The 57671-nt window shown below is 39.7% G+C and carries 56 protein-coding genes (1 of these 56 running past the window's edge); 37 read left to right on the plus strand and 19 right to left on the minus strand.

What is annotated here, in order from left to right:
* The first annotated feature begins 103 nt into the window (after nt 1–103).
* Nucleotides 104–1039 (plus strand): AraC family transcriptional regulator, encoded by a 936-nt coding sequence (locus MKL51_RS00450; RefSeq protein ID WP_002123001.1) that lies wholly within the window; start codon nt 104–106, stop codon nt 1037–1039.
* 2 nt (nt 1040–1041) lie between these two features.
* On the plus strand, nt 1042–1782 hold the full coding sequence (locus tag MKL51_RS00455; RefSeq protein ID WP_005403709.1) for a hypothetical protein: 741 nt from the start codon (nt 1042–1044) through the stop codon (nt 1780–1782).
* A gap of 802 nt (nt 1783–2584) precedes the next feature.
* Here MKL51_RS00455 and MKL51_RS00460 read toward each other — a convergent pair.
* The 3 genes from MKL51_RS00460 to MKL51_RS00470 all read right to left on the minus strand — a co-directional run bounded on the left by MKL51_RS00460 (nt 2585) and on the right by MKL51_RS00470 (nt 5196).
* A complete protein-coding gene (locus MKL51_RS00460; RefSeq protein WP_017482399.1) occupies nt 2585–3775 on the minus strand; it encodes an MFS transporter in 1191 nt (396 codons plus the stop codon).
* A gap of 15 nt (nt 3776–3790) precedes the next feature.
* A complete protein-coding gene (locus MKL51_RS00465; protein WP_017482398.1) occupies nt 3791–4201 on the minus strand; it encodes a RidA family protein in 411 nt (136 codons plus the stop codon).
* Nucleotides 4202–4269: 68 nt separating this feature from the next.
* The gene (locus tag MKL51_RS00470) at nt 4270–5196 is read right to left on the minus strand and encodes a DMT family transporter (RefSeq protein ID WP_017482397.1); all 927 of its coding nucleotides are present in this window, start codon (nt 5194–5196) and stop codon (nt 4270–4272) included.
* Between the two features lie 238 nt (nt 5197–5434).
* Here MKL51_RS00470 and MKL51_RS00475 point away from each other — a divergent pair, with 238 nt between their 5' ends.
* The 3 genes from MKL51_RS00475 to MKL51_RS00485 are packed head-to-tail and all read left to right on the plus strand — an operon-like array spanning nt 5435 to nt 8355.
* Nucleotides 5435–6562 (plus strand): Re/Si-specific NAD(P)(+) transhydrogenase subunit alpha, encoded by a 1128-nt coding sequence (locus MKL51_RS00475; protein WP_002117245.1) that lies wholly within the window; start codon nt 5435–5437, stop codon nt 6560–6562.
* Nucleotides 6563–6573: 11 nt separating this feature from the next.
* Nucleotides 6574–6888, plus strand: coding sequence for a proton-translocating transhydrogenase family protein (locus MKL51_RS00480; RefSeq protein WP_000230434.1), 315 nt, complete (start codon nt 6574–6576; stop codon nt 6886–6888).
* A 12-nt stretch (nt 6889–6900) separates the two neighbouring features.
* Nucleotides 6901–8355, plus strand: a complete 1455-nt coding sequence (locus tag MKL51_RS00485) for an NAD(P)(+) transhydrogenase (Re/Si-specific) subunit beta (protein WP_017387605.1) — start codon at nt 6901–6903, stop codon at nt 8353–8355.
* 55 nt (nt 8356–8410) lie between these two features.
* Here the strand turns inward: MKL51_RS00485 and MKL51_RS00490 are convergent, their stop codons facing one another.
* The 6 genes from MKL51_RS00490 to MKL51_RS00515 form a co-directional block, all read right to left on the minus strand.
* Nucleotides 8411–9232, minus strand: coding sequence for an SDR family NAD(P)-dependent oxidoreductase (locus MKL51_RS00490; RefSeq protein WP_017482396.1), 822 nt, complete (start codon nt 9230–9232; stop codon nt 8411–8413).
* Between the two features lie 205 nt (nt 9233–9437).
* The gene (gene rsfS / locus MKL51_RS00495) at nt 9438–9839 is read right to left on the minus strand and encodes a ribosome silencing factor (protein ID WP_001047580.1); all 402 of its coding nucleotides are present in this window, start codon (nt 9837–9839) and stop codon (nt 9438–9440) included.
* 81 nt (nt 9840–9920) lie between these two features.
* Nucleotides 9921–10715, minus strand: coding sequence for a hydroxypyruvate isomerase family protein (locus tag MKL51_RS00500; RefSeq protein ID WP_017387608.1), 795 nt, complete (start codon nt 10713–10715; stop codon nt 9921–9923).
* A gap of 13 nt (nt 10716–10728) precedes the next feature.
* Entirely contained in the window at nt 10729–11598 is an 870-nt protein-coding gene (locus tag MKL51_RS00505; protein ID WP_017482395.1) for an NAD(P)-dependent oxidoreductase, read from the minus strand.
* A 12-nt stretch (nt 11599–11610) separates the two neighbouring features.
* A complete protein-coding gene (locus MKL51_RS00510; RefSeq protein ID WP_017482394.1) occupies nt 11611–12399 on the minus strand; it encodes a crotonase/enoyl-CoA hydratase family protein in 789 nt (262 codons plus the stop codon).
* A 94-nt stretch (nt 12400–12493) separates the two neighbouring features.
* Complete coding sequence (locus tag MKL51_RS00515) at nt 12494–15301, minus strand: GacS-like sensor histidine kinase (protein WP_017482393.1); 2808 nt, start codon at nt 15299–15301, stop codon at nt 12494–12496.
* A gap of 172 nt (nt 15302–15473) precedes the next feature.
* Here MKL51_RS00515 and cysM point away from each other — a divergent pair, with 172 nt between their 5' ends.
* The 4 genes from cysM to MKL51_RS00535 are packed head-to-tail and all read left to right on the plus strand — an operon-like array spanning nt 15474 to nt 20975.
* Entirely contained in the window at nt 15474–16406 is a 933-nt protein-coding gene (cysM, locus tag MKL51_RS00520) for a cysteine synthase CysM (protein ID WP_017482392.1), read from the plus strand.
* A gap of 12 nt (nt 16407–16418) precedes the next feature.
* Nucleotides 16419–17237 carry a 3'-5' exonuclease gene (locus MKL51_RS00525; protein WP_017482391.1) on the plus strand — a complete coding sequence of 273 codons (819 nt, stop codon included), beginning with the start codon at nt 16419–16421 and terminating at the stop codon, nt 17235–17237.
* A gap of 9 nt (nt 17238–17246) precedes the next feature.
* Nucleotides 17247–18638, plus strand: coding sequence for a 23S rRNA (uracil(1939)-C(5))-methyltransferase RlmD (gene rlmD / locus MKL51_RS00530; protein ID WP_017482390.1), 1392 nt, complete (start codon nt 17247–17249; stop codon nt 18636–18638).
* Nucleotides 18639–18668: 30 nt separating this feature from the next.
* Complete coding sequence (locus tag MKL51_RS00535; RefSeq protein ID WP_017482389.1) at nt 18669–20975, plus strand: RelA/SpoT family protein; 2307 nt, start codon at nt 18669–18671, stop codon at nt 20973–20975.
* 46 nt (nt 20976–21021) lie between these two features.
* On the opposite strand, the gene MKL51_RS00540 is transcribed toward MKL51_RS00535, so the two are convergent.
* Nucleotides 21022–21795 carry an SDR family oxidoreductase gene (locus tag MKL51_RS00540; RefSeq protein WP_017482388.1) on the minus strand — a complete coding sequence of 258 codons (774 nt, stop codon included), beginning with the start codon at nt 21793–21795 and terminating at the stop codon, nt 21022–21024.
* 112 nt (nt 21796–21907) lie between these two features.
* On the opposite strand from MKL51_RS00540, the gene mazG reads away from it, so the two are divergent.
* The 9 genes from mazG (at nt 21908) to yjgA (ending at nt 28542) form a co-directional block, all read left to right on the plus strand.
* Complete coding sequence (gene mazG / locus MKL51_RS00545) at nt 21908–22714, plus strand: nucleoside triphosphate pyrophosphohydrolase (protein WP_017482387.1); 807 nt, start codon at nt 21908–21910, stop codon at nt 22712–22714.
* Nucleotides 22683–23087 (plus strand): ComEA family DNA-binding protein, encoded by a 405-nt coding sequence (locus MKL51_RS00550; RefSeq protein ID WP_017482386.1) that lies wholly within the window; start codon nt 22683–22685, stop codon nt 23085–23087. The genes mazG and MKL51_RS00550 overlap by 32 nt, the downstream gene beginning before the upstream one ends.
* Before the next feature lie 125 nt (nt 23088–23212).
* Complete coding sequence (pcnB, locus tag MKL51_RS00555; RefSeq protein WP_017482385.1) at nt 23213–24676, plus strand: polynucleotide adenylyltransferase PcnB; 1464 nt, start codon at nt 23213–23215, stop codon at nt 24674–24676.
* Nucleotides 24673–25155, plus strand: coding sequence for a 2-amino-4-hydroxy-6-hydroxymethyldihydropteridine diphosphokinase (gene folK / locus MKL51_RS00560; protein ID WP_017482384.1), 483 nt, complete (start codon nt 24673–24675; stop codon nt 25153–25155). Before pcnB ends, folK begins: the two co-directional genes overlap by 4 nt.
* Before the next feature lie 45 nt (nt 25156–25200).
* Nucleotides 25201–26010 carry a 3-methyl-2-oxobutanoate hydroxymethyltransferase gene (gene panB, locus MKL51_RS00565; RefSeq protein WP_002117298.1) on the plus strand — a complete coding sequence of 270 codons (810 nt, stop codon included), beginning with the start codon at nt 25201–25203 and terminating at the stop codon, nt 26008–26010.
* Nucleotides 26011–26013: 3 nt separating this feature from the next.
* A complete protein-coding gene (panC, locus tag MKL51_RS00570) occupies nt 26014–26862 on the plus strand; it encodes a pantoate--beta-alanine ligase (RefSeq protein WP_017482383.1) in 849 nt (282 codons plus the stop codon).
* A gap of 23 nt (nt 26863–26885) precedes the next feature.
* Nucleotides 26886–27737 (plus strand): RNase adapter RapZ, encoded by an 852-nt coding sequence (gene rapZ / locus MKL51_RS00575; RefSeq protein ID WP_005066272.1) that lies wholly within the window; start codon nt 26886–26888, stop codon nt 27735–27737.
* Nucleotides 27734–28003 carry an HPr family phosphocarrier protein gene (locus MKL51_RS00580; protein WP_000567533.1) on the plus strand — a complete coding sequence of 90 codons (270 nt, stop codon included), beginning with the start codon at nt 27734–27736 and terminating at the stop codon, nt 28001–28003. Before rapZ ends, MKL51_RS00580 begins: the two co-directional genes overlap by 4 nt.
* Before the next feature lie 2 nt (nt 28004–28005).
* A complete protein-coding gene (yjgA, locus tag MKL51_RS00585; protein WP_014208401.1) occupies nt 28006–28542 on the plus strand; it encodes a ribosome biogenesis factor YjgA in 537 nt (178 codons plus the stop codon).
* A gap of 47 nt (nt 28543–28589) precedes the next feature.
* Here yjgA and MKL51_RS00590 read toward each other — a convergent pair whose 3' ends face one another.
* A complete protein-coding gene (locus MKL51_RS00590; RefSeq protein ID WP_017482382.1) occupies nt 28590–30227 on the minus strand; it encodes an acyl-CoA synthetase in 1638 nt (545 codons plus the stop codon).
* A gap of 393 nt (nt 30228–30620) precedes the next feature.
* Here MKL51_RS00590 and thrS point away from each other — a divergent pair, with 393 nt between their 5' ends.
* The 4 genes from thrS (at nt 30621) to MKL51_RS00610 (ending at nt 34432) form a co-directional block, all read left to right on the plus strand.
* The gene (gene thrS, locus MKL51_RS00595; protein WP_270904159.1) at nt 30621–32543 is read left to right on the plus strand and encodes a threonine--tRNA ligase; all 1923 of its coding nucleotides are present in this window, start codon (nt 30621–30623) and stop codon (nt 32541–32543) included.
* A gap of 5 nt (nt 32544–32548) precedes the next feature.
* The gene (gene infC / locus MKL51_RS00600) at nt 32549–33100 is read left to right on the plus strand and encodes a translation initiation factor IF-3 (RefSeq protein ID WP_075383312.1); all 552 of its coding nucleotides are present in this window, start codon (nt 32549–32551) and stop codon (nt 33098–33100) included.
* A gap of 229 nt (nt 33101–33329) precedes the next feature.
* Nucleotides 33330–33950 carry a glutathione S-transferase N-terminal domain-containing protein gene (locus MKL51_RS00605; protein WP_002117212.1) on the plus strand — a complete coding sequence of 207 codons (621 nt, stop codon included), beginning with the start codon at nt 33330–33332 and terminating at the stop codon, nt 33948–33950.
* A gap of 53 nt (nt 33951–34003) precedes the next feature.
* Entirely contained in the window at nt 34004–34432 is a 429-nt protein-coding gene (locus MKL51_RS00610) for a YqaA family protein (RefSeq protein WP_017482381.1), read from the plus strand.
* Nucleotides 34433–34472: 40 nt separating this feature from the next.
* Here the strand turns inward: MKL51_RS00610 and nreB are convergent, their stop codons facing one another.
* Complete coding sequence (gene nreB, locus MKL51_RS00615; RefSeq protein ID WP_002117292.1) at nt 34473–35723, minus strand: nickel resistance MFS transporter NreB; 1251 nt, start codon at nt 35721–35723, stop codon at nt 34473–34475.
* A 38-nt stretch (nt 35724–35761) separates the two neighbouring features.
* Between nreB and MKL51_RS00620 the strand changes: the two genes are divergently transcribed.
* From MKL51_RS00620 to MKL51_RS00640, 5 genes are all read left to right on the plus strand, one after another.
* Nucleotides 35762–35950: a hypothetical protein gene (locus MKL51_RS00620; protein ID WP_017482380.1), complete on the plus strand. Its 189-nt coding sequence runs from the start codon at nt 35762–35764 to the stop codon at nt 35948–35950.
* An 11-nt stretch (nt 35951–35961) separates the two neighbouring features.
* On the plus strand, nt 35962–36156 hold the full coding sequence (gene rpmI, locus MKL51_RS00625) for a 50S ribosomal protein L35 (RefSeq protein ID WP_002054552.1): 195 nt from the start codon (nt 35962–35964) through the stop codon (nt 36154–36156).
* 11 nt (nt 36157–36167) lie between these two features.
* Nucleotides 36168–36527, plus strand: a complete 360-nt coding sequence (gene rplT, locus MKL51_RS00630; protein WP_000124858.1) for a 50S ribosomal protein L20 — start codon at nt 36168–36170, stop codon at nt 36525–36527.
* A gap of 91 nt (nt 36528–36618) precedes the next feature.
* The gene (locus MKL51_RS00635; protein ID WP_017482379.1) at nt 36619–37176 is read left to right on the plus strand and encodes an NADAR family protein; all 558 of its coding nucleotides are present in this window, start codon (nt 36619–36621) and stop codon (nt 37174–37176) included.
* Between the two features lie 57 nt (nt 37177–37233).
* Complete coding sequence (locus MKL51_RS00640) at nt 37234–37737, plus strand: GNAT family N-acetyltransferase (protein ID WP_025468544.1); 504 nt, start codon at nt 37234–37236, stop codon at nt 37735–37737.
* A 3-nt stretch (nt 37738–37740) separates the two neighbouring features.
* Here MKL51_RS00640 and MKL51_RS00645 read toward each other — a convergent pair whose 3' ends face one another.
* Nucleotides 37741–38733, minus strand: a complete 993-nt coding sequence (locus tag MKL51_RS00645; RefSeq protein WP_017482377.1) for a hypothetical protein — start codon at nt 38731–38733, stop codon at nt 37741–37743.
* Between the two features lie 158 nt (nt 38734–38891).
* On the opposite strand from MKL51_RS00645, the gene pheS reads away from it, so the two are divergent.
* The 3 genes from pheS to MKL51_RS00660 are packed head-to-tail and all read left to right on the plus strand — an operon-like array spanning nt 38892 to nt 42579.
* Entirely contained in the window at nt 38892–39872 is a 981-nt protein-coding gene (gene pheS, locus MKL51_RS00650) for a phenylalanine--tRNA ligase subunit alpha (protein ID WP_002117277.1), read from the plus strand.
* Between the two features lie 32 nt (nt 39873–39904).
* Nucleotides 39905–42286 (plus strand): phenylalanine--tRNA ligase subunit beta, encoded by a 2382-nt coding sequence (gene pheT, locus MKL51_RS00655; protein WP_017482376.1) that lies wholly within the window; start codon nt 39905–39907, stop codon nt 42284–42286.
* On the plus strand, nt 42283–42579 hold the full coding sequence (locus MKL51_RS00660) for an integration host factor subunit alpha (protein ID WP_000126166.1): 297 nt from the start codon (nt 42283–42285) through the stop codon (nt 42577–42579). Before pheT ends, MKL51_RS00660 begins: the two co-directional genes overlap by 4 nt.
* A 139-nt stretch (nt 42580–42718) precedes the next feature.
* On the opposite strand, the gene MKL51_RS00665 is transcribed toward MKL51_RS00660, so the two are convergent.
* Nucleotides 42719–42961: a hypothetical protein gene (locus tag MKL51_RS00665; protein WP_002117215.1), complete on the minus strand. Its 243-nt coding sequence runs from the start codon at nt 42959–42961 to the stop codon at nt 42719–42721.
* A 94-nt stretch (nt 42962–43055) separates the two neighbouring features.
* Here MKL51_RS00665 and MKL51_RS00670 point away from each other — a divergent pair, with 94 nt between their 5' ends.
* A complete protein-coding gene (locus MKL51_RS00670) occupies nt 43056–43181 on the plus strand; it encodes a hypothetical protein (protein WP_002117184.1) in 126 nt (41 codons plus the stop codon).
* 191 nt (nt 43182–43372) lie between these two features.
* Here the strand turns inward: MKL51_RS00670 and rho are convergent, their stop codons facing one another.
* A complete protein-coding gene (gene rho / locus MKL51_RS00675; RefSeq protein WP_002117304.1) occupies nt 43373–44641 on the minus strand; it encodes a transcription termination factor Rho in 1269 nt (422 codons plus the stop codon).
* 322 nt (nt 44642–44963) lie between these two features.
* Nucleotides 44964–45290 (minus strand): thioredoxin, encoded by a 327-nt coding sequence (gene trxA / locus MKL51_RS00680; protein ID WP_002054512.1) that lies wholly within the window; start codon nt 45288–45290, stop codon nt 44964–44966.
* Nucleotides 45291–45565: 275 nt separating this feature from the next.
* Between trxA and ppx the strand changes: the two genes are divergently transcribed.
* The 5 genes from ppx to MKL51_RS00705 are packed head-to-tail and all read left to right on the plus strand — an operon-like array spanning nt 45566 to nt 50665.
* Entirely contained in the window at nt 45566–47086 is a 1521-nt protein-coding gene (ppx, locus tag MKL51_RS00685; RefSeq protein ID WP_014208409.1) for an exopolyphosphatase, read from the plus strand.
* A gap of 18 nt (nt 47087–47104) precedes the next feature.
* The gene (locus tag MKL51_RS00690; RefSeq protein ID WP_005066304.1) at nt 47105–47926 is read left to right on the plus strand and encodes an acetyl-CoA carboxylase carboxyltransferase subunit alpha; all 822 of its coding nucleotides are present in this window, start codon (nt 47105–47107) and stop codon (nt 47924–47926) included.
* Nucleotides 47927–47982: 56 nt separating this feature from the next.
* Entirely contained in the window at nt 47983–49263 is a 1281-nt protein-coding gene (tilS, locus tag MKL51_RS00695) for a tRNA lysidine(34) synthetase TilS (RefSeq protein WP_017482375.1), read from the plus strand.
* Complete coding sequence (gene proC, locus MKL51_RS00700; protein ID WP_005804294.1) at nt 49238–50074, plus strand: pyrroline-5-carboxylate reductase; 837 nt, start codon at nt 49238–49240, stop codon at nt 50072–50074. Before tilS ends, proC begins: the two co-directional genes overlap by 26 nt.
* 21 nt (nt 50075–50095) lie before the next feature.
* Nucleotides 50096–50665 (plus strand): YggT family protein, encoded by a 570-nt coding sequence (locus MKL51_RS00705; protein ID WP_000501183.1) that lies wholly within the window; start codon nt 50096–50098, stop codon nt 50663–50665.
* Between the two features lie 54 nt (nt 50666–50719).
* Here MKL51_RS00705 and polA read toward each other — a convergent pair whose 3' ends face one another.
* The gene (polA, locus tag MKL51_RS00710; RefSeq protein ID WP_017482374.1) at nt 50720–53491 is read right to left on the minus strand and encodes a DNA polymerase I; all 2772 of its coding nucleotides are present in this window, start codon (nt 53489–53491) and stop codon (nt 50720–50722) included.
* Between the two features lie 154 nt (nt 53492–53645).
* Here polA and MKL51_RS00715 point away from each other — a divergent pair, with 154 nt between their 5' ends.
* Nucleotides 53646–56450, plus strand: coding sequence for a DUF2339 domain-containing protein (locus MKL51_RS00715; protein WP_057062612.1), 2805 nt, complete (start codon nt 53646–53648; stop codon nt 56448–56450).
* Here the strand turns inward: MKL51_RS00715 and MKL51_RS00720 are convergent.
* On the minus strand, nt 56440–57357 hold the full coding sequence (locus MKL51_RS00720) for a mechanosensitive ion channel family protein (protein WP_005066312.1): 918 nt from the start codon (nt 57355–57357) through the stop codon (nt 56440–56442). The two genes, MKL51_RS00715 and MKL51_RS00720, sit on opposite strands and share 11 nt — an antisense overlap.
* 9 nt (nt 57358–57366) lie before the next feature.
* Nucleotides 57367–57671: the 3' end of a hypothetical protein gene (locus MKL51_RS00725; RefSeq protein ID WP_002117309.1), read on the minus strand. Its footprint extends 517 nt past the window's final position; 305 of the gene's 822 nt are visible here — the last part of the coding sequence; its start codon lies beyond the right edge, outside the window; the stop codon is at nt 57367–57369.

Consider the following 57671-nt stretch of genomic DNA (forward strand, 5'->3'; position numbering starts at 1 on the left):
TCTATTTACTAATGGAACTGAATTTACAGCATGTAAAATAGATATAACATGCTCAATAGTTCGTATAATGTGACTTATTAGACAGTTTACGTAGGAGCTATATATGGATGTTCTCAGTGAAATTTTAGATAAGGTAGAGCTTACTAGCAGCTACTGGTATAGAACCTCATTTGCGGGAGACTGGGGCATCAGCCTCCCGCAGGAAGAGAATCTAGCGAGATTTCACATCGTGACTCATGGCGAGTTTTGGTATGAGGTGCCAAAACTTAAACTTAAAGCATTGGCGGAGCAGGGCGATATTTTGATCTTTTTCAAAGGGATGGAGCACACCATGGCCAGTGCACCAAAAATCAAGGCCGAGCCTGCGGTCGAATTTAGAGCTAAAGCCAACCTCACCGAAGCTCAAGTTTTGGAATACGGTGATCAGAGCAAGCTCAAAGCCAACGTCGTTTGCGGACATTTTTGTTTTAATGGCGGACCCGATCATCCATTCTTAAATTCGCTGCCAAATGTCGTGCATATCAAGAGTGCTGATAACTCCCACTCGCCTTGGCTTGCCATGCTTTTAAGTATTATAGAGCAGGAAGCAAAATCAGGGCTTCCTGGAAGCAACACGTTAGTCAGAAAGCTGACCGAAATTATCTTCGTGCAAGCGTTAAGAATCCACATGTACAAATCCAATAAAAATGCTGGATTCTTCAAACTGATCGAAAATCCGCAACTCAGCAAAACCTTGGAAGCTATTCATCATAGTCTCGATAAAAAATGGGGTCTTGACGATCTCGCCGGGATTGCGGGGATGTCGCGTACGAACTACAGCGTCAAATTTAAGGAGCTGTCAGGCATGACACCTCTTGATTATTTAACCTATTGTCGGCTTGAAAAAGCAAAGCAGCTGCTTAAAGAATCCGGTAAGTCTGTTCCCGAAGTGAGTGAAGCCATTGGGTATCCGGCACATGAACACTTTCAAAAGTTGTTTAAGAAAAAAATTGGCAAAACTCCTAGCGCGTACAGAAAAGAAAATTCTGAAAAGGTGTAAAAATGAATATCTATAACTCTCCTGTTACCAAAATAGCTTTCTGGGTCATAGTCATTGGTGGTGCGGCTTGCCTGCTTATCCCTTTGTTTGCACCTCTTCTTCCGCTGCAATATTTGAAAGGTTATGGCGAAATAGGAGATGTTCTTGGAGGTATTTCAAGCCCATTTCTACAAATTCTGGGTTCAGTGCTTCTCTTTCTGGTGTTAAAAGCTCAGATTGACGCTAATGGCATCCTCCATCAGCAAATCGAAAAGGAATATACGAAGGAGCAACTGAGGCACGAGTTGAATCAGCTTCACGAACTTTATATGTTCGTCGAAAGAAACATTAAAAATTTTAGCTACGATCAGGAAAAGATGATTGATGGCAAGTCGCAAATGATCCTTTTGCATTCCCGGCGAGCGATTAAATGTTTCATTGAGGATCTAGAGAGCTTAGATGTTGATATTCACAAAGATGACGACATTTTAAGGTTCGACGGGGTTAAAGAAATTATGAGCATTTTGAACAGCGTTGACCTATATTTCGACAAAATCAAAGACAGCGAGATTGCACCTTATCATAAGAGTTTTTATAAAACGCTTATGCAGCACGAACTTCTCTTCAGCGTTTTTCCTTATCAAGATCTCGACAATCAAGCGTACCTAAAACAAGAGCATTGCCCAGAGTGTGGTGAATATCATGCAAATTATCCGCCACTGATTTATGACCGGTTACAGAAAATTAAAAAAAGTTTCTCCTGATGTATTATGGATATTTATTCGGTATCGGTCCTACCAAAAAGCTATTTGTAGTATCTCGAGTACGTGCTGTGGTGTAGTAATTCCAATCTTAGAAAACTCAAAGCTTATTCTGAAACTATCGGAATTGTCGGTTGGGTGAGACTTAGTCGCCCCGTAAAGCCTTATCGGGGCGGCAAAGATAACTTTTTATATCACTGCTATTGATGACGTCCTTTGTTTACTAAAGTTGTAAGCCCTTATTCTTTGTTTTAGACCTTCAACCACTCCGGGCTTGTCACTAGGAGAGTCCCCTTGGCTAACCTTAGCCGTCAGATCGTATTCAGCGATTTCTAGCCGGTCCCCCTGAATCATTTTACGCCAACCGTTCCACAACTTAGGGTCAAGCTCTTCGGTACGCCAACCATCGGTCGGTTCGCTCCGACTCGCTAAAGCCAGATCCCTGATTTGGTTCTGGAGCGTTAGATCGTCAATCATTGTTTGGGAGTGAGAATGTTGAGGGATTAAGTTTTGATACAAAAGATTAAACTTACACCAATTTTACGCCATGGAATTTTAATATTTTTATAAATTATTGATATTTAATATATATTTTAAATTTATTGTCCAATCCATCATAGGTGCGACAGAAATACGAGGTTGTAACGATTGAAGTGATTGCATAGCCAATAGACCCAAAAGTCGCTAAATGAATGAAAGGGCAGCATTATACGGGGTTTAGCCCTGAATCGACAGTGGCATTTAACCGAGTAATTTATAACCACCCTTATGTTGAATATAGAAAGATGATTTATAACAATTTACTTTATGAGTGAGTGAGCTGCTTTTTTTGTAAGAAAGCATCAAGGACACTAAATAAAATACAAAGCAGAACAAGAGCCACACCTGCAACACATGTCATAGTCCACCCGCCATGATTCCAAGCAAAAATCCCTAAGGCAGAGCCACCAGCTCCTCCAATAAAATAAGTGGTCATATAGATGGCATTAATACGAGATTTAGCATCCGGACGTAAACGGAAAATAATGCTCTGGTTGCTCGTATGAACGAGCGCGAGTGCTAATTGAATTAAAGCAAAGCCAATAACATAACTAGAAAGGAGGGTTTGTCCGAAATAGAAACAAAGCCAGCTTACCAAAAACAGTCCACAACCCATCCACGTAAGTAACCTTGTGTAGCCTTGGTCGGCATATTTACCAATATAGCGTGTTGATAATGCCCCAAAGATACCAACTAGTGGGACTAGTCCGATAAATAGATCGGGCAAATGGTGTGCCGAAGTTAAAAGTAAGGCGATGGTGGAATACAGAATACTTACTGCGGCAAAGGCGAAAGCACCTGTAAGCGCTCTTAATAATAGTCGCTTTTCCTCTTTTAAGAGTTGAGCCATGGAAACAAATATTTGTCCATAGTTCATTTTCATGCGTAAGACATAAGGCAGACGGCTTTTTAAGGTAAATGCCAACAGAAGCATTAATACGCCGCTGACGACATAGACTATTTTCCAGTGGAAAAGGTTGGAAAATAAGCCAGCTAAACTGGTAGAGAGTAAAATTCCGACCAATAAGCCACTCATTAAAAAACCAATGATCTCGCCAGTTTTTTCGGGCTTTACGGTCATTGTGGCAAGTGGGATCAGGACTTGCGCAGCAACAGAAAACAATCCCGCTAAGATTGTACCAATCCACAACATGGGTAAGTTCACAGCAAAAGCAGATGTAAATAGACCAACTGCGCAAAGTACCATCAAAAACGGAATAGCTTTGGCTTTATTGACAATATCACCCAACGGGACAATAAAGAGTAAACCGAGGGCATAAGACACCTGAGCAAATGTCACTGTTAAAGCGGCTTGTGCTTGAGTTACAGCAAACTCTTGCTGAATAGAGTGAATTAGAGGCTGACAATAATAATTCACACCTGCACATAAACCGCATGCTGCTGCCATCAACCAAAGCAAAGGTTTATTTTGACTGATATCTTCAGGGGTAGACATGACGTTCTCTCAGTTTTATTGGGTGTATGCCGTTGCTTCAACTTCAATAAGCATGTGTTCTAGTGCAAGGCGCGGCACAGGAATAAGTGTACAGGCAGGAAAAGGATGATTTTTCCATAAATTTTGCATAATTTTAATCAGAATTTGATGTTTTTCGACCGAGTGGTCAACAACTAAAACTCTCAATACAGCAATATTGCTAAGCTCTGCATTGGCCGCTTTTAAAGCATGTTGAATATTATCAAAAACTTGATTCGCTTGTTCTTCAAAACTTGGGCTTAATTCACCTTGGGAATTTTCGCCTCCTTGACCTGCTACATGAATAATATTCTTAAAGCTTTCCACTACAGCAACATGACTATAAGCGTTTGGCGTTGGGTCATATAAAGTTGATGGATTTATGATTTTAAAAATTTCTTGACTCATTGGAACTCAACCGTTTATTAAAATTTAGATGAGTATCCAACCTCAACTTAAGTTGAGGTCAAGAGAATTTAATGTTTTAGTCTTTTCTTTCTAAGTGTAATCATCATGACGCCGACAATATTAAGAAGGCAGCCGACCCATTGCCACATATTGAGATGTTCATTTAAAAAAGCAACGGCAAGCAAAATCGTTAAAACTGGTCCAATTGAAGCAATCATTGCAGATTGAGAGGCACCTAATCGTTCAATACTTTGCATGAGCATAACGGTAGGTAAGACGGTAACTAAAAAGCCTAAGCCAATGCCATACCAAATTACACTAGAAGGGAGTTGTAATAGGAGTTGAATTGGATGAGGTGTGCTTAATGCGTAATGAGTTAATGTGCCGATACAGGCCACGGTTAAGGCTAACCCTGTGAAATTCCAAGAGCCAAATTTCTTAATGAGAGGTGGCGTCAGCAACAAATAGCCAGCGAAAGCCACGGCACTTGCAAATACGAAACTTGTCCCTAACCAGAAGTTGCCCTGAATTGGTGCGTTGTTGTGCTCCTGAAGCATAACCAGCACGGTTCCACCATAACTAAGAAAAATGGCAAAGAAACTTTTTACATCTAATTTTTGTTTGTAGAGTAAGCTTGATACGATGACTGTAAGCGTGGGATATAAAAATAGAATAATTCGTTCTAAAGAGGCACTAATAAACATAAGGCCCATGAAATCGAGCCAACTTGCAAAGTAGTAGCCTAATAGACCGGCAAAAATTAAAATTAGCCAATCCTTCTTTTTTATGCCCTGATTATGATGCCTGTTAAACCAGCAAATTAATAGAAAGAACGGTAAAGCGCTTAACATGCGTAAAGTCATCAGGACCGTACCGTCTACTAATGGAGAAAGGGCATAAGTCTGTTTAATAAAGATTGCTTTTGTACTGAATAGAAACGCAGAGCAAAGAGCAAAAAAAGACCCGATTTGAAACGAAGATAAAGAAATTTTCATATACAGGACTGTATAAGAGAGACTATTGTCTGCAAAAAAAGAAAAATCTTCCTATGTTACACCTCTAAACTAATATCGTGAATCATCAGTTCAAAATATGGGTATTTATTAAATAAATAGTGGGTGGTATTTTAAAAAAGTTCAATTAGAATCCAAATTATGTACAAAGAATACACATGGGGGAAACATTGCAGCTTGCAATGTTTTTGACAATGAGAAATTAGCTTGAGGAACGCTCATGCAGATCGGAATCCCAACCGAAACTGTCGTCGGTGAAAATCGTGTAGCTGCTACGCCAGAGACAGTAAAGAAGTTGATTAGCGCTGGTCATAGCGTTGTGATTGAACGTGGTGCTGGTGTAAAGGCTGCGTACATTGACAGTGCTTATGAACAGGTCGGTGCAACCATTACGGATGATGCCTATACGGGTAGTCAAATTATTTTGAAAGTTCGCGCACCACAGGGCGGGGAAATTCAGAAACTTGCAGCAAATACTGCTGTTGTAGCAATGTTTGATCCTTATCGTAATACCGAGCTAGATCAGTTTGCGAATCAACAAGTGTCTGCTTTTGCTTTAGAACTGCTTCCTCGTACGCTTTCTCGTGCACAAAACATGGATGTGTTGTCTTCTCAAGCAAACTTAGCTGGTTATAAGTCAGTTTTACTTGCTGCTGCTGAATATCAACGCATGTTCCCAATGCTTATGACTGCTGCGGGTACTGTAAAGCCTGCGCGTGTTGTGATCATGGGGGTTGGGGTTGCTGGTCTACAGGCGATTGCAACTGCAAAACGTTTAGGTGCAATTGTTGAAGCGACAGACTTACGTCCTACAGCTAAAGATCAAGTTGAGTCTTTAGGTGGTAAGTGGTTAGACGTCCCAATGTCTGAAGAAGAGCAACAACGTGCAGCAGATGCCGCTAAAAATGGTTATGGATGGATGCCGGGTGAGCAATACATCAAAGACCAAGCTGCGATTGTAGATAAAGCTGTTTCTAATGCTGACATCGTGATTACTACTGCATTGTTACCAGGTCGTGATGCACCACGTTTAATTAAAGCTGAAACTGTTGCCAAGATGAAACCGGGCTCTGTCATTTTAGATATGGCTGTTGAAACTGGTGGTAACGTTGAAGGCTCTAAAGTTGGTGAGACTGTGTTTACAGAAAATGGCGTGAAAATTTTGGGTGTTCCAAATATTCCGGCAACTGTAGCAACAGAAGCTTCTGCATTGTATGCGCGTAACGTTTTTAATTTCGTAGAGACCTTATTCGACAAAGAGAAAAACTTTGCGATTAATCAGGAAGACGAAATCCAAAAAGCCCTATTGGTCACTCATGGCGGTCAAGTACTGCTTAAGCGTGGTTAAGGAGATTTCTCATGGTTGAAACTATTACAATTTTCGTCCTTGCCATCTTCGTAGGTTATTACGTGGTTTGGGGAGTTACGCCAGCTTTGCATACACCACTTATGGCGGTAACCAATGCGTTGTCATCTATTATTGTGGTAGGTGCGATGTTGCAAACTGTAGGACTGCCAGTTTTAGGTGTAGATGCTAACGTTGCATTTCAAAGTGTGAATGTGGTGAGCGTACTCGGTGCGATTGCAGTATTTTTGGCAAGCATTAATATTTTCGGTGGCTTTGCAGTAACTGCACGCATGCTGGAAATGTTCAAGCCTAAGCAAAAGAAATAAGAGGGCTTTGACATGGAATTTATTCAAGCAAATGCAAACTGGTTGTACCTTGTTGGCGCAATCCTCTTTATCTTGACGCTTCGTGGCTTATCTGGCCCTAAAACAGCAATTCAAGGTAACCGTTACGGTATGATCGCGATGGCGATTGCAGTTGTAACCACCTTCTTTGTTGCGAATAACCCAGTTATTTGGATGATCGTTGGGGCAATGGTGTTAGGTGCAATCGTGGGTATCGCACGTGCACGTACAGTGCCAATGACTCAAATGCCGGAAACTGTTGCGCTTATGCACTCATTAGTGGGTTTGGCTGCGGTATTAATTGCGATTGCTGCAATTTTACATAATAACCAACTTACTGAACTATTCGCTCAAAATGAGGCGGCTTTAACAGCAGCTGGCGTGCAGCATGCACACATGAGTAAGGTTCACTTATTTGAATTGTTTGTTGGTTGTTTCGTTGGTGCGATTACCTTTACTGCATCTGTGTTTGCGTATGGTAAATTGGCTGCGAAAAAATGGGCTAAAACAATTTCTGGTGCATGGGTTAAACCTGTTCAAGCACTTATCTTTGTTGCGATGTTGGCTTGTGGTTTCTACTTCTTTACAACTGGCAATATGACTGCTTTCTGGGCAATGACAGCACTTGCACTTGCATTTGGTTGGGTTTGGATTGCACCGGTTGGTGGTGGTGATATGCCTGTAGTGGTATCGCTTCTTAACTCATTCTCTGGTTGGGCAGCGGCAGGTATTGGTTTTACTCTTGAAAACAACATGTTGATCGTTGCAGGTTCGCTTGTAGGCTCATCTGGTGCGATTCTGTCGTACATCATGTGTAAAGCAATGAACCGTTCTATCATCAATGTATTGTTTGGTGGAGCAATGGGCGGTGCAGCAGTTGCATCTGCAGATAAAGGTGAACAAGTTCAACGTAACTACCGTTCAGGTTCTGCTGATGATGCTGGCTTCTTAATGTCAAATGCGGACAGCGTTGTGATTGTACCTGGTTATGGTATGGCGCAAGGTCGTGCACAAAATGCTGTAAAAGAGTTGTGTGAACTTTTGAAAGAGCAGGGTGTTCGCGTTCGCTTTGCAATCCATCCGGTTGCAGGCCGTATGCCTGGTCATATGAACGTACTACTTGCTGAAGCAGACGTAGCATATGAAGACATTTTGGAAATGGATGAGATCAACTCAGACTTCCCAGCAACAGACGTAGTACTTGTAATTGGTGCAAACGACGTTGTAAACCCAGCTGCAAAAGATGACCCAAGCTCACCAATTTATGGTATGCCGATTCTTGAAGCTCATAAAGCGCGTACAATCATGGTGATCAAGCGTTCTATGGCAACTGGTTATGCTGGTCTAGACAACGACTTGTTCTATAATGAAAAAACAATGATGATCTTTGGTGATGCTAAGAAAGTTGTTGAAGATATGACAAAAGCAATTAACGGTACAGGCCACTAATTTGCTTTGAAATAAAAAACCACCTTCGGGTGGTTTTTTTATTTGGGCTGATTTTTTAAAGAAATTTTTCTACAAGATCCATAGATTGTTGATATAAGTCACGTGCCAGTTGCTGATTTTTAGCATGTGATGATTTCCAGTCTGGCATATGTGCACTGACATATTCGCCATTACGGTGTTGCCATGCTTCAGAAGTTGCCATTTCTGTAATGAGGTTTGCTGGAACTGAAGTTGGTACTAGTCCTAATTTCATCGCTGCATAGACAGGTTTTGGTAAGTCTCGATAAATATCAGAAGCAACACCACCCGGGTGTAATGCATTATTGGTAATTGAACTTCCAGCTAACTGTTCTGCTAATGCATTGCTGAATAGTAAATTCGCAAGCTTTGATTGACCGTAATAGAACAGGGGATTGTAAAAACCTTCTGCACGAAATTTATTGGGTTTAATTGAGCCAACCCAATGAGCAATAGACGCAAGATGAATAATGCGCGCTTTAGGAGATTGTTGTAAAACTGGGAGTAGTTTTTGAGTTAATAAAAAATGGCCTAAATAATTAACCCCAAATTGTTGCTCAAAGCCTTCACTGGTCAACTGTTTGGTTTTGGCAAATAAACCTGCATTATTAATAAGTACATCAAGGTTGCCATAGCGATCAGCAATTTCATCGGCGGCTTTTCTAGTTAATTCAAGACTATTTAAGTCGAGAGAAACGACATCGACTTGTCCTTGGTTAAGTGAGCTTAGTTTGTTTTGTGCCTCTTGCGCTTTCTGAGGATTTCGACATGCCAAAATCACATGTTGCCCTTGTTTAACGAGTTGTTCTGCTGTGGCGAAACCTATGCCCGTATTAGCACCTGTAATTAATATCTTCACTTTCTGTACTCTGGTTATGCTATTTATTGGTGGGGACTTCAAGAATTTGTATAGTGCTGTAAATTTGACAATTTGTCATGTCAAATTTAGATATATGTGATGATTGGTGTTTTGGGATAGGGTATGGTATTTGAAAGTGCTTAAAATAGATGTGGATAAATAAAAAAAGCAGCTCAAAAGAGCCGCTTTTTTTAAAAGCAAAATTTTAAGCAACCGACTCTGGAGCCGTACGCCATAAGCTTTCTAAATCATAGAATTTACGAGCTGTTGGTAGCATTACGTGTACTACAACAAAGCCGAGATCAATTAAGATCCATTCTGCATCTCGTTCACCTTCAACGCCAATCGGGCGGAAACCGGCTTTTCGAGCTTCTTCTGCAACATTGTCAGCAAGTGCTTTGACATGGCGAGTAGAAGTACCACTTGCAATTACAATAGCATCAGCGACATTGCTAATTGAGCTAACATCTAACTGGAGAATATCTTTTGCTTTTACATCAACTAAAGCATCGTGGACGACTTTGAGACAAGCTTGTACGTCTTTATTTGAGGTGTTCATTGCGAAATCGTGAGAATTAGACACGCTGGGCGATGGTTCTAAATTCATATAGGGTATATTTTCCTGACAATTACTCACTATCTAATATAGTGGTTTTCGCACTAAATTTCAAACAGAAGTCGTAACAGTTTATATATTTACATCATCAGAAAAGTATTTTTTCTTCCATGTAAACGACTGATTTGAACCATTTTCAGGTTTATATTCCGCTGCAATATAGTTCTGATATGAACTTTGCTTTAACCAAGAAAAAATTTGTTCATAAGGAATTTGAGCTGTATCAGGCTCATGGCGGCCCGGACAGTCTGCAAATTGAATATGTCCAATTAAGTTAATATTCTCTTGCAAACCCTCAAGTACATCTTCCCCCATCATGGCCATGTGATAGCAGTCATATTGCATTTTGAGGGCAGGATGATTGACTGCTTCTAGCATTTCTTGGCCCTGCGCAATGTTCTGCACCAAAAAGCGAGGCATATCCGTGCCATTAATCATTTCAAAAACGGGTTCTATATCATGTTCACTGAGTAAGTTGCAGGCAAGTTTTAAATTGGCTGCTAGTGTTTTTAAACAAGGAAGTAAGTCAGCATCTAGTGGTTGCTTACCCGCCAAAATATTAACACGAGGAACGTTTAAAGCCGTGGCATAGCTAATAGCCAATTCTAATGCCTCATGGAATGCTGTTTCTTGGCCGGGAATGCCTGCTAAACCGTTTCCGCCTTGCATAAGATCACCTGCAGGCACATTAATTAAACAAAGGCTGAGGTTATAGCGTTCGAGTTGAGTTTGAATATCTGCAATAGACAATTCATAAGGGAATTGAATTTCGACATATTCAAAGCCCTGAGCATGGGCCAGAGCAAAGCGTTCAATTAAAGGAACTTCGGTAAAAATCATGGATAAATTGATTGCAAGACGACCCATACTCAAACTCCGTTTATTTTTGCTCTATTAATTGAATCATAGTAGCTAAATCTTTCTCGGCAAAGCCATTTTTTTGGTGAGTTTGTAGCTGTAATAGAGCTTTTTGTGCAACTGGGATATCTAAATTAACATTGTTAGCCAATGTTACTGCGTTGTTAAGATCCTTTGATAATGTTTGAACTTTCCATTGAACAGGTTCAAAGGTATGAGTTGCCATACGTGGGGTGAGAATTTGAAAAGGTTTTGAATCTGCAAATCCACCTGCTAAGGCTGGAGCGAGCAAAGTCGTATCTACACCAGCTCGGTCTGCAAGAGCAACAGCTTCTGCAATAAGAGCACTGTTGGCTGCAACAATGAGTTGATTGCAGATTTTGGTGGCTTGGCCAGTTCCTGTGTCTCCCATTCGTGTTACACGTTGAGATAAGACATTATAAACAGGCGTTAATTCTGTAATGGTTTGAGCATCACCACCTGCAAAAATAACAAGTGTGCCTTGTTCGGCACCAGCTGTTCCACCTGATACGGGTGAATCAATCCATGTAACGTCATGCGCGGAAGCTGCTTGAGCAAGTGTTTTTGTTGCAGCAACAGATAAGCTTGAGAAATCCACAATAACTTGTTTAGCTTTTAAGTTGGGCTGAATTTTTTCAAATACTGCCTCTACGGCTTTGTCGTCTGCTAGACAGATTAAAATAACAGGATATTCGCCAATATTTATAAGATCTAGAGGCTGTGCGCCGATATCAATCAGTTCTTCACATGCAGAAGGGGTTCGATTCCAAACCGCAACTTGAAAGCCAGCTTGAATAAGGCGGGTTGCCATGCGGCTCCCCATAAGCCCTATACCTAAAAAAGCAATAGGGGTGTTGCGATCAAAATTCATAATCTAAGCTCTTTATTTATATTGGCGTGGTAAAAAATTAACTTCCGGATGTTTGTCTTTTTTACGAGCAAGTTTGCTATTTTTACCAAGTAATAATTTAAGTTGCCAGATTTTTTCTAGACGTAATGATTTTTCTGGTTGGTGTTCCATTGCATCAAGTACACGTTTTGCAGCAGTGAGAGCATCGGGTGAGCGTTGTAACATTTCAGTGGCAATTTCATTTGCTTTTTCTAGCGGAGAGTCACTTAAATGAGTTACAAGACCAATTTCTTTTGCATAATTTCCATTGAAAACACGAGCGGTTAAGGTGAGTTCTTTTGCAAGATCAACGCCAATTAGTCCCTTCAATGAACGAGTAAGTCCCATGTCTGGCACTAAGCCCCAACGGCTTTCCATAATCGACATTTTAGTGTCTGGATGAGAAATGCGAATATCAGCTGCTAAGGCAAGTTGCATTCCGGCACCAAAACAATATCCTTCAAGAGCTGCAATCACAGGTACAGGTAAATTTTGCCAAATCAGGAATGCTTTCTGGAATAGGCTTTGTCCGGGTTTCACAAGCTCCCAAATGGCAAAGGCAGAATTTTTCGGATTATTCAGATCAGATAAATCAATTCCAGCACTAAAAACTTGTGCTTCACCTGTCAAAATCACACAGCGGATCTCTCTATCTTTTTTAATGGCTTTTGCTGTTGAAACGAGTTCTTTGAGAAGGGCAAAACTCATGGCGTTACGTTTATCAGGACGGTTTAGATAAACTGTTGCAATGCCATTATTCTTTTCAATACGTAAAAGTGCCATGAAATTCCCGCTTATTTTTTTATCGATAAGCGGAGCATAACATGGCTGTAATTTGGAAACATGACAGCTCAGTCATGCCTATTTAGTCGGTCTGTTAGTCAGGGATTACTAAGATTTGATGAGCAGCACTTTCTACTTCTTTGACAACAAGTCCTAACTCATCAAAGCGTCTCATAACTTCTTCAATAAAGCTTTCATCGGCTATACGGCGTTCTTTGCGTAGTGTTGAAACAAATTGCTCAAAGTCACCGGTCACTTGTTGTAGTTTTGGAGTCCCTACATAGCGTGTAGCGCCATAAAGACGATGTAAAACATGCTCAAGTTGAGGGAAGTCTTCAAGCTCAATAAGCTGCTGCATTTCGTCTAGCTCAGTTGGGAAACTATCAACTAACATTTTAAGTAAATCTTGAGCAAGATCTTCTTTGTTTGCTGCAAGCTGCAAGCTTTGTTGCCAGTTTAGAATTTCTGGGTCTAATGCTTCTGCAACGACATGATGGTCTTTATCTGGAGCTTTTGCTGTAAAGTTGTTTTTAGTCCATTGCGTTAGAATCTGGATAATTTGTTCCATTTGAATTGGCTTGGTGACATAGTCATTCATGCCGACTTTGAGAAGTTTTTGTTTTTCATCGGCAAGGGCATGGGCTGTTAATGCAATAATTGGAAGTTGCATTTCACCATCTAAAGTCGACTCTAATGAACGAATAGCGCGAGTTGTATCAATACCTGACATAACAGGCATTTGAATATCCATAAACACTAAATCAAATGGTTTGAGTTTCTGATCGATTCGCTCTTGAATCAGATTAAGCGCTTCTTGACCACTGATTGCTTTAGTTGTTCTAACGTTAAGTTCACCCAGTAGGGCTTCTAAAACAATTAAGTTAGGTAAATGGTCATCCACTGCCAGAATGTGTAAACCCTGACCATTAAAGTCTTGTTGTTCCTCTTCAAAAATAGGCTGATCATTTAATAATTGAATGAGTCCGCTTCGGCTGAGTGGTTGATAGAGAGGACGAGCACGATATTCAGTGAGCATGTTTGGCTCAAGCGTCATTTGATAGCCATAAACTGCCAAATTACCTTGATAACGACTACGAATTTCTTTTAATAACGCTTCAGTATCACCACTATGGTCAACAATGAGCCATGTATTATCTTTCTGATCAAGATGCTTTAAGCGGCTAAACAAGTCCAGAATCGATTGCGTCTCGATGTGAGGAACATGATAGTTCTCAAGGTAATAACGTAAAACACTTGCTGTAGCGGGGTGGGCAAGATAAGACACCACTTGTAAATGTTCAAAGTGCGGGTGTTCAATCTCGTAATCTTCATCTACTACAAATTGTGCGGTAAACCAGAAGGTTGAACCTTTTTCTGTTGGAGCACGTTCCTGATTGTCCTCAAAGCCAATTTGGCCATGCATGAGATGAACGAGCTGTTTAGAGATCGCAAGACCTAAACCTGTACCGCCAAATTGACGTGTAACGGATGCATCACCTTGCGAGAATGATTCAAATAATTTATTACGATCTGTACCGCTTAAACCAATACCACTGTCTTGAACACTAAAATGAAGTAGGCATTGTCCGATATCATCATGTTCCATACGAACACGAACAATAATTTCGCCATCTGGAGTGAATTTAATCGCATTCGAAATCAAGTTAGTCAGAATTTGTTTGAAGCGTAAAGCATCACCAATCACTTGTTGTGGAATATTGTCGGCATAGTAAAAAGCCATAGCGATATGCTTTTGGGCAGCCAGTGGAGACAGCATATCCATGACGTCAAAGACGGCTTCTTCTAAATCAAACGGCGCTGTTTCGAGCTCTAATTTACCAGCATCAATTTTTGAGAAATCTAATACATCATTAATTAATGCCAATAAATGGGCTGATGACTTGCGAATAGTTTGCAGGTAAAGATTTTGTTCGTTATTTAGGTTTTGTTGACGAAGTAATAAATGAATAAAGCCATCAATACTGTTTAAAGGCGTTCGAAGCTCATGACTAATATTGGCAAGAAAAACCGATTTGGCTTGGTTTGAAGAAATCGCTTGGTCACGTGCTTGACGATAGGTAATGTTTTGAACTTCTAAGGTATCTAGCGTTCTGCGTAAGTCTTCTTCGGTTTGTTCGGTGTGTTCTTTTAACTCTAAAAAGCTAAAGTGCAATCGTTTAACAACGTTTGCAATATCACGCTGTAATAAGCGCAATTCACCCGTACTGTTAATGACCATATGCTGGTCCAACGTGTCTGCATTTAAACGTTGCAACTGCATGCGAATTTCGTACATCGGTGCAATCCACCGACGCGAATAAAAATTCAAGCAAAGTAAAAGTAACAGTAAGGTCATTAAGCCAGTAATGACGAGGGCAATCAAAATACGGTAACGTGCCAATTCTAGTGGCTGATTATCCATTTCAATCACAAGCCAGACAGGTGCTTTTCCGGGTGTGTCGCTAATCCGCTGTCCATAAATATTGTTGTGGTTATAAGAGATTGGACCAAAAAAATTATTTTTTTCAGTAAAGTTTGGCCAATAACGATTGTCTCGATAACCGATACTTAAATAAGTCTGACCATTGCTATCAATTAACGCAGCACGTTTTAGATTTTTTTCATTAAACATGCTTTGCATGATGTGCTGAGCATGGTCATATTCATCGGGCTGTAGTTCAACTAGGTGGTATAAATCTAGTGCGATTTGATTATAGCGGGCTAAAATTGCTGAGGCATGATGTAGCTGTTGTTGTTTTACTGAATGCGAGGTTTCAGTTAAAACCAGAAAAGCACCAACACACGTTAAAATCATAATGGGCACAAAAATAAGAGCAATCAATTGCCCATATGCGTGATTCAGACGTAAGCGTTTCGATAAGGTTTTATTGAAATTAGACATGGCTACATCAGATTTATCTCTCTGTAGGGCATCTTATCACGCTTTATTTTAAAACAGACGGCATTTTATAAATGACCGAGCTTTAATCGCTTTCATGAAAAAGCATATTGAAATGGGTGCAGTACCGAGCATTTTTTCATACAATAGGCCCACCTCGATATAGGTGTTGATCATGAGTAATACACAACCTGATTTTTTAGCCGACGAATTTTTGTTAGATCACTATGTAGGTAAGACGCCTCTAGTTCGTTTGCAGCGATTAGCTTCTCATACGCAAGCGATAGTTTTAGCAAAATTGGAAGGTAATAATCCGGCAGGTTCTGTAAAAGACCGTCCTGCATATAACATGATTATGCAGGCAGAAAAACGTGGTCAAATTAAACCGGGTGATACATTAATTGAAGCAACCAGCGGTAATACAGGTATTGCTTTGGCTATGGTTGCGGCAATGCGCGGCTATAAAATGAAACTTATTATGCCGAACAATATGAGCCAAGAGCGTAAAGACGCAATGTTGGCTTATGGCGCAGAGCTGATTGAAGTGACACCACAGCAAGGAATGGAAGGTGCACGTGATTTAGCCTTACAAATGGAAAAAGAGGGTAAGGGGCACGTTTTAAATCAGTTTGGTAATCCTGATAATGTTGAAGCTCATTATCTAACGACTGGTCCTGAAATCTGGAAACAAACAGGCGGTAAAATTACCCATTTTGTGAGTTCAATGGGCACAACCGGTACCATTATGGGTGTTTCTAAATATTTAAAAGAACAAAACCCAGATATTCAAATTGTTGGTTTACAGCCTGCAGACGGATCAAGTATTGCCGGTATTCGCCGTTGGCCAAAAGAATATTTGCCTACTATTTTTGATAGTAGCCGTGTTGATCGTATTATCGATATTCCACAAATTGAAGCTGAAAAAACTATGCGTAAATTAGCTCGTATGGAAGGTGTTAGTGCTGGTACATCTTCAGGCGGTGCAGTTTGGGCATCAATCAAAATTGCAGAAGAAAATCCGGGTGCTGTTATTGTTTGCATTATCTGTGACCGTGGCGATCGCTACTTGTCTACAGGTCTGTTTTCAGTACAGGACGATAACTCATAATTGAGAGAAATAATGCGTTTCCCTACCTTAGTTTTTGATATTGAAACTTTAACTGATTTAAAAGCGGGTGCGCATTTATATCATCTTGATTTACCTGAGGCAGATGTAGAGCAAGCATTGACGAAAATCCGTCGCCAAGAATCTGGTATGGACTTTCAGCGTTTGCCTTTACATGAAATTGTTTGTATTTCTGGCTTATGGATCGATGAGTCTGGTTTTCGATTATTTTCTTTTAGTCGAGAACAATATTCTGAAGCAGAAATTTTACAGAAATTTTTATCTATTTTTGATAAGCGCCATCCGACGCTAGTAAGTTGGAATGGTTCGCAATTTGATTTACCAGTTATCCTATTTCGCGCTATGTATCATGGGCTATCTGCCCCTGGTCTGTTTGATCAAGGCGAGATTGATAGCCAGAAGCGTTTTAATAATTACCAAAACCGTTATCACCATCGCCATATAGACTTAATGGACGTTATGGCAATGTTTAATGGCCGTAATTTTCAAAAGCTTGACGATATTGCCTGTATTTTAGGTTTGCCGGGTAAGCGTGGTGAGTCGGGTTATCATGTGCCTGAATATGTTCGTAATCAACAGTGGTTAAAATTAACGAGCTATTGTGAAGGGGATGTGCTCAATACGTGGTTTATTTATTTGCGTTGGTTAGTACTAAAAGGCCAATTAAATGCAGATGAACATAACCATTGGATTAGTTCGAGTATTGAATATTTACAGACCATGCCACAGCAGGCTGATTTTCTTGAAGTATGGAAACGCACTTCAAAACATACTGAATTTACTTCTCACTATTTTAATTCTTCAGATTTTTAGGTTCATTCTTTGAAACAACAAGCCAAATCTCGCAACCTTCAACAACCAGAATATATTTTTCAGGTTGAAACACTTTCTCATGAGGGGCGGGGAATTGCGCATTATGGTTCTCATCCAGATCATCCGGCAGATAAGCATGGCAAAAAAGTTTTTATTCGTTATGCATTGCCAGGAGAAACTGTAAAAGCTCGGATTACCCATCAAGCGAAGCGTCTTGAAGAAGCTGAAATGTTGCAGTTGTTAGGAGAACCTTCATCACATCGTATCGAGGCAATTTGTCCTCATTATGGGATCTGTGGTGGATGTAGCATGCAGCATATTCACCCTGATGAACAAATCCGTTTAAAACAAAGTGTACTTCAGTCACATTTACAGCATTTTGCAGGTATTCAGCCTGAACAGTGGCTACAACCGATTCGATCTTTACAAAGCGATTATCGTCGTCGTGCTCGAATCGGTGTGCGCTATTTACCAAAACCAGATCGCTTAATTATGGGTTTTCGCGAACATCATAGTAATCGTCTAACTTCGATTCATAGCTGTAGTGTTTTGGATAAAAACTTATCAAATAGTCTGCCTGAGTTACGCACTTTACTCCAAAGTCTAAAAGGCAAAGCACATATTGGTCATGTAGAATTAGCAAAAGGTGATCATGAAGTTTCTTTATTGGTTCGTCATGTAGAAAAATTAAACAATTCTGATGTCAACCAATTAAAGCAATTTGCGTTACACAAAGGGTGGCAATTGTATTTGCAACCTAAAGGTCCGGAAAGTATTCATCGTATTGATGATGAACAAGGTGCTTTACGTTTACATTATGCCTTGGAGAGGTTTAATGTAAATTTTGCTTTTTCGCCATTGGATTTTACTCAGGTCAATGCCACAGTAAATGAACAGATGGTTCAATTGGCATGTGAATTGCTTCAGTTGCAACCAGGTGAAAAGGTACTTGATCTATTTTGCGGTTTGGGCAATTTCTCACTCCCGTTAGCACGATGTGTTGGTGAGAGTGGTCAGGTTGTCGGTGTTGAAGGGAGTGAAGAAATGGTGCAGCGAGCAACAGCTAATGCGAAATGCAATAGTTTGGTGCAAGCAACCTTCTTTTCACAAGATTTAACAAAAGATTTTTCGCATCATTCTTGGGCAAATCAAGGATTTGATGCATTATTGATTGATCCTCCTCGTGCTGGTGCATATGAAATTATGCAGTATGTATCAAATTTTGGAGCAAAAAGAATCGTTTATGTATCATGTAATCCAGCTACACTGGCAAGGGATGCGGGTGTTTTGGTCCAATATGGTTACCAGTTAAAAAAAGCAGCAGTGATGGACATGTTTACGCATACCGAACATGTTGAATCCATTGCACTATTTGAAAAAATTCAAGAGATAAACGATTAAAAACATGAGTTACATATTGAGGAGAATGGTATGGTCACAGTACGTGAACAGTTACCTGAACAACTAACCGAGTTGTCAGAGGAAACGACTGTAGAGCATGCCGCCGAAACGCAAATCGGTTTAGCCTCATGGTTGGATCGGGTGCGTGAAATATTAGATGGGGCGGAGCTTGAACAACTTGAAAAAGTCGCTCATTTAACCCTGCAAAAAGAGTTAGATTCAACGGTTAATCATCGTTCCAATACTTTTGCTACAGGCGTTGGAATGGCCGATATTCTGGCACATCTTCACGTAGATGAAGATACTTTATCAGCAGCAATGCTTTATCGTAGTGTGCGTGAAGGCATTACCGATATAGAAGAAGTAAAACAGAAATTCGGAGAGCAAGTTTACAACCTTGTCAAAGGTACTTTGGCAATGGGTAAACTCTCAGAACTTATTGAAAAAAATAAACGGTTAGAAGATCACTTTAATAATAATCAACGAGAACATCTAAGCGGCATTTATAAAATGCTGATTTCGGTGACCGAAGATGTTCGTGTTGTTTTAATTAAACTTGCTGAACGTACTTATTCTTTGCGAGAGCTTGCAAATTCCTCTCGTGAACGCCAAGAACGTGTAGCGCGTGAAATCCTTACTATTTATTCGCCGTTGGCACATCGACTCGGTATTGCTCAGCTTAAATGGGAACTTGAAGATCTAGCGTTTCGCTATTTGGCTCCAGATCGTTATAAAGAGATTGCTTCATTACTCAATGAAAAGCGTTTAGAGCGTGAGCATTATATTCAGTTCGTCATTGACCGTTTGAAAAATGAGTTAGCGTCTTACGGCATTGAAGCTGAAATTACAGGGCGTGCAAAACACATTTATTCGATTTATCGAAAAATGAAGAGCAAAAACCTGAGCTTCGACCAACTTTATGACATTCGTGCCTTACGTGTGTTGGTCAATAGTGTGCCAGAGTGCTACCACTCTTTAGGTATCGTACATCAAATCTGGCGTCATATTCCGCACCAGTTTGATGACTATATTACCAACCCGAAAGCCAATGGTTATCGTTCTTTGCATACGGCTGTAATTGCTGAAAATAAATCTCTTGAAGTGCAAATTCGTACTCATGAGATGCATGATGAAGCAGAGTTAGGCGTATGTTCACACTTTAACTATAAAGAAGGTTCAAAGAATACCGACCATTCTTTTAACCATCGTTTGCATTCGTTACGTGCTGTTTTAGAACACTATCAAGAACGTAATGAAACGACGGTACATCAAAACGAAGATGAAACAGAAGGCTTTGACCAGTTACAAGACTTTGAAGGCTTTGAGAAGATTTATGTTTTCAGTCGTGATGGTGATATTAAAGAGTTGCCGCGTGGTTCCACAGTTTTAGATTTTGCCTATCATGTGCATACAGAAGTAGGGAATAAGTGTTATGCAGCGCGGGTCAACCAGCGTTATGTGCCACTTACCTATACTTTAAAAACGGGTGAACAGGTTGAAATTTTAACTAAAAAAGATCGTGAACCAAACCGTGACTGGTTGGTGAACTCTCTAGGTTATATTAAAACCTCTCGTGCACGTGACAAGTTGCGTCATTGGTTTAGACAGCAAGATCGTAGTAAAAATCTTGAAGTAGGTCGAGAACTTCTTAATAAAGAGTTAGCTCGTCTTGCGATTCATCCAAAAAGTATCGACCTAAACGATTATTCATCACATTTTAATGTGAAGACTGGCGACGACATTTTGGTGAATCTGGTCAGTGGCGATATTAGCTTACATGCCCTGATTAATCAGGTGAACCGCCAAATGCATCTAGATCAGGATGAGCCTGAACTAGTACTTAAACCAACATTAAATCCACGTGCCAGCCATACGCTATCAGCACATGGCATTTTAATTGATGGTTTAGACAATGTAGAGCTCCACATCGCTCAGTGCTGTCAGCCGGTGCATGGTGAATCAATCGCTGGATATATTACTTTGAACCGTGGTGTCAGCATCCATAAAGTCATTTGTTCTGACTATCAGCGTATGATTAAGCAAGAGCCAGAGCGTGCTGTTGAAGCTGATTGGGAAATGCAGCCAACACGTGGTCAAAGCGTTCAGATTGTGGTGGAAGCTTATGATCGTCGTGGTCTGCTTAAAGACTTAACTCAAGTGATTTTCTCTGACCAAATTAATATTCGTCAGGTCAATACAATTTCTGAGGCAGATGGTATTGCTAATATGAAGTTGCTCATTGAGGTTAAAGGTTTAGCGCAGCTTTCTCGTTTATTGGCTCGCCTAGAGCAGCAACCTGGAATCATTAGTGCACGACGCATGATTCAAGGCGTTTAATAAATTAAGTAAAAAGGCTGTCAAATGACAGCCTTTTTATTGCAAATTACTTTCTAGATAAATAAATATTGGTGAGTCGATTTAGAAACTGAGGACTCAACGTTGATAGTTGATAAAGCAGTTTGGTTTTTATACCCACTGGAGTGTGGGTAGGCGTCCAAAAATGAGCCTTTTTCTCTACAAGCGTAAGCACCTGCTGAGCAATATCATTTGGTGTTAAATCTATCCCCATATTTTGAATAGTGCCTGCATCCATATTGTTAACCATTGCAGTTTGTACAAATAGTGGCATCACATCTAAAACGCGAATACCATATTTTTTCCATTCCACATCTAAACCTTCAGTAATCCCGCGAACAGCAAATTTACTGGCTGAATAAGAGATCAAATCAGCTTGACCATAAATTGCAGAAGCTGAAGAGAGGTTGATAATACGTGCAAAAGACGCTTGCTTTAAGTAAGGCAGAGCAGCGTGACAGCCATTGATTACGCCGTTTACATTAATATTTATTGTTCTTTGATGAGCTTTAATATCAGTCGTTTCAAACGCGCCAGAATATAAAACACCTGCATTATTTACCAAAATATTAAGTTCACCAGCCCATTCGGTAAATTCTTTTAATATGTGTTGCCACTGGCTGTAATCACTTACGTCTAGATAGCCGGCACGGGCATTTGAGCCTAAGTCATTTGCTAGTTCCTGAGCAAGCGATTCATTAATATCGTAAATGCCTACTTTATATCCTTGTTTGTAGAATACACGTGCAATTTCAGCCCCAATACCTTGAGCGGCACCACTAATCAGAATACTGTATCTCATCTTTTTTCTCTTTGTCAGTACAATAGTGCGACTGATTTAATCGCTTTGATTTTGATCATAACAAATTAAAATCTTAGATTGACTGACCGACTTTTTAAACTTGAGGGTTACCATGGATAAATTGCTTAAAATCATGCAAGAATTACGTGAAAAATGTCCGTGGGATCAACAACAAACCCCAATCTCACTGACTAAATATGCGATTGAAGAGGCATATGAAGTCGAGGCGGCCATTCGTCAAGGCGATATTAATGAAATTAGAAATGAGCTAGGCGATTTGTTATTACAGGTTGTGTTTCAATCACAAATGTTTAGTGAGCAAGGCGCTTTTAATTTTCAAGATGTTGTTGAGGCAATAAGTGAAAAGTTAATACGCCGTCATCCCCATGTTTTTCAGGCAGATCAATTTAATAATTTAACACCAGAACAAGTAAGTGAGCTTTGGAAACAAATTAAACAACAAGAAAAACAAGGCAAGCCGCAATCAAGATTAGATGAAATAAAGCATGGGCCAGCATTGTTGCAGGCACAAGAAATTCAAACAAATGTAGCTAAGGTTGGGTTTGATTTCGAAACGGTAGAAGATGCGTATGAAAAACTAGAAGAAGAGTTGGATGAGTTTAAGCAGGCCCTAAAAAATCAAAATATTGATGAAATTCAAGACGAATTTGGAGATTGCCTGTTTTCTTTAGTCAATGTTGGACGTAAACTTGCGATTTCAAGTGAAACATCACTTTTATCGACAATACATAAATTTAGAAGCCGTTTTGCTTTTATTGAAGATCAAGCCCAAAAACAGCAAAGAACATTAGAAGACATGACCCTGTCTGAAATGGATGAATTGTGGAATCAGGCAAAGCGGCAGTTAAAGTTAGGGGAAAAAACACATGCAATTCAGCATGAATCTTTGGAAAAATAAGCACAATATTTTCATTATTTTATTTTGGAGCGTGATTTCATCAACTTTTGTTCAGGCTCAATCTTTTGATCAAAATTTTAAGGAGTGGAAGGCTAAACAGCAGATGTATGATCAGAAGTTGAGCATGCAACACGCCTCTCATTCTAATAGTCCAAAAAGCTCAGTTATGACTGATTCATCAGGACAAATTCATTTGAATCAAGCCAATATTGATGAGCTCCAAAAGCTAAAAGGTATTGGTGAGAAAAAGGCTCAGGCAATTGTGGAATACCGTCAAAAGAATGGCGGCTTTAAGAATATTGATGAATTTAAAAACGTAAAGGGTATTGGTCTAGCCATTTTTGAAAAGAATAAAACGCGTTTGACTTTATAAATCATCTGTCTGTCAATTATCATTTCATGCGCAAACTACAGAGAATCAAATTGCCCTTTGTGTGCGTTAGAGCTATGATTAGCGACAACTTGTTATTTACGTCCTGACGTAGGAGACAGCGTCTTTTGCAAACCTTGCGAGCGTCAAAATGTGGTTTGTCCACAGCCCAACTTCCTTCTTCGATTTTAGATGTGATCGATAGCCTGACTAAAGCTGGCTATGAAGCTTATATTGTTGGGGGTGGTGTCCGTGATTTAATGCTAGGGCTTAATCCTAAAGATTTCGATGCAGTCACTAATGCAACACCTTCCCAGATTAAAGAAGTTTTTGGTCGACGTTGTCGAATCATTGGCCGTCGATTTGAATTAGCACATGTCTATTCAGGGCGTGAGCTTATTGAAGTTGCAACCTTCCGTGCTCCTCCAAAAAAAGCAGTCACCAGTGCTTCAGGCATGATTTTACGTGACAATAACTGGGGAACCATCGAACAAGACTTTGCTCGCCGTGACTTTTCAATCAATACGCTATATTACCAACCGCGTAAGAGTATTGTGCTTGATTTCTGCAAAGCAATTGACGATGTAAAAAATAAAACTCTACGTTTATTGGGCGATCCTGCACAGCGCTTCGAAGAAGACCCTGTGCGTATGCTGCGAACTTTACGTTTTGCAGCCAAGTTAAATTTCAAAATTGATTCAGATATTCTCGATATATTTGATGCAGAGATGACGCAACTATTGCGTGATGTTTCTCCGCATCGTTTATATGATGAATCTCAGAAGCTCTTTACAATGGGACATTTGGCGCGTGTTTTGCCAATGTTGATTGAGTTTGGTGTTTGGAAACAACTCTTTGCCGATATTCAGCCTAACCTCACTCCATTTATTTTAAGAGCAGCAAAGAATACAGATCAGCGTATTCAAGTGGGTAAAACAATCAACCCTGCATTTTTCTATGCAGTCTTATTGTGGCAACCATTTTTAGAGCGTTGTGAATTTTATTTATCTAAAGGTGTGGTACCAGCTGAAGCGCGTGCACAAGCTGGTTTAGATGTCTTAAAACGTCAGGCAACACGCACTGTGATTCCTCGTTTTGCAGAAACTTTTATTCGTGAAGTTTGGGAAATGCAGACCCGTTTGCTTAATCCGAAACCACAGCAAATTGAAGCATTGGCTGGACATGCGCGTTTCCGTGCTGGTTTTGACTTCTTGTTACTTCGTGAAAAGTCAGGTGATGACACGACACAGGGAATGGGAAGCTGGTGGGAAGCCTACCAAGAAATGTCGAATGACGAAAAAGAAGCTGCAATTAGCCAGTACAATCGTCAGAAAGCTAGAAACCGTCGTAAAACCGTTGCCGAACCTGTTGAAAACAATAAAGTTGAGACGGAAATCGAACCTTTGGTTGATATTCCTGAACCACGCAGCCGTCGTGGGAAAAAAGAACGTGCTCGACAAGAACAATCGATGGGTCGTTTCGTTGAAAAAGCCTCTGCTTCAGAAGCTGGGGTGATGAGCGACCATCCGATTTTGAAGCGTAAGCGAGTACAACGCGATTTAAGCCAAGTTATTTTTGGGCCAACGCAATGACAACGAAGACCTATATTGGTTTAGGAAGTAATTTGGGTGATTCGCGCCAAATCTTATCTGAAGCCATTGCTAAGCTTAAAACTTTAGGTGCAGTGAAAGTTTCTAAACTTTATCAAAGTCCACCTATGGGGCCTCAAGATCAACCAAATTATTTAAATGCAGTTGCAGAGCTAAATACCGATCTCACGCCTTTAGATTTGTTAGACCAGTTACAGCGATTTGAGCAAGAAGCTGGTCGTGTACGCCTTCGTCGTTGGGGAGAGCGTACCTTAGATCTGGATTTGCTTATATATGGTGATGAAAAAATTCAAAATGAGCGCTTAACTGTGCCACACATCGGAATTCTAGAGCGAGATTTCGTTGTAATTCCTTTATTAGATTTAGACGCTGATTTACATATTAACGATCAGCCACTTAAAAATTTAGAACTCATACAGCAGCCTACGCTGACTGTACTTGCTGATGAGTCTTGGGCTTAAAGCCTGACTTATTACGTTCTGCAAACTCCTGTAGAGGATACCATCATGATTAGTCTAAGTGACTTAAGAAAATTTAAAGCCGAAGGACGTAAGTTCTCTTGTCTAACTTGTTACGATGCGAGTATGGCAAAAGCAATGGAACTTGCTGAAATTGATACAATCTTAATTGGTGATTCTCTTGGAATGGCAATTCAAGGTCGTGACTCAACTCTACCTGTAACTGTTGAGGACATGGCTTATCATACGGCGGCGGTGCGTCGTGGTAACCAGCATGCTTTGATTATGACTGACTTACCATTTATGAGTTATGCCACCTTAAATGATGCTTTGCAAAACGCAAGAACAGTTATGCAAGCTGGTGCTCAGATGATCAAAATCGAAGGCGGCGCTTGGCTAAGTGAAACTGTACAAGTGTTAACTCGTAATGGTGTACCTGTGTGCGTACATTTAGGTTTAACTCCTCAATCTGTACACGTATTTGGCGGTTACAAATTACAAGCTAAAACACGTGAAGCAGCTGATCAACTTATTGCTGACTGTACGGCAGTGGTTGAAGCAGGTGCGGCAGTTCTATTGCTTGAATGTGTTCCTGCTCAGTTGGGACAAGAAATTGCTGAACTATTTCCAAATACACCTGTGATTGGTATTGGTGCGGGTAATGCGACTGATGGTCAGGTACTTGTAGTACAGGATATGTTGGGTTTAACTTTTGGTCGAGTTGCGCGTTTTGTCCGTAACTTTATGAAAGAACAATCTGGCGAAACAGCAATCCTAGACGCTTTTAAAGCTTTTCATGCTGCTGTGCAGGACCAGTCATTTCCAGCCAAAGAACATACTTTCCACGTTGAGCTGTAATTCATGAAAACAGAAACCACCATACAAGGTCTTGCAGCTTCTTTAAATCCTGCTAGAGCTGCGCGTAAAATTATTGGTTTTGTCCCAACAATGGGAAATCTACATGAAGGACATCTCACACTTGTTCGTGAAGCGAAAAAGTTATGTGATGTTGTAGTTGTTAGCATCTTCGTAAATCCAACTCAATTTGGACCAGGTGAAGATTTTGATAACTATCCTCGTACTTTAGAGCAAGATAGCCGTCTATTGGCCGATGTCGGCTGTGACATTATTTTTGCACCATCAGTTGAGCAAATGTACGGTACTCAGCCACGTTTAACCAATATAAGTGTTAGCCAAATTACTGATGCTTTATGTGGTAGTTCACGTCCTGGGCATTTTGATGGCGTAGCTTTGGTGGTCACCAAACTCTTTAATATTGTGCAACCTAACTATGCTTTCTTTGGTCAAAAAGATTACCAACAGTTAGCAGTGATTCGCCAGTTTGTACAAGATTTAAATATCCCGCTAGAAGTAATTGGTGTGCCAATTGTTCGTGCAGCAGATGGCTTGGCTCTTAGTTCAAGAAATGGTTATTTAAGTCCTGAGCAACGTCAGGCCGCTCCGGTTATTTATCAGAGTTTAAAGCAAGCTGAGCAACAATTACATCAAGGCAAAGATCTACAACAAGTTTTAGAAGATATCAAAACTCAGTTGACAGATAATGGGTTTGTTGTGGATTATGTCGAAGCTCGTCAGTCAAATCTGTTACCTGCTACTCAGTTTGATCGTGATATTGTGTTATTTGTCGCGGCAAAATTGGGTGCAACACGTTTGATTGATAATTTAGAAGTTGCCTTTACACCCCAATAAACAGATCAAAGGACAGCCATGCCATGAAGCGTATACTTATCGTGACAGGACAGTCTGGTTCAGGAAAATCTTCAGCTCTCCAAGTGTTAGAAGATTTGGGCTATTACTGTATTGATAATTTGCCTTTGGCATTGCTGCCCGAAATTGTGGCAAAGCTAGATCATGAAAATAATCTAGAACAGTTGGCATTAGGTGTGGATGTTCGAAGCACTCGTGCAGATATGCAAGAGTTCGATCATGTTTTTGAGCAACTACAAAAACATGGCACAGTTGATGTGATTTATCTGACTACGCAAGATCAGGATTTGATCGCACGTTTTAGTGCATCACGTCGTCCGCATCCATTAGCCAATCGTTTTAAAAGTCTGTTGCAATGTATTCATGAAGAAAAGCAGTTACTGCTCCCAATTCAGTTCCGCGCTACGGTTCATATTGATACAACAGATAAAAGTGTTCATGATCTAAAGCATATTTTACTGTCTAAATTGGGGCAGTCAGATAAGCTCATTGTGATATTGCAGTCATTTGGATATAAACATGGCATTCCTCTAGATGCTGATTATGTTTTTGATGTACGGCATTTACCAAATCCGCATTGGGATTTAGAATTGAGACGTTTTTCTGGTTTGGATGAGCCAGTAAGACAATTTTTAGAAGCAAGTCCGCAAGCAAACGAAATGTTTGATGATATTCTTCACTTCTTGAAAAAATGGCTTCCAGCATTTGCTGAAGGACATCGTCACTATATGACGATTTCTATTGGTTGTACTGGCGGTCAACATCGTTCCGTTTATATCGTAGATAGACTAAAACAAGCACTTGAGGCAGAATGGTCTGTTCAGGTCTTACACAGAGAAATGAAGCACTGGTCATGATAGACACAACTGTTGATGTAATTAATAAACTCGGTTTACATGCTCGTGCATCAGGAAAACTGATAGAGGTCACTACAAAATTTCGTTCGTCGATCCAAATTGGAAAAGGCGATCATTTAGTAGATGCAAAAAATATTATGTCTTTGCTGATGTTAGGTGCAGGTAAAGGGACCACTTTGCGATTGGTCATTGATGGTACCGACGAAGAGCAGGCATTAAATGAAGTACAGGCGTTATTCGCCGCAAAATTTTATGAGGCAGATTAATCGTGGCACGTCGTCCCCAACGTTATACTGAAGAAGATTTTGGCTCTTTAGAAGGACGTGCAAGTAAGACAGAGCAGAAAAAAGCAGTTCAACGTATGGCTGCTTTAGGTGAGCAATTAGCACAACTTTCTGTTAAACAGATTCAAAAACTTCCAGTTGATGAACGTTTAATTGATGCGTTAATGGAAGTACAGAACATTAGTTCTTTTGAAGCTCGTCGTCGTCAGTTTCAACGTATTGGTAAATTATTGCGCAATGAAGATGAGACCGTTATTTTGTCTTATCTAACTCCGCAGCAAGGCGCAAAAAAGCAGGCTCAATTGATGCGTTGGGTTGATCGTATGATCGAACAAGGTGACCCTGCAATTAATGAATTTAGTAAAATTTATAATGCTTCGGAACGTCACACCTTGCGTCAGCATGTGTTGAGAATCAAGCGTGATAAGACTCAAGAAGTGAGTGAAGCAGAGCTTGAGGCATCAAAAGGTAAATTTGTTAACTATGTGCAGCAAATTGCCTTATTGTCTGATCAAGGCTAATTGCTCTTCAATAGTAAAAAGCGACGCTCAAGGCGTCGCTTTTTTATTTATAAATTTTCAGCCCGTTCTTTTGCCCATTCACGCAAGATAAATTTCTGTAATTTACCTGTAGATGTTTTTGGAATTTCTGTAATAACCACATCTTTAGGCACTTTAAAGCGCGCTAATTCTTTTTGGCAGTGTGCAATAATTTCTTCAGGCGTTGCTGTAGTCCCCATCTTTAATTCAATAAACGCGCATGGTACTTCCTGCCAGCGCGCATCGGGTTTGGCGACTACCGCAGCGGTTAATACAGCAGGGTGTTTATACAACACATCTTCTACTTCTAAAGATGAAATGTTTTCTCCACCTGAAATAATGATGTCTTTTGAACGATCAGTAATTTTTGCATAACCATCTGGGTGACAAACAGCTAGGTCGCCCGTGTGAAACCATCCTCCAGCAAAGGCTTCTTGAGTCGCTTTAGGGTTCTTTAAATAGCCTTTCATGACAATATTGCCACGGAACATGATTTCTCCCATGGTTTGACCATCATTAGGCACAGGTTCCATAGTCTCGGGATCTAATACACGCATGCTGTCTTGTAATGGGTAGGGTACGCCTTGACGGGAATGAAGTTGGGCTTGTTCAGCAATTGATAGCTCATTCCATCCAGATTGAGAAGCACATAGGGCAGAAGGCCCATAAGTTTCTGTTAAGCCATATACATGGTTTACGTTAATCCCCATGTTTCGCATCCCTTCAATAATGGCAACAGGTGGAGCTGCCCCAGCAACCATGACTTCAACATGGTGATCAAAGTTCGTTTGTTTTTCTTTAGGTAAGTTAAGAATCATTGAAAGAACAATAGGCGCACCACAGAAATAATCAACTTTATGGGCTGCAATCAATTGCATGACTAATTCGGGATCGACTTTGCGTAAACAGATATTGGTTCCACCACTTGCTGCTATGCTCCATGCAAAACACCAGCCATTACAATGAAAGAGGGGGAGTGTCCATAAATACACAGCACGCGGTTTCATTCCACAAGCCAAGATATTGCTTGCAGCATTAAGATAAGCCCCGCGATGATGATAGACCACACCTTTAGGATTACCTGTAGTTCCAGATGTGTAATTTAAGCTAATCGCATCCCATTCATCTTCTGGTAAATGCCAAGAGAAGTTAATGTCGCCTTGAGCGATCCATTCTTCATATTCAAAGGAACCCAAAAACTGATTTTCACCTTCGTATTCCGTATCAGCTACATCAATCACAACAATGTGCTGATTCGGAATAAGTGAGAGGGCTTCTCTTGCCAAATTCACAAATTCAGGATCAACCAACAGCACTTTACTTTCAGCATGTTCCAACATGAAAGCGATTGTTTTTGCATCTAAACGTGTATTGAGGGTATTGAGTACCGCACCCGCCATAGGAACTGCAAAATGTGCTTCAATCATGGCTGGAATATTTGGCAATAAGACAGATACCGTATCATTTTTCTCAATTCCCAGTTGCTTGAGCTGAGATGCAAATTGGCAACAACGTTGGTAAGTTTCTTTCCATGAAATTTGGCGCTTACCATGAATAATTGAAGCTTGATCTGGGTAAATATAAGCCGCACGCTCTAGGTAGCGTAGAGGTGATAACGCAACAAAGTTTGCGGGTGTGCGTGGTAACTCATCATAAGCACTAACCATGTGAAACAACTCCGTGTTCTATTTTTAATTCATTCTTTGAACATATGATTTAATATTAATCAAAGCATCTATGCTTTAGTCTTAAAGAGCGATACCCTCCAGTCAAAAAATGAGCAGAAATGCTATTTTCTTCATCTTAAACCACTTGTGTTAAACATGTTTAAAAATCATCTCAATATATTTTTTAAGTCATTTATTGCTGTTTACGCGATAAGCAAAATGTATTTATGATTTTATGGACTCAAAGGTTTTCACATTGCTTGAACAAGTGTAAAATCTTTCAGGTTTTTTAACTTTGATTTACACCGTTTTTATATTTTGAGGTTCGCCTCGATCATAATCTCGCGGTGAAATGCTCCTTCGTATAGGGCATCACTCCTTAAGGATTTTTTTATGCCAATTATCACATTGCCAAATGGCGATCAAAAGAGTTTTGATCACGCTGTATCTGTTATGGAAGTTGCCCAAAGTATTGGGCCTGGTCTAGCAAAAAATACTGTTGCTGGCCGTGTAAATGATCGCTTAGTTGATGCATGTGACTTAATTACCGAAGATTCGACCTTACAAATTATCACTCCAAAAGATGAGAAAGGTCTTGAAATTATTCGCCACTCTTGTGCACACCTTGTAGGGCATGCTGTTAAACAGCTTTTCCCGGAAGCCAAGATGGTGATTGGTCCAGTCATTGAAGAAGGTTTTTACTACGACATCTGGATGCCACGTCCTTTTACTTTGGATGATATGGCAGCTATCGAAGAGCGCATGAAAAAGCTCATCGATCAAGATTATGATGTCGTTAAAAAAATGACACCACGTGATGAAGTTATTGCTGAATTTACTGCGCGTGGCGAAGAATATAAATTACGCTTGATTGCAGACATGCCTGAAGAAACACAAATGGGCTTGTACTACCATCAAGATTATTTGGATATGTGCCGTGGTCCACACGTACCGAATACCAAATTCTTAAAATCGTTCAAGCTCACTAAAATCTCTGGTGCATACTGGCGTGGTGATGCGAAGAACGAACAGCTTCAACGTATTTATGGTACAGCTTGGGCAGACAAAAAACAGCTCGCTGCATATATCAAGCGTATCGAAGAAGCTGAAAAGCGTGACCATCGTAAAATTGGTAAAGCTTTAGACTTGTTCCATATGCAAGAAGAAGCACCGGGTATGGTGTTCTGGCATCCAAATGGCTGGACTATTTATCAAGTACTTGAACAATACATGCGTAAAGTTCAGCAAGACAATGGTTACCTTGAGATTAAAACACCACAAATTGTAGACTTTACATTGTGGGAAAAATCAGGACATGCGGCCAACTACGCAGACAACATGTTTACGACTCATTCTGAAAATCGTAACTATGCGGTTAAGCCAATGAACTGCCCATGTCATGTGCAAGTGTTCAACCAAGGTTTGAAGTCTTACCGTGATCTACCGATTCGTTTAGCAGAGTTTGGTTCTTGTCATCGTAACGAACCATCAGGTTCTTTACACGGCATTATGCGTGTACGTGGCTTTACACAAGATGACGCACATATTTTCTGTACTAAAGAGCAGATCGGTCAAGAAGTTGCTGACTTTATTAAGCTGACTTTAGAAGTTTATAAAGATTTTGGCTTTGAAGAAGTGCAAATGAAACTTTCTACACGTCCAGAAAAACGTGTGGGTGATGATGCACTTTGGGATATGGCTGAAAAATCTTTAGCAGATGCTTTAGATGCAGCGGGTCTCGAATGGGAATTACAACCTGGTGAAGGCGCGTTCTACGGTCCGAAAATTGAATTCTCATTGAAAGACTGTCTCGGACGTGTATGGCAGTGTGGTACTATTCAGTGTGACTTCAACTTACCAGAACGTTTAGATGCGTCTTATGTGACTGAAGACAATGATCGTGATCAGCCTGTAATGTTGCATCGTGCAATTCTTGGCAGTTTTGAGCGTTTTATTGGTATACTAATTGAACACTACGCTGGTTTCATGCCACCTTGGTTGTCGCCGTTACAAGCATGTGTCATGAATATTACCGACTCTCAAGCTGAAGCTTGTGAGAAAGTCGTAGCAAAACTCAAAGAAAATGGCCTTCGTGCTATTTCTGACTTGAGAAATGAAAAAATCGGATTTAAGATTCGTGAGCGTACTCTAGAGCGTATTCCTTACCTATTAGTTCTTGGTGATCGAGAAGTTGAAGAAGGTACAGTGAATGTGCGTACCCGCTCAGGAAAAAATTTAGGTACTATGTCAGTAGATGCATTCATTGACTTAGTGAAGTCTGCCGTCGCCGAACGTGGCCGGTATATTGTGGAGTAAGAAAGATTAAACAGCCTGACCGTAACCAACAACAAGGTGCAAAAAGCAACCGTCCAGCAATTAACGACGAGATCCGTGCAAAAGAAGTACGCCTCGTTGGTGCTGACGGTGAGCAAAAAGGAATTGTTTCATTAAATGAAGCACTGCGCGCTGCTGAAGAGGCAGATCTTGACCTAGTTGAGATCGTTGCAAACGCCGAGCCGCCTGTTTGTAAAATTATGGATTACAACAAGCACTTGTTTGACCTTAAGCAGAAGCAAAAAGATGCGAAGAAAAAACAGCATCAAGTGCAAGTGAAGGAAATCAAACTGCGCCCTGCAACTGATGTTGGTGATTATCAAGTTAAGCTTCGTGCTATTTTGAAATTCCTTGAAGAAGGAAACAAAGTGAAAATCACTTTACGTTTCCGTGGTCGTGAAATGGCTCACCAACAACTTGGCTTAGCTCAATTACAAAAAATTGAAGCGGATGTCGCTGAGTTTGGGGTTGTGGAACAAGCACCTAAAATGGAAGGCCGTCAAATGGGTATGTTACTTGGACCGAAAAAGAAAAAGTAATACTCAAAAAAAGCACTGCAAAAGCAGTGCTTTTTTATATCCTTATCATAATAAAAAAAGATGATTTAATTTTCTCTGTTCAGTTTTATTTAAGACAATTGCTATATCTTTTAAAAGAAATTCAATTCTTGAATTTTATGTATTTTTTAGTGTTGGAAATCTCATCGTCCCTCTTAAAACATGCTATAACGCAAGACGCAGTCATGATAACGATGAATAGGAAAATAGAATGATTGATCTATATTATTGGGGAACTCCCAATGGACATAAAATCACAATTGCCTTAGAAGAAATGGGACTAGACTACACTCTTTACCCAATCAATATTTTAGAAAATGATCAATTTCAACCAGACTTTCTGAGAATTTCTCCAAATAATAAAATTCCGGCGATTGTTGACCAAGATGGACCTCGTGGTGAGCCAATTTCAATATTTGAATCAGGTGCGATCCTGCAATATCTAGGTCGAAAAACTGGATTATTTTATCCAACTGATGAGCAAGAGCGAGTTGAAGTTGAACAATGGCTCATGTGGCAAATGGGTGGGCTAGGGCCTATGCTAGGGCAGAATCATCATTTTAACCGCTTTGCACCAGAAAAAATTCCATACGCTATAGACCGCTATGTAAATGAGACTAAGCGCTTATATGGTGTGCTGAATAAGCAGCTCATTGGCCAGAAGTTTGTTGCGGGTGAATACTCGATTGCTGATATGGCAATTTTACCTTGGATCTTGCGCTATGAATGGCAAGGTATTCAGCTAGAGGATTATCCTTATGTGCAAGAATATATTGTTCGCTTGACGGCACGTCCTGCGGTACAAAAAGCACTATCAATTAAAGTTATTTAACTTTTATTGGTAGCGTAATGAATAAAGTGAAAGGTGATTTGGTCTAATTTAATATGCTAAGTTACTTTTTACTTTTTTTGAGCGCGTTTGGGGCGGCTACATTATTACCGTTACAATCAGAAGCTGTACTCGCCACCTTATTATTAAAAAAAGAATATTCTGCTTTTCTTCTAATTTCTATCGCCACTTTCGGAAATGTACTGGGCTCGTGTGTGAACTGGTGGCTTGGTTTAAAAATAGAGCAGTTTAAACACAAAAAGTGGTTTCCTGTTTCTGAAAAGCGTTTAGAGCAAGCTCAAAGCTTTTATCATAAGTATGGGTTTTATTCGCTGCTTTTAAGTTGGACACCTATTATTGGTGACCCACTTACTTTAGTTGCAGGTTTATTCAAAGAAAATTTTTGGCGTTTTTTAATTATAGTTTTGATTGCTAAAGCAGGACGCTATATTTTTATTTATTGGGTGATTACAGGTTTTATTTAAAATAAAAGCATCCGAAGATGCTTTTAATAAAATGGTCTAACTAGTCTTCTGAGCTTTTGGTAATATCGACTTTAAATAGATCATTGGTTTTTAGCCAACAGAAGGTGACCACTGCAAGTGTCATACAACCCCCAAAAATAGTGGCTGCAATTGTTCCTAAATATTTGGCTGCTAAACCTGACTCAAATGCACCAAGCTCATTACTTGATGAAACGAACATTCCGTTTACAGCAGCAACGCGACCACGCATATTTTCTGGTGGAAAAATTTGCAAAATGGTTTGTCTAACCACAACTGAAATACTGTCACAAGCGCCTGTCATAGCCAACGCAAATAGTGATAACCACATGTTGTTTGAGAATGCGAAAAGAATCGTGAAAACACCAAATCCTGCAACAGCAAGTAGCATGTTACGCCATGCATGTTGAGTTGGCGGGAAGCGAGTCAAAGCAATCATAGTGACGAGCGCTCCAATAGATGGCGCCGCACGCAAATATCCCAGTCCTTCTGGGCCGACTTTTAAGATATCTTCTGCAAAAATTGGCAATAATGCGATGACTCCACCAAATAAAACAGAAGCTAAATCAAGAGAAATTGCCCAAAGAACAATTTTAGTTTTCCAGATAAAACGGAAACCATCTCCTAAACTTTCTAAAACATTAGCAGTTTCAATTTTAGGAAAAGTACGCTTATGCAATAGGTTAATTAAGATGAAACAAATACCAAGTAAAACCGCAACACTAAATAGACTTGTTTCTCGGCCTAAATAGGCAAGCATGAAACCACCAAGCATTGGCCCGATAATTACTCCACTTTGCCAACCGATTGTCGTCCATGTTGCACCATTTGCATACAGTTCACGAGGTATCAAAAATGGTTTTAAAGACGTTGCAGAGGGATTATAAAACCCACGTATAGTACCTAAGCCAAAAATAACAGCATAAATACCCCAAGAAAGGAAATTTACGCTGATATGACCTAACCCATGCAGATGGAACAGCGACCACAGCACTAAAGGAAGAGGAACCGAGAAAAACAAACAGATTTTCATAATAATCTGTTTATTAAATCTATCTGCAAAATAGCCACCCCAAAGCGATAGGGCAATAAATGGAATGGCTTCTGCTAATCCAATTAAGCCTAAAGTTAGAGGATCTTTGGTAATTTGATAAAGTGAATAAGCAACAATAATTTCTTGAATCAAAATTGCTAACGTTAAGCAAAATTGATTAATCGTAACAATTGAGAAATCTCTGTAGCGTAAGGCTGCAAATGCATCATGTTTCTGCATTAGAAATATCGTATGTTGATAATTTGATCGTATTATAAATGGAAAAAAGCATAGGCGCTTTATTTATTATTGATATTGCTGACAAGGTTGAATTTGGAAAAGTCTTTCTTGCAACCATAAAAACAGTAACTAATAGTTTTAATTTTGCTCAGGTTGCTATAAAATACGCGCTTCCTTACCTGCAGGTCGATTTTGCAATGGTGCAATCGCGCCGAACAGGTGCCTAAAAGAGGTTACTATGGCTAAGTTAAAAACTCGCCGTGGTGCAGCTAAACGCTTCAAAGCGACTGCAAACGGTTTTAAGCGTAAACAAGCGTTCAAGCGCCACATCTTGACCAAAAAATCTGCTAAACGTATCCGTCAATTACGCGGCTGTGTAATGGTTCATGTTTCTGACATGAATTCAGTTCGTCGTATGTGCCCATACATCTAAGGAGATTATAAATGGCTCGTGTAAAACGTGGTGTAGTGGCTCATCGTCGTCACAAAAAAATTCTTGCTCGCGCTAAAGGTTACTACGGTGCTCGTTCACGCGTTTACCGCGTAGCATTCCAAGCGGTAATCAAAGCTGGTCAATACGCTTACCGTGACCGCCGTCAAAAGAAACGTCAATTCCGTGCTCTATGGATTGCGCGTATCAATGCTGGTGCTCGTCAAAACGGTTTGTCTTACAGCCGTATGATCGATGGCTTGAAAAAAGCTCAAGTGATCATCGACCGTCGCGTATTAGCTGACATCGCTATGCATGATGCAGTAGCATTTGCTGCTTTAGCTGAAAAAGCTAAAGGTGCATTAGCTGCATAAGCTTAGAGATTTAAAGAAAGACCGCTTTTTAGCGGTCTTTTTTATTTTTAGCGGTTCTATTTTAAAAAGAGATAACAATCAGAGATAAAAGATGAAAGACGAAAAATTTCTTAATGATTTAATTAAAAAAGTACAGCAAGGTCACCAGTTCAAATATTTATATTTCTGGGGGCATACTCCTAAGAAAGCTGATCTTGTTGATAAGAGTTGTTTTAGCCAGTGGTTTCCTGCGCAATTTGAAGTAGAGAGTATCGAGTACTTTACTGCTGAGCACTATATGATGGCGCAAAAAGCAAAAATATTTAATGATGAAGAAATTTTTGCACGGATTTTGCAAGTTAAACATCCTAATGAGGCGAAACAACTAGGTCGCAAAGTACGTAATTATGAGGAACAGATATGGCAAGAAAAACGGTTTGATATTGTCGTACAGGCGAATTTTGCCAAATTCTCACAGCATCCTGAGTTGAAGAAATTCTTATTAGCAACGAAAGACCGTATTTTAGTTGAAGCATCTCCAGTCGATAAAATTTGGGGAATTGGTATGGCGCAGGACCATCCATATATTCAAGATCCATCTCTATGGCAAGGACTAAATTTGTTGGGTTTTGCTTTAATGCATGTTCGAGAGCTACTTTTAACTGAGTAGGTTGATGTGAGACCAATCAATGCTTCACTTTAAAAGTAGTGACGTGAGGGAAGTAAATTGAAATCATTAAATGATATGGATATTCGTATAGCATCACTCAAGGATGCATTATCTATTGCAGAAGTACATATACAGGGGTGGAAAGAAACCTATACAGGTATAATTAAGCAAGAAATATTAGATGAGCTTAAAATCCTAGATAAGGAGTTATTATGGAAAGAAATAGCAAAAAGCCCTGATCATAAGTTATTTGTCTATACTGAAAATGGGGCAGTGAAAGGCTTTCTCGATGGTTATTTAAACCCAGAAAATAATATTGCTGAAATTATGGCTTTTTATCTTTTAAAAGAAGTTCAAAAGCAAGGCATGGGACGTGAGTTATTTCAAAAGTTCTACCAATGCGCTTTAAATCAAGGATACAGTTTTATTCGCTTAGAAGTTTTTAATAAAAATCCAAGTCGTTTCTTCTACGAAAAAATGGGAGCTAAATTAATTGGGGAAACCGAACTACTTGAGTTCGGTCCCGAAATAACAGAGTTACTTTATCAATGGGAACTCTAATCTTTAAAGTCCAAAATAATAAGCCAAAGCACAAATAATAATCGTTAGAATAACCAGTTTAATAACGCCTGAACCAGTGCCTTTATGGTGCTGAGACTTGAGATGCTGTGGATTTTCATTTGATTGCTCAAATGGAGATGCTTTAACTACAGGCACCATCTGAGCTGTCTGATAATGGTTGGCAACTTTCACAATAAGCTTGGCAAACAAATCATCAGTTTTTTGTGTAAAGTTTCTTAAATTGATGAGTTGCTCTTGGTCTAGTTCTTCTCCCAAAGGATCATTTGCAATACGTTTCTTTTGTTCTAAGTAGTCAGCTAATGCTTGAGTGCGAGATAAAAGTTGATGGGCATAATCTGCGGGATAATTCTCTGGAATTAATGCAAGTTTTGGCTCTAAGCTTTTAATATTTGTACCATCAAAAAGAGCATTTTGAAGTTCTGGCTCCTCAAAGCCTGCTGCATATTTACTATGAAATAATTCACTATCCATAAAATCAGCTATTTCTTGCCATGGCGGATTTTTTAAATCAGCTTCAATTTTTTTTGATAATTTTTCATTGAGTTCAAAACGCCAGAAAGTTTCTAAACGAAGCTCACAGGTTTGTGAAGCAGGAGCTTCAAACTCATTATCATTGTTATACCATTCGGCAAGCTCATGGCCAAAAATCCAAGCAAATTTATTATCATTTTGATGGGTCACGATAAAATGAGTATAAGGTAAGAGCTCGACATTGCTATTTGGATTTTGTTCTTCATTGAGAAGGCTTGATAAATGTAAGCTGAGCTTTGAGGTACCTTGTTTTTTTAATGCTTCTAGCCAAACTTGGAAGTGTTGGGCCAACAAATGTTGAGAAGTTAAGTCACGAAACTGAAAACTATGATGGTCGAAAATATGATGTTGTCGCCATTGGTTAAAGCTTAAATTCTGACGGAGGTATTCATTACCATATGTCACAAGCGTAAGTTGTTGTTTCCAAATCTGATTAAGCGCCATAATAGTTGATCTCATTGACGATACTACTATCTTATACGTTTTATCTTTTTGTTGCCTAATACATTTTTCATGATGGATAAACTTCATCAATTCAATGAAAAACTGTTAGAATGCAGTGTTTTATTATATTTTTTAAATTTGTTGCTTTGAGAGTTAATATGTCACTGGAAGCCCTGACCACAGAAGCGCTTGCTGCCATTGCAGCAGCTCAAGACCTTGTTGCACTTGATCAGGTGCGTGTGCAATTTACAGGGAAAAAAAGCCAGCTTGCAGAACAATCGAAAGCATTAGGGAAAATGGACCCTGAAGAACGCAAAGTACAAGGTGCTGCGATTCATGCTGTTCGAGAAACAATTAATACTGCATTAACAGAACGTCAAGCGGCACTACAACAGGCAGCACTTGCACAAAAGCTAGCAAGTGAAACGATTGATATTACATTGCCGGGCCGTGGTCAACGTATTGGTACAGTTCATCCTGTTACTCAGGTACAAGAGCGAATTTGTCAGTTCTTCACTAAAGCTGGTTTTACAGTTGCAACCGGTCCAGAAGTTGAAGATGACTATCACAATTTCGAAGCATTAAATATTCCTGGTCACCATCCGGCACGTGCTATGCACGATACTTTCTACTTTGATGCTACTCACTTGCTACGTACGCATACCTCTGGGGTACAGATTCGTACAATGGAGACGAGTGAGCCGCCAATTCGTATCGTATGCCCTGGCCGTGTTTACCGTTGTGATTCGGATCAAACGCATTCACCAATGTTCCACCAGATCGAAGGCTTATATGTTGCTGAGAACACAAGCTTTGCTGAATTAAAAGGTTTATTGATTAACCTACTGAATGAATTTTTTGAGAAAGATTTAAAAGTACGTTTCCGTCCTTCATATTTCCCATTTACAGAGCCTAGTGCAGAAGTAGATATCATGGATGAGCGTGGACGTTGGTTAGAAGTTTTAGGCTGTGGCATGGTACATCCAAATGTATTGCGTGCTGCGGGTATTGATCCTGATAAATACAAAGGCTTTGCTTTTGGTTTAGGGGTAGAGCGTTTTGCAATGTTGCGTTATGGCATTAATGACTTGCGTATGTTCTATCAAAATGATGTGCGTTTCTTACGCCAATTTGCCTAACATTTTTTCAGGATTAAAAAAGGTTTATAAAGATGAAGATTAGCGAAAATTGGCTACGCACATGGGTTAACCCGGCAATTGATAGTGAGACATTGTCTGATCAGTTAACTATGCTTGGTCTTGAAGTTGATGAACTTGCACCTGTTGCTAAGCCATTTACTGGCGTCGTGGTCGGCGAAGTTTTAACAGTTGAGCAGCATCCAGATGCAGATCGTTTGCGTGTAACGACAGTTAATATTGGTTCGGGCGAGCCTTTACAAATTGTTTGTGGGGCACCGAATGTTCGTGCTGGCATGAAAGCTCCAGTTGCAACGATTGGTGCTGTATTACCGGGTGATTTCAAAATCAAAAAAGGTAAACTTCGTGGAGTTGAGTCACAAGGCATGCTTTGTGGTGCTTCTGAAATTGATCTTGAAGATAAAATCGATGGTTTGCTTGAGTTACCTGCTGATGCTCCAGTAGGGATAAATATCCGTGAATACTTAAAACTCGATGATAACGTCATCGATATCAGTATTACACCAAACCGTGGTGACTGTTTCAGTATCCGTGGTATCGCTCGTGAGATTGCAGTAATTAACCAACTGCAAATGAATGAACCTGATATTAAATCAGTTGAAGCGACAATTGCTGATGAGAAGAAAGTAGTGATCAGCACTGAAGGTACTCCACGCTATTTAGGACGTGTAATTAAAAACGTTAATGTAAAAGCTGCTACTCCTGAGTGGATGGAGCAGGCTTTAGCTCGTTCAGGAATTCGCACGCACAGTATTTTGGTTGATGTGACGAACTATGTCCTTATGGAACTGGGTCAGCCAATGCATGCTTTCGATTTAGCTAAAATCGAAGGGACTGTACATGTGCGTCAAGCTCAGCCACAAGAAAAATTACAACTCCTTAATGATCAAGAAGTTGAATTACAAGAAGATATTATGGTGATTGCTGATGACCAGAAAGCTTTGGCAATTGCTGGAATTATGGGTGGTTTAGCATCAAGCGTAACTGATGATACTACCGATATCTTCCTAGAAAGTGCTTTCTTCGCGCCACTTGCTATTGCTGGACGTGCTCGTCGTTTTGGCTTGCATACTGATTCTTCACAGCGTTATGAACGTGGTGTAGATTTTGAGTTGCCGTTAATTGCCATGAACCGTGCTTCGCAGCTTATTCAAGAGTTGGCAGGTGGTGAATTTGGTCCAATTACTGTGGCTGAAAAAACTGAAATTTTACCAAAGCGTGAAGCAATTGAACTGAAACAAGCTCAGGTAGACCAATTGTTGGGATATCAATTGACGGCTGATTTCATTGCAGATGCTTTAACTCGACTAGGGTGTGAAGTAACTGTTAAAGCTGAAGGTGAGTGGAATGTAGTACCTCCATCACATCGCTATGACATGGCTATTTATCAAGACTTAATTGAAGAAGTGGCACGTATTGATGGTTATGACAATATCCAAATTAGCTTACCAAGCATGGATGTTCAATTAGCTAAATATCAAGACCGATTTGAAATTGCAGAGTTACGCCAAACTATCGTGACTTTAGGTTATCAAGAAGCAATTAGTTTTAGCTTTGCTGATGCAAAACTTGAAAAGCAATTGAACCCGCAAGTAAATCCGTTAATGCTAGCAAATCCAATTTCAAGTGATTTGGCTGCAATGCGTAGTACTCTACTTTCAAGTTTAATCCCTTGCGTACAATATAATCTCAATCGTCAACAAAGTCGTGTTCGTTTCTTTGAATTAGGACTTCGTTTTGATTATCAAAATGCTAAGAGTATTGAAGATCTAAAACAGATTCCGACTTTAGCTCTAGTGGCAGTTGGCTCGCAACAACCAGAATCTTGGCATGTGAAGCCTCAACCAATGGATTTCTTTGACTTCAAAGGAGAGATAGAAGAGATTTTGGCTGCTGGTCGTGTCAAAGTTGAATATGTACGTTCTGAGCGTGCATGGTTGCATCCGGGGCAGTCTGCTGAAATTTTAGTTGATGGACAATCAATTGGTTATTTAGGACGTTTGCATCCATCTCTAGAAAATGAGCTTGATTTAACAACAACGTGGGTTGCTGAACTCGATCAAACAGCCGTTTTGCAATCTTATGTATCTAATTTTACAGAATTATCACGTTTTCCTTCGATCAGACGTGATATTGCGCTTTTAATCTCTGATAATATAAATGTTAGAGATATTCAGCAGTTAATCGAAAAAACTGGTGGAGAGCTTTTAGACTCTACATGGTTATTCGATGTGTATACGGGGCAGGGTGTCGAAGAAGGTAAGCGCTCATTGGCGTTTGCATTATTATGGCAACATCCTTCACGTACGCTTGAAGATGCTGAAATTAAATCTGGTATGGACAATATAATCCAAGTGTTGGAAAACACTTATCAAGCGACATTGAGGGCCTCATGACAGCATTAACTAAAGCAGACATGGCTGATCATTTAAGTGAGTTAACCAGCTTAAATCGCCGTGAAGCAAAACAAATGGTCGAGTTGTTCTTTGACGAGATTAGCCAAGCACTTATTGCAGGGGAGCAGGTTAAGCTTTCTGGTTTTGGTAATTTCGAGTTAAGAGATAAACGCGAACGTCCAGGACGTAACCCTAAGACAGGTGAAGAAATTCCAATTTCAGCACGTAGGGTAGTGACCTTCAGAGCGGGTCAGAAGTTTAGACAACGCGTTGGAAATGAGCAGATCGATTGATCTGCTTTTTTTATATTTTAAATAGCTTTATATAGTTTATTGGGCAGCAATATAGGACCGCTTAATCTTAGAAAATCAAAATTTAGATATAAAAAAAGAGGACAAAATGTCCTCTTTTTTATCTAATCTAGAATATAGATTAGTGTGCAGCAGAAGCAGCAGCAACGTCAGAAGCAGCAGCAGCAACGTCAGAAGCAGCGGCAGCAGTTTCAGAAGCAGCAGCGTCAACAGCTACAGCAGCTTCAGAAGCAGCTTCAGTAGCTTCAGAAGCAGCAGCTACAGCTTCAGAAGCAGCAGCAGGAGCTTCTTCTTTCTTAGAACAACCAACGAAAGCTAAAGTAGCAGCAACAGCAGCAGCAACAGCGAATTTTTTGAATAACATGGCATCACTCTCACAAAAAAGATTTGAGATTAAAAAAACCTAAGTTGGACTGTTTTGCTTTTATTATTCCTAAAACGTAGCTAGGTAACAACGCATGGAGCAGTCTAACTGGTCTGCCGCTATGCTATCACTGCAAATGCTGAAATACTACTGTCGTCTGTCAAAAAAACGTATGAAAAAGAGAAAAACAGACTGTTTTTTAACAGAAAAAAACAATTAATCAGCTCGTGTATATTGGAAAAGGTAGAGGTAAGCTACTAAAAAAACTAAGCTTTTTTATGCAAAAATATTTATTATCAAAAGCTTATAAATAATTTTACATAAAAATAAGCAAAATGTATTTTTGTGTAAAGCTTGTCAACCAAATAAAAAGCCACTCAAAAGAGTGGCTTTTTTTGAAGGCTTAATTACTTAAGTTGAAGCTTTACGTTTCATTTGATCAAAGAAATCATCATTTGTTTTGGTTTCTTTCATGCGGTCAAGTAAGAATTCCATTGCTGCCAATTCATCCATAGGGTGAAGTAGCTTACGAAGAATCCATACTTTACGTAATTTATCTTCATCCATTAAACGCTCTTCACGACGTGTGCCAGATTTTTTGATATTCATAGCAGGGAAGACACGTTTTTCAGCAATACGGCGATCAAGCGTAATCTCTTGGTTACCTGTACCTTTGAACTCTTCATAAATTACATCATCCATTTTACTGCCTGTTTCAATCAAAGCAGTAGAGATGATCGTAAGTGAACCACCTTCTTCGATATTACGCGCAGCACCAAAGAAACGTTTAGGGCGCTCTAATGCATGAGCGTCTACACCGCCAGTTAACACTTTGCCTGATGATGGGATTACTGTGTTGTAAGCACGTGCAAGGCGGGTAATAGAGTCAAGAAGAATCACAACATCTTTTTTATGTTCAACAAGACGTTTAGCTTTTTCAATTACCATTTCTGCAACTTGTACATGGCGAGCTGGTGCTTCATCAAAGGTTGACGCAATAACTTCCCCGCGAACAGTACGCTCCATTTCGGTTACTTCTTCTGGACGTTCGTCAATTAATAGAACGATCAGGAATACTTCTGGATTGTTTCTAACAATCGATTGAGCAATATTTTGAAGTAACATTGTTTTACCCGCTTTCGGCGGTGCAACAATAATAGAACGTTGGCCTTTACCAATTGGCGCAACTAAATCAACGACACGAGCAGTTAAGTCTTCTGTCGTACCATTACCTAATTCCATAACCAATTGTTCGGTCGGGAAAAGGGGAGTTAAGTTTTCAAATAAAATTTTATTACGAGAATTTTCTGGCGTGTCGTAGTTAATCTGGTTAACTTTGAGCAACGCAAAATAACGCTCACCTTCTTTTGGAGGGCGAATAGTACCTGTGATGGTATCACCTGTACGCAAGTTAAAGCGTCGGATCTGTGAAGGACTCACATAAATATCATCCGGACCTGCTAAATACGAACCTGCGGCAGAACGCAAAAAACCAAAACCATCAGAGAGAATTTCGAGAACGCCGTCACCAAAAATTTCTTCGCCATTCATCGCATGGCGTTTCAAAATGGCAAAAATAATATCTTGCTTTCTGTTACGAGCCATACCTTCCAGGCCCATAAATTCAGCAATTTTAATTAGTTCGCCGATTGGTTTTTTCTTGAGTTCAGTTAAATTCATAAGGGTCAGAATTAGGAAAGAGTAGAGTGTGGTTTAAAAAGGAGAAAAATCGCTCGCATACAAAAAAGATTATCGCAATTGTATTTACACAATAACAATTCAGAAGTCTGATTAATTGTTTCGAAGAGAAATGTGAAAAAACAATTTCTGTTGCCGAGTGGCGATCTTTATGTTTGTGTCTTGTAAGAAGCCGGACGAAGATGATTCCCTTCAGTGCCTCTTGAGCATGCAATATAAGCCAGCCTAGCAAATTTGTCAATTTATAGGCGAAAAAAATACGCTATAAAAAAGTATAGCGTATTTTCTTTTTTAGCATTTTGACTTAAACGTTTTCATCAATAAAGCTAACAAGTTTAGAGCGAGGTACAGCACCAATTTGTTGAGCTACAACTTCACCATTTTTGAAAAGTAGTAAAGCAGGAATGTTACGGATGTTGTATTTCACTGCTGTATCTTCGCAAGAAGTCACATCAACTTTAACAATTTTTACTTTACCAGCATATTCACTTGATAGGTCTTCAAGAACAGGTGCGATCGCTTTACAAGGTGCACACCATCCTGCCCAGAAGTCAACAAGTACAGGGGTTTCAGCATCTAAAACATCTGCTTGGAAGTTATCATCAGTTGTATTTACAATAGTCGCAGACATGGTACGGCTCCAATTTTTAGAAAAAAGTGCTATTACAGGAGAAATTATCTCTATCAGTATTACATAGCTACTTAGTTCAATGTAAGGGTTTGATGCTATTATTCAAGGCTTAACTAAATTTGTCTAATGGATGCTCACGATATTCATCATCGACTTGTACAATCAACTAATAAATAGAAAAATTTAAATCACAGCTAATTGTTGATGAAAATGGCTTTTCAATTGCATTCTTGTGAATTACTCTAGGCGTGAATTGTTATGGGTTTAGTTCAATAATGTCTGATTTTCTGATTGATGAAGAATTACTTGCCGCCATAGATATGGGGTCGAACAGTTTTCACCTTGCAATTGCACGGGTAGATCATGGCGAAGTTAAAAAAGTTGCTTCGATGTCAGAAAAAGTACAGCTCGCAGCTGGTTTAGATGAGAATAAAAACCTAACAGAAGCCGCTCAGCAACGAGGCTTAGCCTGCTTGGCTCGTTTTGTAGGGAGATTAAGTTCTGTTCAACCAAATCGCTTACGAATTGTGGCGACCAATGCTTTGCGTCAGGCAAAAAATGGCCATGAATTTATTCAAAAAGCAGCAGAAATTTTGCCTAAACCTATTGAAATTATTGCTGGGCGAGAAGAAGCACGTCTGATTTATCTTGGCGTATCGCATACCATGGCAAATGGTGGTCGACGTTTAGTTGTAGATATTGGTGGTGGTTCTACTGAGTTCATTATTGGTGAAGAGTTTGAACCTATTTACACTGAGTCATTGCAAATGGGATGCGTGGCTTATACAAAAGCTTACTTTGCCGATGGCGAAATCACACAAAAAGCCTTTGATAAAGCAGTAGTTGCTGCCCGTAAAGAACTTTCAGCTATTGCAACAACGTATAAAATGGAAGGTTGGGATACTGTAGTTGGTTCTAGTGGAACCATTAAAGCTTGCCGCCAAATTATGGTGAATATGGGCTTGAGTGATGAACAAGAAAACGTTACTCGAGAAGGCTTATATAAACTCAAAGATAAATTACTTAAGTTTAAAAATATTTCTGAAATTGATTTTGAAGGGTTAAGAGAAGACCGACGAGCAGTTTTGCCAGCCGGATTGGCAATTTTGTACGCAGTTTTCGAAGTTTTAGAAATTGATCGTTTGGCATATTCTGATGGTGCATTACGTGAAGGAGTCATGTATGACCTATTAGGTCGTTTTAAACATGAAGATATCCGCGATCGCAGTGTACAAGCTTTAATGGGACGTTATAACGCTGATCCAAAACAAGCAGAAAGAGTCGTAAATACAGCACAACAATTATTTGATGGTGTTGCAGAATCGCTTAATTTAACGAGTGAAGACAGTGACTTACTGCGCCGAGCTGCCTATTTGCACGAAATTGGTTTGGCGATTAGCCATGGTGGGTATCACCGTCATGGTGCTTATTTATTGCAGCATTCTGATATTCCGGGCTTCTCACAAATTGATCAAAATCACCTTTCACATTTGGTCGCTCACCACCGTCGTAAATTGCGAAATGATGTAAAAAATGAAATTTTGAAGGCTGGTGGTAATAAATTACTTTATCTATGTTTATTACTTCGCCTAGCAGTTTTACTCAACCATAGTCGAAGTGATCAGATGCTTCCTGCCATTGAACTGACCATCATAAATGATCAACAATGGCAACTTAGTGTTTCTGGTGATGCCAAACAATGGCCATTGTTAGTTGCCGACTTGCATGATGAGCAAGAGCAGTTTAAGCATTGGGACATTGAATTGAATATTCAGTCGGAAAAATTTATCGATTAAAGGGATAATATTCGACCTATGAAAAAAGCTACTCAGTCCAAAGCGTGGACAACGGTTCAAATTGCACGTCATCCTGATCGTCCGCAGTTTCTAGATTATGTCGGTGAAATCTTTACAGAGTTTGATGCCTTGCATGGTGATCGTTTGTTTGGTGACGATGGTGCGATGGTAGGTGGTCTTGCTCGTTTTGATGGTCAGCCTGTGATGGTTATTGGCCAACACCGTGGTCGTAGTACCCGTGAAAAATTAAAGCACAACTTCGGTATGGCTAACCCAGAAGGTTACCGTAAATCTCAACGCCTATTAGATATGGCAGAGCGTTTTAACCTTCCGGTCTTCACATTTATTGATACTATGGGTGCTTATCCAGGTGTTGGTGCTGAAGAACGTGGACAAGCTGAAGCAATTGCAACTAGCCTTGCTCAGCTTTCAAGTTTGAAAGTTCCTGTTGTCGCAACAGTACTTGGTGAAGGCGGTTCTGGTGGTGCTTTAGGTATTGGTGTTGCTGACCGAGTAATTATGTTGTCGCATAGTATTTATTCTGTGATTTCACCAGAAGGCTGTGCATCTATTTTGTGGAAAACTGCTGAAAAAGCGGCTCAAGCAAGTGAAGCTTTAGGTTTGACAGCAGATAAATTACAATCTCTAGGTATTGTTGAATACGTAGTAGATGAAGGCGAAGGGGCTCATTTAGACCCTGAGCAAGTTATGCAAAACCTAAAAGTAGTTTTGAAGCAAGCTTTGGATGAGTTGCTACCAATGGATGCAAATGAACGATGCGAAGCACGTTATCAACGTTTAATGAAGTTTGGCAGCGAAAATTTAGGCATTGCGTCTTAAAACAGGCTCAAGAGTTTTCAGAAAATAGTACTTTTCTTATTGGATGTAGTGGCGGCATGGATTCAATGCTGCTACTACATTTGATGTCTCAAATTTTCCCTCAAAAGATCCGAGTAATTTATATAGATCATCAACTGCAATCAAAAAGTGTAGAGTGGGGCGAACTCGTTGCTAAACAAGCGACTCGTTTAAATATTCCTTATACCATTCAAAAAGTTCAAGTTACTGACGGTAATTTGGAAGCTCAAGCACGTCAGGCACGTTATCACGCTTATCTACAACATTTACAAGCCAACGAAATTTTATTGCTTGCTCATCACCAGCAAGATCAAGCTGAAACAGTAATATTGCGTTTATTGTCGGGTGCGGGTGTTGATGGGCTTGCTGCTATGCAGTGTATTGATCATCGTGTAGATATGACAATTTGGCGCCCTTTTTTGGATTTAACCCGTGAGCAGATTGCCGAGTGGACTACTCAACTTGAAATTGAGTATATAGATGATCCTACAAATTACGATATCCATTATGATCGGGCGTGGTCGCGTGAAGAACTTTGGCCCTTCTTACAAAACCGTTTTCCAAAAATGCAGCAAGCACTTAGTCGTACCAGCTATCTGATGCAAGATGCTTCTGAAATTTTAGAAGAAGTTTTAAAAGTTGATTTGCAAAATTGTGGTACGGACGAATGTTTGGACTTAAATCAGCTATTAAAACTATCTTCTGCCCGTCAGCGTCAATTGCTTTCGGTTTGGATGAAAGGTGATGGGCAATATCGACCTGCATTTGAAATGGTTGAGCGTTTAAAAAATGAAGTAATTAATTCGAAGTCTGATGCACAAGCGGCATTACACTGGAACCAGTTTTATTATGTTCGTTATCAACATCATCTTTATAGGTTGAGTAAGCAAGTTTTTCTTGTTGAAAAATTAAATCCAGTTGAAACCGAGACAGAGCATTATTTCCAAATGGGGGAAATAGTGCATTGTGCTTCAGGATATTTTCAAATTACTCAAAAAAATATGGGTTTGTCTGCATCTTTATTAAATAAAAAATTAAAAATTATTCGACGCCAAGGTGGTGAAAAGGTCCATTTATATGGTCGTGTTGGGCAATGGCCATTAAAAAAAGCAATTCAAGAAGCACATATTTTGCCTTGGCTTCGTCATACAATTCAAATATTAGTCATAGATAATGTTATGCTTGGGGTTTTTACACCGAAAGGATTTTGGTTGGCTCAGTCTCCGTATTGTGAGCAAGGAGGATGGCAACCAGATTTAATTTCTTATTCTTGTAATCTGGTAAATGGCGAAGATGGTTATGACAAGTGCAGTAAATAGTAATATCTGTTTTATTGGTGGTGGTAATATGGCCCAAGCTTTGATTGGTGGGCTCATTTCAAGAGGTTTACCGCCAACACGTATTACCGTTTCAGATCCTGTTGAGCAAATACGTCAATTATTGCAAGAAAAAGAAGTCCATGTGACACAAGATAATGTAGCTGCAATTAAAAATGCTGATGTCGTTGTACTGGCAGTAAAACCACAAGTTTTGGCGACTGTTTTACGTCCTTTAAAAGGATTGTTATCAGATAAATTGGTTATTTCAATTATTGCTGGTGCTGAAATCCAAACGATATCAAACTTAATTGATAGCAATCGAATTGTTCGAGTTATGCCAAATACGCCAGCTCTAGTTCAGACGGGTGCACATGGTATCTATGCAAATGATGTAGTAGGTACTTCGGATCGTGAATTAACAAGTCAGATTTTAGCAGCCACAGGCTTAACAATTTGGGTAAACTCCGAAGCTCAAATTGATGCGGTAACAGCGGTTTCTGGCTCAGGTCCTGCATATTTCTTCTATCTCATGGAAAGTATGATCCGTGCGGGTAAAAATTTAGGACTTGATGAAAAAGTTGCAACTGCGTTGACTCTTCAAACGGCATTAGGTGCAGCTCAAATGGCAATTACGAGTTCAAATACTCCTTCTGAACTTCGTAAGAATGTGACATCGCCAAATGGCACAACTCAAGCTGCACTTGAAGTTTTTGACCGTGCACAAATCTCCCAAAATATTCAATCTGCATTGGCTGCTGCACAGAAGCGTAGTCAAGAATTGGCTCAAGAATTGAGTGACAGTGCGAAATAGCTTAAATAGGATAAGACAACTATGGGTGCAAATTCTGCGCTAATTTTTGGAATTTTAATTAATGTCGCGATTTTATTGGTCTTTTTCCGTTTTTTAATGCAATTGGCGGCAGTAAGTCCTTATAATCCTGTGGTTTTATCGACCGTAAAGGCGACTAAAATTGTTGATATTTTTGGCCGAATTTTTCCGACGGTCGCAAAAGGCCGATTTAATTTGGCTGCGTTGGTTCTTTTAATTATTTTATATTTACTGAAAATTTTTGGCGTGATGTATCTTTCTGGTTCTATGCCAAATAGTCCGGTTCACTTAGTGATTCTGACATTTGTGACTATGATTCAGGACCTGATCCGTTTCTGCCGTTATTTAATTTTCGCGACAATTATTTTGAGTTGGGTGGTTATGTTCACTCAATCGCGTTCACCTTATATTGAAGTGATTCAAGATTTAGCTGAACCATTACTCGCACCATTCCGTCGTTTATTGCCTAATATGGGAATGATTGACTTATCTCCAATTTTGGCCTTTTTAGCGCTTTATATTGCCGAGATCTTAATGAATGAAGTTGCAAAAGTTCTTTTAACAGGACTTTAACTTAACGCAATAAAAAAAGGGCTGTTAATACAGCCCTTTTTTTATTTCTATTAATTAATGGGCATCATCCCAGTTTTGCCCTTGCCCAACTTCAACAACTAAAGGCACAGAAATTTTTACTACAGATTCCATGACAGTCGCGATTTGCTTAGAGAGCTCTTCGGCAATGTTTTGATCTGCTTCAAATACTAATTCATCGTGTACTTGCAGTAGTAGTTTGGCTTGATCTTTTGGCAAGATTTTATCGACTTCAATCATTGCGAGTTTAATGATATCAGCAGCACTACCTTGTAACGGTGCATTAATTGCAGCACGTTCGGCAGCCTTACGTACCATTACATTTCGTGCATCAATATCTGGTGTATAAAGACGACGACCTAAAATAGTTTCAACAAAGCCTTGTTCCGATGCTACTTGGCGGGTACGTTGCATGTATTCGTAAATGCCAGGATAGCGCTGGAAGTATTGTTTGATATAGTTCTGTGACTCTTGACGTGTGAAACCTAACTGACGAATTAAACCAAACTCAGACATACCATACAGTAGACCAAAGTTTACTGCCTTAGCTTGACGACGTTGATCATTGGTCACATCTTCAATTGCAATGCCCAATACTTCTGCCGCAGTACGGCGGTGAACGTCTTGTCCATGCTGGAATGCGTGTACTAATGCTTCATCTTGAGAAAAATGAGCCATTAAACGTAATTCAATTTGCGAGTAATCGGCAGCCAATAGTACTCGGCCTTCTGGCGCAATGAATGCTTTACGAATTTGACGCCCAATTTGTCTACGAATTGGAATATTTTGTAAGTTAGGATCTGAAGAGGAGAGGCGACCTGTTGCTGTGAGCGCTTGGTGATAACTCGTATGTACACGATGCGTGTCGTTATGAGATTGCTCAACTAGACGATCAGTATAGGTACTTTTCAGCTTTGCTAAACCGCGATGCTCTAGAATAATTTCCGCTAAAGGATGTTCAATTTTTTCTAAAACACTTTCACTCGTGCTGTATTGTCCAGTTGCAGTTTTTTTACCGCCTTTGATTCCTAATTTATCAAATAGTATTTCGCCTACTTGTTTAGGAGATGCAATATTAAAAGTTTCATCTGCAATTTCCATCGCCTGGTTTTCAAGCCCTTCCATCGTTTTTGCAAATTCAACGCTTAATTTATCTAAGAAGGCATGATCTAGACGAATACCATCTTCTTCCATACCCGATAAAATACGGGCAACTGGCATTTCGATGTTATATAAAATATTTTCTAGCTCAGGAAATGGCTTAAGTTTGTTTGAAAGCACTTCATACAAACGATAAGTCACATGAGCATCTTCTGCAGCATAGTGAGCAGCAACTTCAATCTCAATTTGATTAAACGTTTTTTGTTTAGCACCCTTACCAGCAATTTGTTCAAAAGTGGTGGTTAAGTGGCTTAAGTAGACACGAGCTACATCATCCATGCCGTGACGAGTTGCTGCTGCATTCAATACATAAGATGCAAGCATGCTATCGAAATACCAGCCTTTAAGTTCTATGCCATGATTGGCAAAGATATGCGCATCATATTTAAGGTGATGCCCAATTTTTTTAACTGCTTCATTTTCTAGCACAGGCTTAATTTGAGCCAGAATTTGGTCACGATCCAGTTGCTGCGGTGCATTTTCATAATTATGCGCTAATGGAACATAGTAGGCATCTTTCGCATCAAATGCGATTGAAAAGCCAACCATCTCGGCAATACGGTAGTCCAGACTTGTAGTTTCTGTATCAATAGCAAAATGATCAGCATTTTGCATGCGTTGCCAGAGCTGATCCCATGCTTCTTGGGTTAAAACAGTGTGATAATTTGCAGTTCCAAGCTGGTCATCTTGACTAGTTAAGCTTGCTTGATCTTCGGTTTCTATAGATTCAGCAGGTTTAACTTCATTTTGAACAACAGTCTGTGAAGCTTGTTGTTTATAGCTTGAGCTATTTGGATTGTTTGGATGATCAAGTGACTGTAATTGGTTTCTAAACTCAAGCTCAGTATAAAGATTGCGTAGAGCCTCAACATTTGGATCAGTAAGCTTTAACTCATGCCAATCGAGTTCTAAAGGAAGATCACAGACAATGCTAGCTAACTGGTGATCAAGCTTAATATTGTCTAAGTTATCTTTAATATTTTGGCTAAGTTTGCCTTTAAGTTGGTCTGCATTGGCAATAATATTGTCTAAAGTGCCATATTCAGTTAGTAACTTAGCTGCTGTTTTTGCACCAACGCCAGGCACACCCATGATGCCATCAGACGCATCGCCCATAAGGGTTAAGTAATCGATAATTTGATTTGGCCAAACACCAAATTTTTCAAATACCCCATCGGTATCCATGACACGATCTTTAAAGCTATCTTCAAGTTTTACATGATCATTGACGAGCTGAGCCATGTCTTTATCTCCGGTTGAGATAAGTACATGATGGCCTTCGAGTACGGCACGTTTAGCGAGTGTACCGATAATGTCATCTGCTTCTGCACCCGGAAGACTATATAAAGGAATCCCCTGAGCTTTAATCAATGCATGTAAATATGGAATCTGTTGAGATAACTCTTCCGGCATGGTAGGGCGATCACCTTTATAAATAGGTGAAAGCTTGTGGCGGAAAGTTGGCTCAGGCGTATCAAAAATGACAGCCATATGTGTCGGCTGCATACGGCGCATTAATTTTTGAATGGCAGAAATTGCCCCACGTATTGCATTGGTATGTAACCCTGTAGAGGTCGTCAATGGTGGTAATGCATGATATGCACGAAATAAAAAATAGGACCCATCAACCAAGACAAATGGTGGCATTGAACAATTCCTTAATTTGAATTAGGGGTATTTTACGTGAAAACGGCTATGAATGCAGGTTTATGATTTTTGCAGTATTTTGTATGTATAAATATACGCTTGTATTGGCTTGAAGTAAGATGACCTGTAATGAAGGTGTCATATTGCTAAGCCCATGTATAAAAAAGACAAACAGGGAATGATCATTGTTTTGATCGCTTTGACTTTGTTTTTAGCCATTTCAATTGGTTTTAAATTTCAGAGTGCTGTTATTGCTTTATCTATTGCACTTACTGTCATTCTAGTTCAATTACTGTCAAATCTGCATGAGCGTTTAACTCATTTAGAACAGCAGTTTTCTCAGCAGAAAACGCCACTTTATTCTATTCACATGCAAAGAACAGTGATTTATGCAGCAGCCTTGGTTGCATTAGTTGCTTATATCAATCATTGGATGTGGATTGCTGGTGGGGCTTTACTGGTTTTATTGCTATGTTTGATTCAAACCATCAGTGCATTTCATACTCGACTATTATACCTCGAGTCAGCAAAACAAACTGTTCATGTAAATGAGACCATACAAACAGAAGTTATAAATCCTGTAATAGAACAAGTTAGTTCCAATAATACAGACACGCTAGTCCCAGTGGGAACGGCGCCTTTAAATCAAACAGAACAACCAGCACATGTTCAGACCGCATGGTGGCAACCAGCCGTAGATTGGATGATTCATGGTAATCCAATCTTAAGAGTTGCTGTTGCTGTGCTTATGGTTGGGGTAGTGTTGCTATTACGTTTTGCAAGCGAGCATTGGCAACTTAGTTTAGGTGTGAAACTTGGATTTATTGCGATTGCTGGAGGTGTGTTAACGGCATTTGGGTATACATTGCAAAAGAAAAATCAGCTTTTTGCTGTGGCACTGCAAGGTGTCGGGCTGGCTGTTGTATTCCTGACACTTGTGTTCTCACATCATTTTGGTGTAATTGCCAACCTAACTACAGCGAGTATTCTGTTTACGATTTTATTAGCTATTACGGTATTCCTGAGCTTAAAACAACAAGCTATTTATTTGACAATATTAGCACTGGGTATGGCTTATGCGGCTCCTTTAGTTATTCCGCAATATCGCCCTGATGTAACCTTCTTATTTAGCTATTACTTAGTAATTAACTTAGCAGTTGCTGCGGTTAATTTTATTCAGCCTTGGAAAATCTTAAATCAAATAGCTTTTTTTGCCACAATGTTTATTGGTGGTAGTGCAATCGCATTTTATGCAGAACCCGCAAAATTTAATACATTAGACTGGATTTTGTGGTGCCATATCGCGCTGTTTATTTGGCTTAGTGTTCGTTATAGCCAAAATATATCTCGGACGTCAGCAAGTGAAAAACAAGAAGGCATTCGTTTACCTCCGCTCTTGGATGTTGGTCTTATTTTTAGTGTGCCAGTACTGGGCTTTACCCTTCATGCCTACTTAGTACATGAGTCTACACAAGCATTGACGATTGGTGCAGCCGTCTTGGCAGGTACCTATGCAGTATTAACTTTCTGGATTAAAAAAACTCATCCACAGCTTTCGGTCCTTGCAAAAAGCTTTTTCATTCTCGCGGTTGCGTTTTTTGCCTTAATTTTCCCGCTTGCAAAAGGAGCACATTGGACAGCAATTGGTTGGGTTGCTCAAGGTACGGCTTTAATTGTTTGGGGAGTAACTGAGCGCTACCGTTTAAGCCGATATATTGGTGTAGTTTTAGTTTTACTTAGCTCTATTGCACTGTTTTATCAGGTGTGGGCAAATGAAGAGTTCCCAACGCTAAGCACAAGCATCTATGCAATTGCCCAATTTATTTCTGCCTTTTATTTATTGCAATACAACAGTAAAGAGCAACGCTATTTTAGCGCAAGCATGTTTAGTGGCATTTTCTTGTGTTTAGGGATGTATGCGGGTGCTGTAGCTGGTGTAGAAATCATGGCATGGCATCATCATGCTTTGAGTCCATATTTGATGTTCGCCGTAGTTCTAATCGCAATATTTAGCGCAGTTGTTCACTATAAACTTCGTGTGCACTGGCAAAGTTTGCAGTTAATTTTAATTAGCCTGTTACTGTTGTTAGTTTTGGGTGAAGCCTTTGCGAGTCAAGTGTTTACGTTGTTTAAATGGGTAGACTCATTACAACAAACTACTTTCTTAGTCGCTACCATTATTCTTGGCAGCTTATTTATTATGGCTCAACCGGAGTCGGATGAGTCGGTATACTTAAACGTCTGGGCTGGTTTAAGCTGGTTGGCGTTAGCAATAGTTGGTTTGGCGATCTTTCCACAAATGCCAGTTGTTGCTCTGGCTTTTATCCCTGTGGTTTATTCGCTTTGGGCGTATAAGGCTCATAAAACTGCATTGTTACATCAAATTCCGGTTTGGTGTTTAAGCTTAATTTGGTTGCTAGTTGTGAGCGTTGATCGCCGCTCTGCTGAGTACCTTTATTTTGTTCCTTTATTTAACTTAACTGATTTTCTTTCTATTGTAGTATTTGCAGGTCTGCTCTTTATTATTTATCAACATGCTTTTGAGCAAGATAAATCACTAGAGTGGACTTTTAAAATTACAACAATTTTAGCTGGGTTATTGGTATTCAGTAGTGTGGTCGTTAGGGGCTTACATCATTACTGGGGGACACCACTATGGAGCTTAGCAATTTGGACGAATGGTGAAGTGCAGTTAAGTTTGACATTGCTTTGGGTCATTTTGGCATTTGTATTAACTACATTCTCAAGCCGTAAAATGATTCGTCAACTCTGGTTTGTAGGCGCTGCACTTTTAGGTATTGTGGTATTAAAGTTGATTTTACTTGATCTATCACAAAGTGCGACATTAACTCGAGTCATTTCGTTTATTGGGGCAGGTGGAGTAATGTTAATTATTGCTTATCTTGCGCCATTACCCCCGTCATCTACCGTACAGAAGAATCAAGAGCCTAAGCTTTAGGCTCTCGTTTTAATTCTTTTTGATTGCTATATTGATCGATATCGTCTTCAGCAAAACCAGTAGACGGTCGATCAATCAAGCCCATTTTAGGAACAGGAATTTCAATTCGGTTATCTAAAAATCCATTTCTGATTCGTTCTTGCATTTCATCACGAACTTTTAAAGAGTTCTCTTGTCGACACCACATCGTGAATAAAAGCTCAATTGATGATTCCCTGAATGCGGTAACCGTAACTGCAGGTTTGGGATCATCCAGTACAAGTGGATAATGAGCTGCTACATTTAGTAGAACCTCACGGACTTTAATAATATCTTCGTGAAAGTTGATTGCGAGCGTAATTGGGATACGTCGTATCGGATATTTAGACAAGTTGTGTACAGGCGCACGAATAAGCTGTTCATTCGGCAAACGAATATAGACATTGTCGAGTGTAAGTAATTTTACCGAAAGCAAATCAATTGAAATGACTTCGCCTTCAATTGTATTACCACGAATGAGAGTAATCTGGATCGTATCACCGACTTCAAATGAACCTTCACCAATCAAAAATAAACCACTAATCAAGTTACTGGCAGATGTTTGCGATGCAAAACCGAGTGCTACAGTTAAAATCCCTGCTGCACCAAGGAATACACTAAGTTTGAACCCAGCTTCTTTCAAACTTGTCATGATGAAGAGTAAGAAAATGAAATAAAAAATACCACGGCGCCATACAAGGCGTTGGTGAGCATTAAAACGTGAGCCAATGGTTCTAATAAATGTATTCGAAATAATACGAGCAAGAACAAAGCCAATGAAACACAGTACAACAGCGACTAAAATTTCACTAATACGTTCGGTATTGATATTGGTAAATATACTTTTGAGGCTATCAGCGATATCTTTTGGAATATTTGAATCGGCCATATAAACCTCTTAAAAGAATGAATCAAACATATTGAATAATGCTCCACCAGGTGAGCGTGGTGGGTGAACATAGGTCACTTCACCAGCAAGAGGTGGCGTACGGTTTTCAATACGAATACGTGCCGGACGATCAGAACCCTCATAATAAACTTTAATTTGAGAAGTCCACAAACGACCTGTACTTTCACTATAAAAAAGAGGAAGGGCGGTAACTGGCACATTCATACGATCAAAGCGTAATTGATGATTACTTGTGTTGTGAAAGTCGATTGGAGTAACAGCACGGAAAGCGCGTGGTGTTAATAGATTCAAAT

Origin of the sequence: Acinetobacter sp. AOR18_HL (genome assembly GCF_027855145.1) — a bacterium.
Taxonomy (GTDB): Bacteria; Pseudomonadota; Gammaproteobacteria; order Pseudomonadales; family Moraxellaceae; genus Acinetobacter; species Acinetobacter pittii.

What these genes read in the sequence shown, in the direction of transcription:
- MKL51_RS00525 (WP_017482391.1), top strand. Translation starts at nt 16,419, where the DNA reads ATGCGTTTCCCTACCTTAGTTTTTGATATTGAAACTTTAACTGATTTA.
- nreB (WP_002117292.1), bottom strand. Translation starts at nt 35,723, where the DNA reads ATGCAGAAACATGATGCATTTGCAGCCTTACGCTACAGAGATTTCTCA.
- pheS (WP_002117277.1), top strand. Translation starts at nt 38,892, where the DNA reads ATGTCACTGGAAGCCCTGACCACAGAAGCGCTTGCTGCCATTGCAGCA.
- rapZ (WP_005066272.1), top strand. Translation starts at nt 26,886, where the DNA reads ATGAAGCGTATACTTATCGTGACAGGACAGTCTGGTTCAGGAAAATCT.
- MKL51_RS00635 (WP_017482379.1), top strand. Translation starts at nt 36,619, where the DNA reads ATGAAAGACGAAAAATTTCTTAATGATTTAATTAAAAAAGTACAGCAA.
- MKL51_RS00480 (WP_000230434.1), top strand. Translation starts at nt 6,574, where the DNA reads ATGGTTGAAACTATTACAATTTTCGTCCTTGCCATCTTCGTAGGTTAT.
- proC (WP_005804294.1), top strand. Translation starts at nt 49,238, where the DNA reads ATGGTTATGACAAGTGCAGTAAATAGTAATATCTGTTTTATTGGTGGT.
- MKL51_RS00510 (WP_017482394.1), bottom strand. Translation starts at nt 12,399, where the DNA reads ATGGCACTTTTACGTATTGAAAAGAATAATGGCATTGCAACAGTTTAT.
- mazG (WP_017482387.1), top strand. Translation starts at nt 21,908, where the DNA reads ATGGATAAATTGCTTAAAATCATGCAAGAATTACGTGAAAAATGTCCG.
- trxA (WP_002054512.1), bottom strand. Translation starts at nt 45,290, where the DNA reads ATGTCTGCGACTATTGTAAATACAACTGATGATAACTTCCAAGCAGAT.
- pheT (WP_017482376.1), top strand. Translation starts at nt 39,905, where the DNA reads ATGAAGATTAGCGAAAATTGGCTACGCACATGGGTTAACCCGGCAATT.
- MKL51_RS00450 (WP_002123001.1), top strand. Translation starts at nt 104, where the DNA reads ATGGATGTTCTCAGTGAAATTTTAGATAAGGTAGAGCTTACTAGCAGC.
- MKL51_RS00715 (WP_057062612.1), top strand. Translation starts at nt 53,646, where the DNA reads ATGTATAAAAAAGACAAACAGGGAATGATCATTGTTTTGATCGCTTTG.
- MKL51_RS00475 (WP_002117245.1), top strand. Translation starts at nt 5,435, where the DNA reads ATGCAGATCGGAATCCCAACCGAAACTGTCGTCGGTGAAAATCGTGTA.
- MKL51_RS00540 (WP_017482388.1), bottom strand. Translation starts at nt 21,795, where the DNA reads ATGAGATACAGTATTCTGATTAGTGGTGCCGCTCAAGGTATTGGGGCT.
- MKL51_RS00670 (WP_002117184.1), top strand. Translation starts at nt 43,056, where the DNA reads ATGGAGCAGTCTAACTGGTCTGCCGCTATGCTATCACTGCAAATGCTG.
- MKL51_RS00620 (WP_017482380.1), top strand. Translation starts at nt 35,762, where the DNA reads ATGGAAAAAAGCATAGGCGCTTTATTTATTATTGATATTGCTGACAAG.
- MKL51_RS00705 (WP_000501183.1), top strand. Translation starts at nt 50,096, where the DNA reads ATGGGTGCAAATTCTGCGCTAATTTTTGGAATTTTAATTAATGTCGCG.
- MKL51_RS00460 (WP_017482399.1), bottom strand. Translation starts at nt 3,775, where the DNA reads ATGTCTACCCCTGAAGATATCAGTCAAAATAAACCTTTGCTTTGGTTG.
- MKL51_RS00535 (WP_017482389.1), top strand. Translation starts at nt 18,669, where the DNA reads ATGGTCACAGTACGTGAACAGTTACCTGAACAACTAACCGAGTTGTCA.
- MKL51_RS00665 (WP_002117215.1), bottom strand. Translation starts at nt 42,961, where the DNA reads ATGTTATTCAAAAAATTCGCTGTTGCTGCTGCTGTTGCTGCTACTTTA.
- MKL51_RS00550 (WP_017482386.1), top strand. Translation starts at nt 22,683, where the DNA reads ATGCAATTCAGCATGAATCTTTGGAAAAATAAGCACAATATTTTCATT.
- folK (WP_017482384.1), top strand. Translation starts at nt 24,673, where the DNA reads ATGACAACGAAGACCTATATTGGTTTAGGAAGTAATTTGGGTGATTCG.
- thrS (WP_270904159.1), top strand. Translation starts at nt 30,621, where the DNA reads ATGCCAATTATCACATTGCCAAATGGCGATCAAAAGAGTTTTGATCAC.
- MKL51_RS00485 (WP_017387605.1), top strand. Translation starts at nt 6,901, where the DNA reads ATGGAATTTATTCAAGCAAATGCAAACTGGTTGTACCTTGTTGGCGCA.
- ppx (WP_014208409.1), top strand. Translation starts at nt 45,566, where the DNA reads ATGTCTGATTTTCTGATTGATGAAGAATTACTTGCCGCCATAGATATG.
- cysM (WP_017482392.1), top strand. Translation starts at nt 15,474, where the DNA reads ATGAGTAATACACAACCTGATTTTTTAGCCGACGAATTTTTGTTAGAT.
- MKL51_RS00580 (WP_000567533.1), top strand. Translation starts at nt 27,734, where the DNA reads ATGATAGACACAACTGTTGATGTAATTAATAAACTCGGTTTACATGCT.
- MKL51_RS00660 (WP_000126166.1), top strand. Translation starts at nt 42,283, where the DNA reads ATGACAGCATTAACTAAAGCAGACATGGCTGATCATTTAAGTGAGTTA.
- MKL51_RS00610 (WP_017482381.1), top strand. Translation starts at nt 34,004, where the DNA reads ATGCTAAGTTACTTTTTACTTTTTTTGAGCGCGTTTGGGGCGGCTACA.
- MKL51_RS00720 (WP_005066312.1), bottom strand. Translation starts at nt 57,357, where the DNA reads ATGGCCGATTCAAATATTCCAAAAGATATCGCTGATAGCCTCAAAAGT.
- MKL51_RS00645 (WP_017482377.1), bottom strand. Translation starts at nt 38,733, where the DNA reads ATGGCGCTTAATCAGATTTGGAAACAACAACTTACGCTTGTGACATAT.
- MKL51_RS00690 (WP_005066304.1), top strand. Translation starts at nt 47,105, where the DNA reads ATGAAAAAAGCTACTCAGTCCAAAGCGTGGACAACGGTTCAAATTGCA.
- MKL51_RS00605 (WP_002117212.1), top strand. Translation starts at nt 33,330, where the DNA reads ATGATTGATCTATATTATTGGGGAACTCCCAATGGACATAAAATCACA.
- MKL51_RS00500 (WP_017387608.1), bottom strand. Translation starts at nt 10,715, where the DNA reads ATGGGTCGTCTTGCAATCAATTTATCCATGATTTTTACCGAAGTTCCT.
- rpmI (WP_002054552.1), top strand. Translation starts at nt 35,962, where the DNA reads ATGGCTAAGTTAAAAACTCGCCGTGGTGCAGCTAAACGCTTCAAAGCG.
- MKL51_RS00465 (WP_017482398.1), bottom strand. Translation starts at nt 4,201, where the DNA reads ATGAGTCAAGAAATTTTTAAAATCATAAATCCATCAACTTTATATGAC.
- rplT (WP_000124858.1), top strand. Translation starts at nt 36,168, where the DNA reads ATGGCTCGTGTAAAACGTGGTGTAGTGGCTCATCGTCGTCACAAAAAA.
- MKL51_RS00470 (WP_017482397.1), bottom strand. Translation starts at nt 5,196, where the DNA reads ATGAAAATTTCTTTATCTTCGTTTCAAATCGGGTCTTTTTTTGCTCTT.
- polA (WP_017482374.1), bottom strand. Translation starts at nt 53,491, where the DNA reads ATGCCACCATTTGTCTTGGTTGATGGGTCCTATTTTTTATTTCGTGCA.
- tilS (WP_017482375.1), top strand. Translation starts at nt 47,983, where the DNA reads ATGGATTCAATGCTGCTACTACATTTGATGTCTCAAATTTTCCCTCAA.
- MKL51_RS00505 (WP_017482395.1), bottom strand. Translation starts at nt 11,598, where the DNA reads ATGAATTTTGATCGCAACACCCCTATTGCTTTTTTAGGTATAGGGCTT.
- rsfS (WP_001047580.1), bottom strand. Translation starts at nt 9,839, where the DNA reads ATGAATTTAGAACCATCGCCCAGCGTGTCTAATTCTCACGATTTCGCA.
- rho (WP_002117304.1), bottom strand. Translation starts at nt 44,641, where the DNA reads ATGAATTTAACTGAACTCAAGAAAAAACCAATCGGCGAACTAATTAAA.
- panC (WP_017482383.1), top strand. Translation starts at nt 26,014, where the DNA reads ATGAAAACAGAAACCACCATACAAGGTCTTGCAGCTTCTTTAAATCCT.
- MKL51_RS00590 (WP_017482382.1), bottom strand. Translation starts at nt 30,227, where the DNA reads ATGGTTAGTGCTTATGATGAGTTACCACGCACACCCGCAAACTTTGTT.
- panB (WP_002117298.1), top strand. Translation starts at nt 25,201, where the DNA reads ATGATTAGTCTAAGTGACTTAAGAAAATTTAAAGCCGAAGGACGTAAG.
- MKL51_RS00515 (WP_017482393.1), bottom strand. Translation starts at nt 15,301, where the DNA reads ATGTCTAATTTCAATAAAACCTTATCGAAACGCTTACGTCTGAATCAC.
- MKL51_RS00455 (WP_005403709.1), top strand. Translation starts at nt 1,042, where the DNA reads ATGAATATCTATAACTCTCCTGTTACCAAAATAGCTTTCTGGGTCATA.